Origin of the sequence: Methyloversatilis universalis FAM5, assembly GCF_000214035.2 — a bacterium.
Lineage (GTDB): Bacteria > Pseudomonadota > Gammaproteobacteria > Burkholderiales > Rhodocyclaceae > Methyloversatilis > Methyloversatilis universalis.
Genome location: NZ_AFHG01000030.1, coordinates 226,487 through 281,347 on the forward strand (window position 1 = coordinate 226,487; position 54,861 = coordinate 281,347).

A 54,861-nucleotide genomic window follows, 5' to 3' on the forward strand; every position below is an offset into this window, starting at 1 on the left:
GAATTCGATTTCCGCCATGTCACGGCCGGCGGTGAAGGTCCAGGCGTTGCGCAGCAGGTGTTCGAGCAGTACGCGCGCCAGCATCGGGTCCACCCGCGCCATCAGGTGGGTGCCGATGGCCAGCCGGCCGTTGCGCTCAGGCGATTCCGCCTGCAGTTCGCGCATGATGGCGCGCGCCATCGCCGACAGATCGACCTCGGCGCGGCTGATCGGCGCCCGGGTGAGCCGGCCCAGTTCCAGCAGGTCGTCGATCAGCGTCGACAGCTTCTGCGAAGCGGCGCGGATGCGGCCCAGATGGCTGTGGGCGGTGGCGTCCAGCCGGTCGCCGTAGTCTTCCATGATGATCTGCGAGAAGCCGTCGATCGCGCGCAGCGGGTTGCGCAGGTCGTGTGACACCGAGTACGAGAAGGCTTCCAGCTCGCGGTTGGACGCCTCCAGCTCGGCGGTGCGCCGCTTCACCCGGCGTTCGAGTTCGGCGTTCATGTCGTAAAGCGTGGCTTCCGCCTGCTTGCGCGCGGTGATGTCCTCGATGCTGCCGGACAGGCTTTCCAGCCGGCCCTGTGCGTCGAAGCGGGCGCCGATCGCGATTTCCAGCCAGCGGGCGGACGCGCTGCCGGTGCCGGTGCGCACCTCGATCTGCATCGCGCTGCGCCGGCCGTCCAGCATCGGTTCCATCCGCGCGAGCAGGTAGCGCGCCTCGTCCTTGCTCAGCCAGCGCAGCACCCGCTGGCCGATGGCCTGATTCACCGGCTGTCCGGTCAGCGTTTCCCAGGCGCGGTTCAGATACGTGATGCGGCCGTGCGCGTCGATGCGGAAGATGACTTCGCGCAGGTGATTCACCATTTCGCGATGCCGGGTTTCCAGTTCGCGCAGCGCCCGGGTGGACTGCACGAAGGCGGTTTCGTCACGACCGGTGCCGCGGTAGCCGGCAAAACGGCCGCCAGCGGGGCGTATCGGCCGGCCCAGCAGTTCGATGTGGCGGGAGGTGCCGTCCGGTCGCTGCAGCACCAGATGCAGCTGCAGCGACTGCCCGCTCTGGAACTGGCGGTGAGCCTCTTCCCAGTCGCCGTGCGCTGGCGCCAGGCCTTCGATTTCCCACAGCCGGCGGCCCTGGACCGCGCGCTGGCTCAGGGCGGTGGCCAGATGCCCTTCGGCGCGCGAGTAGTGAAGTTTCAGCGCGGCATCGGTTTCCCAGTGCCAGTCGGTGACCAGATCGGTGTAGTCGCGCAGGCGTTCGGCGTCGAGATGATATTGCGCGGCTTCGCGCGCGAGCCGGTTCTGCTCGCGCAGCGCCAGCGCACCGATGCCGAGCCCGGCCGCCAGCACCGCCAGCCCGACCGGCAGCGATTCGGTGGCGGCCAGCGCGCCGGCCAGCGCGGCGAGCGGCAGCGCCCGCCACAGGAAGAAAGTCCGGGCACCCTGAGAAAGTGCCGTGAGATCCGGAGTGCGGAACATTGTTGTCCTTGGTATGCCGCGGATCATAATGCGCCCCGACTTCACGGAAACCCGAATAAGGGGTGGCAGATGGCATCTCATCCTCATTTTTCGATGCAGGACCCGTCGGACTGGGTGGTGCGCTTCGGCGCGTCGCTGCCGGCCGGAGCAACGGTGCTCGATCTGGCCTGCGGCGGCGGGCGGCACGCCCGCTGGCTGGCCGGCCGCGGGCTGGACGTGCTCGCGGCGGACCGCGACGCGACGGCGCTGGCGGAACTGGCTGCGGTGCCGGGCGTGCGCACGCTGTGCGCCGATCTGGAGGCGGGCGACTGGCCCTGGGGCGAGGCGCAGTTCGACGCGGTGGTGGTGACCCGCTATCTGTTCCGTCCGCGGCTGGACCGGTTGGCGGCGCTGCTGCGCCAGGGCGGCGTGCTGATCTACGAAACCTTCATGCTGGGCAATGAGCGCTTCGGCAAGCCTTCGAACCCGGATTTCCTGCTGCGTCCGCACGAACTGCTGGACTGGGCGCGCGGCTGGGGCAGCGTACTGGCGTTCGAACAGGGCGAGATCGCACGCCCGGCGCCGGCCATGATCCAGCGCATCTGTGCGCTGCGCGGCGACACGCTGCCGGTCCTGCCCTGACCGGGTTCGCGGCCGGCTGACGCGTTCAGGTGGTGCGTTCGAGCGCGGCGATGCGCTGCGCCAGCCGCGCGATGCCGGCGTCGTCCAGCGTGTCGGCCGTCACCGTCGGCGCATCCCGGTGGCCCTGGTAGTTGCCGTTCTGCGAACGGCGGTACAGTGGATCGTAATGCTGTGCCAGCAGTGCGCTCACCAGGGCCGGCCACCGGCCTTCACGGGCGAGCGCGCACCAGGCGCCCACCGTTTCGCGGCCGCGCAGTTCGATCAGCCGTTCCAGCCGCTCGATCAGTCCGTCGGCGTCGCGCGTCATGTAGTCGTAGTCGCGCAGCAGGAATTCGGTGCGCGCCTCCGGCGAGGCGTCTATGCGGATGCAGGCGGCGGCGCGCAGTCGTTCGATCAGCGGTTCGGGCACGGTGATCAGGCCGATGCGCCGGCTTTCCGCCTCGGCGTAGACCGGCCGCTGCGGGTCCAGCCGCTCCAGCGCATGCAGCAGCCGCGACTCGAACAGCTTCTGCGGCGGCTGTTCCAAGCCAGGCTGGCGGCCCAGCACCGAGCCCTTGTGGGCGGCCAGCGCCTCCAGATCCAGCACCTGTTCGCCGCTCGCGGCGAGCGCCTCCAGCACCCGGCTCTTGGCGCTGCCGGTCGGGCCGCTGAGCACGCGGAAGTCTAAGCGGGCGGGCAGGGTGGCCAGCCGGGCCAGCGCCTCGCGCCGGTAGGCCTTATAGCCACCTTCGAGCTGGTGCGCGTCCCAGCCGATCTGGCGGAACACGGTGACGAAGGCGCCGCTGCGCTTGCCGCCGCGCCAGCAGTAGATCAGCGGGCGCCAGTCCGGCCCCTTGTCCTGGAAGCGCTCCAGCAGGTGACGGCCGATGTTGATGGCCACCAGCGCCGCACCGCGGCGCCGGGCGACGAAGGGCGACACCTGCTTGTACAGGGTGCCGATCTCGGCCCGCTGCGCATCGTCCAGCGCCGGGCAGTTGATGGCGCCGGGCACGTGGTCGAGCGCGAATTCGGCCGGCGAACGGGTGTCGATGATGTCGTCGAAGTCGTACAGGTGTTCGACGCTGGCGAGGCCGGCCGGCTTGCGGTGGCCGGAAGGAGCATTCATGGGCGGCAGGGTCCTGTGGCGTGGGCCGGCGCGTCAGCGCCGGGCGAGCGGCTTGCCCAGCAGTGGGCGCAGCACGGCCCATATATTGTCCACGATGCGCGGCTGGGCCGCAGCCACCGGATGGATCCCGTCGGCCTGGAAGCTTTTCGGGTCGGTGGCGAAGCCGTCGAGCAGGAAGGGCAGCAGTGCCGATCCGGTCGATTTAGACACATCGTTGAAGGTGGCGGCGAACTTTTGCGTGTAGTCCGGGCCGTAGTTCGGCGGCAGCTGCATGCCGGCGATCAGCACCCGGGCGCCGGCCGCCTGCGATTTGCGGACCATCGCGTTCAGGTTGTCGCGCAGCGTGTTCACCGACAGGCCGCGTAGGCCGTCGTTGGCGCCCAGCGCAAGGATGACCACCGCCGGCCTGTTTGCCGCGAGCGCGGCGTCTATGCGCGACAATCCGTTGGCGGTGGTGTCGCCGCTGGTGCTGGCATTGACGACGACATGGCTGTAACCGGACTGTTTCAGCCTTTCGCCCAGCAGTACAGGCCACGCCTCCTGCTGACGCAGGCCGTAGCCGGCAGACAGGCTGTCGCCGATCACCAGCACGGTCTGCGCCTGCGCAGGCAGTACCGCGAACATCACCATACAGAGCGAGAACAGCAGCTTCTTCATGCCTACAGACACTCCGGACAATCGCCCGCTGCTCGAGGTCGAGCAGCTGGGCAAGCAGGTCAGCAGCGGCAATGCGCCGCTCACCATCCTTCAGGATATCGCCTTCACGGTCGCCGCCGGCGAGGCGCTGGCCATCGTCGGTGCCAGCGGTTCGGGCAAATCGACGCTGCTCGGCCTTCTAGCCGGTCTTGACCTGCCGAGCAGCGGATCGGTTCGCATCGACGGCCAGGACATCTTCGCGCTGGACGAGGACGAAAGAGCCCAGCTGCGCGGTGACAAGGTGGGGTTCGTGTTCCAGTCCTTCCAGCTGCTGCCGGCGCTGACCGCGCTTGAAAACGTGATGCTGCCGCTGGAACTGGCCGAATCGAGCGGCGTGCGCGAACGGTCTGTGGCGCTGCTCGAGCGGGTGGGGCTGGGCAGCCGGCTCACCCACTACCCGCGCCAGCTGTCAGGCGGCGAACAGCAGCGGGTCGCGCTGGCACGCGCCTTCGCGCCGCAGCCCCGGCTGCTGCTGGCCGATGAGCCGACCGGCAATCTGGACGCGGCGACCGGTGCGTCCATCATCGATCTGATGTTCGAAATGAACGCCGAACAGGGCACTACCCTGGTACTGGTCACTCACGACGAGGCGCTGGCGGCGCGCTGCGGCCGGCGCATCCGTCTCGCGGCCGGGCGGCAGACCGACTGAAGCGGGCCGGGCGATGCAGTATGCTTGCCGCCGCCGGATCGTCACGGCAGGAGTCATACACAACACACGGAGGAATGCAGCCATGTTCAAGGCCATACTGCTGGAGCAGGGCGAGGGCGGCGCCACACTGGCGACGCTGAAGGACATCGATGAAGCGGCACTGCCCGAGGGCGAGGTGCAGGTGGCGGTGCGCTGGTCCAGCCTCAACTACAAGGACGCGCTGGCCATCACCGGCAAGAGCCCCATCGTGCGCAAGTGGCCGATGATTCCGGGCATCGACTTCGCCGGCACCGTGGAACAGAGCAGTGACCCGCGCTGGAAGGCCGGCGACGAGGTGGTGCTGACCGGTTTCGGCGTCGGCGAGGGCCACTGGGGCGGACTGGCGCAGAAGGCGCGGGTGAAGGGCGACTGGCTGGTCGGCCTGCCGGCCGGGCTGGACGCGAAGCGCGCGATGGCGGTCGGTACCGCCGGTTTTACCGCCATGCTGTGCGTGATGGCGCTGGAAAAGCACGGCCTGCAGCCGGGTGACGGCGAGGTGCTGGTAACCGGCGCCAGCGGCGGCGTAGGCTCGGTGGCGGTGGCCCTGCTGGCCAGGCTTGGCTACCGCGTGGTGGCCAGCACCGGCCGTCTGGAAGAAACGGATTACCTGAAGTCGCTGGGGGCCGAATCGGTGATCGACCGCGCCACGCTGTCGGCTCCCGGCCGGCCGCTGGCCAAGGAGCGCTGGGCAGGTGTGGTGGACAGCGTCGGCTCGCACACGCTGGTCAACGCCTGCGCCGCCACCCGCGAGAACGGCGCCGTGGCCGCCTGCGGTCTGGCCCAGGGCATGGATTTTCCGGCCACGGTCGCGCCCTTCATCCTGCGCGGTGTCACCCTCTACGGTGTGAACAGCGTGACCGTGGCGCGCGGCCCGCGCGAGGAAGCCTGGCGCCGGCTGGTGCAGGACATGCCGATGGCGCTGCTCGACGGCATGACCGAAGTGGTCGCGCTGAAGGACGTGATCGGCGTTGCGCCCCGCTTCCTCGAAGGACGGGTGCGTGGCCGTCTGGTGGTCGATACCGCGGCGGTCTGACGGCAGGGCGCCGCGACAAGCACTGTTGCGGCGCACTAATTTTGACGCTCATCAAGGACTTGGCTAAACTGCGCCGCGTTTTTGCATGAAATCACATCAACCCATAAGAAGAGAGACTCGATGAGCGCCAGGACCCTTCTTGCTGTCGCAGCCGTCTGCCTCAGCCCGCTCGCCTTTGCTGCCGACGGCAATGCCGACGCCGCCAAGGACAAGATTTCGATGTGCGTCGGCTGTCACGGCATTCCGGGCTACCAGACCGCGTTCCCGAAGACCTACAAGGTGCCCCGCATCGGCGGCCAGTACCCCGAGTACATCAAGGCTGCGCTGCAGGCCTACAAGAACGGTGATCGCAAGCATCCGACGATGACCGGCATCGCCGCCAGCCTGACCGAGCAGGACATGGCCGACCTCGCCGCCTACTACGGCGCTCAGAAATAAGGAACGCAGGGCATGATGAAGAAGATCGCTTTCGCCGCGCTCGCCGCTCTGGTGGGCATGTCCGCCGCCCACGCCGGCGATGCCGCCAAGGGCAAGGAAAAGTCGGCTGCCTGCGCCGCCTGTCACGGTGCGGATGGCAACAGCCCGGCGCCGTCCTTCCCGCGCATCGGTGGTCAGCACGAGGACTACCTGCTGCAGGCGCTGCACGCCTACAAGAAGGGCACCCGCAAGAACGCCATCATGGGTGCCCAGGTCGGCGCCCTGAGCGATCAGGACATGGCCGACCTGGCCGCCTACTTCGCGTCGCAGGCCGGTCCGCTGGTCACCCGTCGCTGAGCGTCCTGCACGTCTCATGAAAAAGCCGGCATTGCCGGCTTTTTTCTTTTCCGGAGCCGCGAAACCTTGCTGCCTCAGATGGTCAGCACGCCGCCCGGGCAGTAGCCGGCCTGTTCCAGCCGGCTCAGCGTCGGCAGCAGGTTCAGCGTAGTCTGGCTGCGCAGCTGCTGGGCGCGCGCCCGCAGCGTGCCCAGGTCGAGACGGGTGCCCAGTTCGGTGCCGGTGATGCAGATGGCGTTGCCCTCGTCCAGCGACGGCAGCACCAGCGCATGACCGTCGTGTGCCTCCAGGATGCGCTGGGCGCTGGCGCGGAAGCCCCGGCTGCGCCCGAACAGGTTCAGGCAGACCCGGCCCTCGAAGGCGAGCCGGGCGCGGCAGGCGCGGTGGAAGTCGGCGGTGTCGAGCGCATTGGCCCGGGCCCGGTGGTCATAGCCGTCAACCAGGATGAGATCCCATTTCCGGTCGCTTTCGGCCACGAACTGCGCGCCGTCGCCGATCACGATTTCAAGCCTTTCATCCTCGCGTGGCAGCCGGAAGTGCAGCGCTGCCATGGCCGGCATGCGCGGATCGATCTCCACCACGGTGATGCTGGACTGCGGGCAGTAGCGGTGCAGGAATTTCACCACCGAACCGGCGCCCAGGCCGATGGCCAGCACGCGCGGCGGCCAGCCCTCGTCCGGCGCCAGCAGCAGCGGCAGCATCATTTCGCGGGTGTATTCCAGTTCGAGCGCGAACGGGCGGGCGACCCGCATCGCGCCCTGCACCCATTCCGACCCGAAGTGCAGGTAGCGGACGCCGGCCGCTTCGGAAACGTCGATCGAGTTGCGCGGCGTCTTCACCCGGCCAGCGCCGAACAGCGCATCCAGTCCCACCGGCTGTCGCTCAGGGACGCTGCTCGGGCAGCACGATGTTCACTTCCAGCACCTCATAGTTGTCCTGCTTCTCGAGCTGGACCTTGATGTCTTCCGGGTTCACGCGCACGTACTTGGAAATGACCGCGACCAGTTCCTGCTGCAGCGCCGGCAGGAAGTCCGGCGCCGAGCTGGATCCGCGTTCGCGCGCGATGATGAGCTGAAGCCGTTCCTTCGCGATCGAGGCGGTCTTCTGCTTCTGGCCGAAGATCAGGGAAAGCAGCGACATGCTCACTTCCCTCCGAACAGGCGCTTCAGCAGGCCGGGCTTTTCGTAATCGACGAAGCGCAGCGGGCGCTCCTCGCCGAGGAAGCGTGCGACCACGTCCTCGTAGGCCTGGGCCACGTCGCTGCCTTCCATGTGGATGGCCGGCGTGCCCTGGTTCGAGGCCTGCAGCACGATTTCCGATTCCGGAATCACACCCAGCACCGGAATGCGCAGGATTTCCTGCACGTCGCCGTGGCTCAGCATTTCGCCTTCCGCCGCGCGCTTGGGCGAGTAGCGGGTGACCACCAGATGTTCCTTCACCGCCTCGCGACCTTCGCGGGCGCGGCGCGACTTCGACTGCAGGATGCCCAGGATGCGGTCGGAGTCGCGCACCGAACTGACTTCCGGGTTGGTCACGATGACCGCTTCGTCGGCGAAGGTGAGCGCCATCACCGCGCCGTGCTCGATGCCGGCCGGCGAGTCGCACACGATGTAGTCGAAGCCCATGTCGGCCATGTCCTTCAGCACCTTCTCGACGCCCTCTTCGGTCAGTGCGTCCTTGTCGCGGGTCTGCGAGGCCGGCAGCACGAACAGGTTGTCGCAGTGCTTGTCCTTGATCAGCGCCTGGGTCAGGTTGGCTTCGCCGTGGATGACGTTCACGAAGTCATACACCACGCGGCGTTCGCAGCCCATGATGAGGTCGAGATTGCGCAGGCCGACGTCGAAATCGATCACCGCGGTCTTCTTGCCGCGCAGTGCGAGGCCGGACGAAAACGCGGCGCTGGTCGTGGTCTTGCCCACGCCGCCCTTGCCGGATGTGACGACTACGATACGGGTCACTCTGTTCTCCCTCTTGTGTTTCAGGTGGTCGCCAGGGCGGCGACGGTCAGTACCTGTTTGTCCGCATGCTCTTCCAGGCGCACCTGCGCCGGGCGGCGCAGCAGTTCGCTGCTGGCCGAATGTTCGAAGGTCTTGTACACGCCGGCGATGGACACCAGTTCCGCCTCGAAGCAGGTGGTGAAGATGCGCGCTTCGGCGTCGCCGGTGGCGCCGGCCAGCGCGCGGCCGCGCAGCGGCGCGTAGATGTGGATGTGGCCGTCGGCGATCACTTCGGCGCCGGCGCTCACCATGGCCAGCACCACCAGGTCGCCGCGGGCATAGACACGCTGGCCGGAGCGCAGCGGCTTGTCGATGATTTCTGTGCGGCGGGCCGACGGCAGCGGGGGCGGGGCTGCTTCGCGCACCGGCTCGGGCGTCGGCGGCGGCGCGGCCGCGACCACCGGTTCCGGCTCGACGACCGGCGCCGGGGCCGGCTCCGCCGGCAGCGGACGCGGCGCCGGGCTGTCTGCGGCGAGTACCGCCAGGCCGAGCAGGCGGGCGTTGTCGGCGGTCGTTTCGTCGGCGGTCTGCACCGCGACCGCGGTCAGCGCGTGCCGGCCGAGCGCGTCACGCAACGCGGCTAGGTCGGGCGCGCTGCCGGCCGGCAGTTCGCCGCAGTCGATCACCACCGGTTCGCCGGAGAAGAAGCCGGGCATGCCGCCCAGGCGGGCGTCCAGCGCCGCGGTCAGTTCGGCAGTATCGGCGCTGCGCAGCAGCGCACGCATCGCTTCGAGCGTGGCGCTTTTGAGTTCTATGGCCGAGGTATCGGGCTTGCGCGCCATGGGAAGTCCGCAGGAAATGGCAAAAGTCTACTCAGTGCCCGGGCGTCGGGCAACACGAGGTGCTGCAAGGTCAGGTCGTTCAATGCACCGAGCCGGGCGGATCGCCGAACAGCCGGGCGATGTCTTCCGGACGGAAACGGTAGTCGTGATTGCACATGTCGTCGTGGATATGCAGCTCGCCCTTCTCGGCCAGGATGGATTCCACCTCGGCACGGCCGAGCGAAACGACCAGCCGGCGCACCTTGTCCTCGTCGCGCGGGCAGTGGTGGCGGGGCTCGACCGGATCGAACACGCGCACGCCGCCGGCCTGCATCTCTTCGTGGAACAGACGGGTAAGCAGGGTTTCGGTGTCCAGCCGCTTCAGTTCGTCCGGGGTCACCGTGCCGGCCAGCTGGCAGACACGGGCCCAGCCGTCGGCGTCGCGTGCATCGGCGCCCGGCAGCTTCTGCAGGAACAGGCCGCTGGCGGTGTCGCCGTCGGCGGCGAGCCACAGCGCGGTCGGCTGCTGTTCCGACTGTTCCAGGAAGTGCTCGAACACTTCGGCCACGGTGGCGCCTTCCAGCGGCACCACGCTCTGGTAGGGCGTGGCCGCGGTGTCCGGCAGCAGCGTGATCACCAGATGGCCGTCGCCGATCAGCTCGGGCAGCGGCGCTTCGGCCAGATCGGATGGAGCGGTGGCCATGCCGCGCAGCCGCAGCTGCTGGTCGCAATCGACCACCAGCAGGCTGAGCGCACCATTGCCGCGTACCTGGGCGGTGAGACGGCCCGGCTGCTTGAGCTGGCCGCCGACCATCAGCGTCACCACGGTGACTTCGCCCAGCAGGCGTGCCACCACCGGTCCGTAGCCGCGGCCGCGCAGCATCGACTGCCAGGCCCCGGTCAGCCGAACCCGTACGCCGCGGATGTCCAGACCTTCGAACAAGAAGCGCTGCATGCAGTCGTCGCTCATCGGGACACCTCGGGCCAGCGCACCCCGGACCAGCGTTGTTCGTCGAAACCGACCAGCAGCTCGCTGCCCAGATCGATCAGCGGGCGGCGGATGGCGGACGGATTCGCGGTCAGCAGGGCCAGCGCGCGCGCGTCGTCCAGATCGGCGGTCTGTTCGGGCGGCAGCTTGCGGAAGGTGGTGCCGCGGGTATTCACCAGCGCCTGCCAGCCGGCCCGGCGCATCCAGTCGGCCAGCCGGTCGGCCGGCACGCCGTCTTTCTTGTAGTCGTGCAGTTCGAAAGCGATCTGGTGGTCGGCCAGCCAAGCCTGTGCGCGCGCCATCGTGTCGCAGCGCTTGATGCCGTAGATGCGGAGCATGAAACCGGGAGGTCGAAAAGCGGAGAGCGCGCATTGTACGTCGCGCCGCAGCAGACCGTGTCGGGCGACGCCGGCCTTCCCGGGGCTGGCGTCATCGTGCTGCAATGGTTAAGATTTCAAAAATTCATCCGAAACAACAAACTGGCGCTGGATGTTGAACGGTTTTTCTGGATTCGGTCCAGCGCGCCAACAGTGGGAGAGACCTGCATGATGTTTCGACGCTGGGGCCTGTGCGCCCTGACGGTGGTATTCGGATTCTCGATGTTCCAGTCTGACGACGTGCTTGCGGTACGGACGGCGGCCAGTGGCAAACAGGTCAAGTCGGCGATCCGCCCGGCGACCAAGATCGCTTCCAAGAAACGCATTGCGCCGAGCGCACAGCTTGCGGCAGCGGCTACGCCGCTGGCGGTCGCGGTGCCCGCTTTCCGTCCGCCCAAGCCGCCGGCGCAGCGTCATTACGCGGTGGATGGTTCGACTTTCTACGCCGACGGCGTGCGTGTGCGCGCAGCCGGCCTCGAAGCGCTCGACGTGCCCGGTGCGTCCGGCATGGCGAAGCAGCGTCTGCAGCAGTTGCTGGATTCCGGCCGCGTCAGCATTGAGCCGCTCGGCAATGACGGCGGTGACGTGACGCTTGCCCGCGTGCGTGTGGATGGGCGCGATCTGAGCGAGCTGATCAGCACCCGCTGAAATGAGTCTGTCGCGGCGGCGCGCCGCCCGGCAACAGAAAGGCCCGGTTTCCCGGGCCTTTTCGTTTCAGCTCTGTGGTACGGAAGCGCCTGACGCCTAGCCGGCGGTCAGCGCCGGATTCCGTCCATCATGTGCGCTGCCATGGGTTTCCTTCGGCGGCGTGTCGTCGGCCGCGGTGTCGTGTTCGGCGGCGCTCGGGCCTTTCACTTTCCGGGTCGTGGCCGCAGGCGGGGGCACGGTGGGCAGCACCACCTCTATCTTGTTCTGCGTCATGTAGTCGTTCATCTCGCGCCAGCCGGCGAAGATGGCGGCTTTCGACGCCTTCGGATTCAGGTTGTAGCAGTCCTCGAGCGCGCGGCCGGCGTGGCGGCAGGCGCCGCCGATCGCTTTCGCGTCGAGTTCCTTCTGCGCGGCCGCCTTGTTCGGGTCGGGAATGGGCAGCCGGTCGCAGGCTGCGAGCGTCAGCGCGCAGGCCATCAGCAGCAGGGGGCGGAGCGTTTTCACCTTGCGGGCACTTCCGGAAACGGAGATCTGTTCCGGTTTACGGCAGCCCCGGCCGTCGCTTGAGACGAAGGCGGCTGCCGTGCCCCGGTCCGGTTGCTACAGGCCGTTACGCGAGTATTCCGCCAGCAGCGTGTCCTGCGCGCAGTGGCGCGCCGCACGCGACACGCGACGGCGGTAACGGCCGTCCGGTTCCATTTCCCAGGACTGGCTGTTGTCCAGCAGATAGGGACGCAGCCCTTCCTTCATCACCCGCCGCTTCAGCTTGGGATCCAGCACCGGGAACGCCACCTCGATGCGTCGGAAGAAGTTGCGTTCCATCCAGTCCGCACTGGCGAGATAGAGCTTTTCTTCGCCGTCGGCGTGGAAGTGGTAGATGCGCGAATGTTCCAGGAAGCGGCCGACCACAGAACGCACCGTGATGTTCTCCGATAGGCCGGGCACGCCCGGGCGCAGCGCGCACACGCCGCGCACGATCAGATCGATGTCCACGCCGGCCTGGCTGGCGGCGTACAGAGCCTCGATCGTTTCGTCCTCGACCAGCGAATTCATCTTGGCGATGATGCGACCCTTGCGGCCGGCCCGCGCATTCTCGGCTTCCTGGCCGATGGCGGCGATGACGCTGCTGTGCAGCGTGAAGGGTGCCTGCCACAGATGGGTGAGGGTGCCGGCGTGACCGAGGCCGGTCAGCTGCTTGAATACCTCGTTCACGTCCTCGCCGATCTGCTCGTTGGCGGTCATGAGGCCGAAGTCGGTGTAGAAGCGCGCGGTACGCGGGTGATAGTTGCCGGTGCCCAGGTGCACGAAGCGGCGGAAGCGCTGCACGCCGTCCACCTGTTCGCGGCGCACCACCATCAGCAGCTTGGCGTGCGTCTTGTAGCCGAACACGCCATACACGACATGTGCACCGGCATCTTCCAGCCGGGACGCCCAGTTGATGTTCGCTTCCTCGTCGAAGCGGGCCATCAGCTCCACCACCACGGTCACTTCCTTGCCCTTCTGCGCGGCGCGCACCAGGGCCTCCATCAGCACCGAGTCGGTACCGGTGCGGTAGACCGTCATCTTGATCGCCACCACATCCGGATCGTCCACGGCCTGCTGCACCAGGTCGATCACCGGCTTGAAGGACTGGAAGGGATGGTGCAGCAGCTGATCCTGCTTGCGGATCATCGCGAAGATGTCATAGCGCTTTTCCATCGTGCGCGGCACCTGCGGCACGAAGGGCGGGTATTTCAGATCCGGACGTTCCACCCAGTCCGGCACCTGCATCAGTCGCACCAGGTTCACGATGCCTGGCGCCCGGTAAAGGTCGTCGCGGGTCAGGCTGAACTGCTGCAGCAGGAAGTCGGCCATCTGTTCCGAGCAGTTGTCGGCGACTTCAAGCCGCACCGCGTCGCCGTAGTGGCGCTGCGGCAGTTCGCCCTGCAGCGCCTGGCGCAGGTTCTTCACCTCTTCCTCGTCGAGGAAGAGGTCGGAGTTGCGGGTGACCCGGAACTGGTAGCAGCCGAGCACGTTCATGCCTTCGAACAGGTCGCCGACATTCTGGTGCATGGCCGAGGACAGGAAGATGAAGCCGTGGTCGACCCCGGTCAGTTCCTTCGGCAGCTTGATCACGCGCGGCAGCGCGCGCGGCGCCTGCACGATGGCGAAACGCGAACTGCGGCCGAAGGCGTCGCGGCCTTCCAGTTCGACCGCGAAGTTCAGGCTCTTGTTGAGCACGCGCGGGAAGGGGTGGGACGGGTCCAGACCGATAGGCGTGAGCACCGGCATCAGCTCGCGCGTGAAATAGTCGCGCACCCATTCGTGCTGCGCCTCGGTCCAGTTGCCGCGACGCAGGAACACGATGCCTTCCTTCTCCAGCAGCGGCAGGATGACGTCGTTCAGCAGCGAGTACTGTTCGGCGATCAGCTGGTGCGCCTCGGCGGCGATCAGGCGCAGCGCTTCCTGCGCGGAACGCCCGTCGGAGGTGACGCCGCGCGCGCCCAGGCGGATGTGCTCGCGCAGGCCACCGATGCGCACCTCGAAAAACTCATCCAGATTGCTCGACACGATGCACAGGAACTTCAGCCGCTCCAGCAGCGGCACGCGCTCGTCCGCGGCCTGTGCGAGCACGCGGCGGTTGAAGGCGATCAGCGACAGTTCGCGGTTGATGAAGTGGTCGGGTGCGTAGCGCGGAACCGGCAGGATGGCGGGCATGGTGGAGGGCTGTCTCGGCTGTTGTTATCTGGATCAGGATTTTGTGACACGAATGCATCGGAATTATTACAGCGTCCGATGAGAAGCGGCTTGACGGTGCGCAGGCCGCGCGCTGATAAACTCGCGACTGACCTCTTTTTTTGCATCGCCGCATGAGCTACGAACTTCTCGCCGCCGTCGACCTCGGCTCCAACAGCTTCCGGTTGCAGGTGGCGCGGGTGGTCGATGACCAGATCTACCCGCTCGACGGGGTGAAGGAAACCGTGCGGCTGGCGGCCGGGCTGGGCCACGGCAAGCTGCTCGACGGCGCCTCCCAGCTGCGCGCCATCGAGGCGCTGTCACGCTTCAACGAGCGGCTGCGCGGTTTCGCGCCGGATCAGGTGCGGGCGGTGGCGACCAACACGTTGCGGGTGGCCAAGAACGCGCCGCAGTTCCTGCCCCAGGCCGAGGCGGCGCTGGGCTTTCCGATCGAAGTGATCGCTGGACGCGAAGAAGCGCGGCTGATCTACGTCGGTGTCGCCCACACGCTGCCCAATCCGTCGAACCAGCAGCTGGTGGTGGACATCGGCGGTGGCTCGACCGAGTTCATCATCGGCCGCAGTTTCGAACCGCAGGCGCTTGAATCGCTCTACATGGGCTGCGTGGCGTTCAGCCTGCGCTACTTTCCCGAAGGCCGCATGGACAAGAAGTCGCTGCGCGAGGCCGAACTGGCCGCGCGGCGCGAACTCGAGGCGATCGAGCACGATTACCGCGCGCTCGGCTGGGATGAAGCGGTGGGGTCGAGCGGCACCGCGCGTGCGCTGCTCGACATCATGGAACTGAATGGCTGGGCGCAGGGCGCGCTCACCCGCGACGGCATGGACAGGCTGCGCGCGCTGCTGCTGCGCGTGGGCGACGTGAACCGCCTTGGCGTGGCCGGCCTGAAGCCGGACCGGCTGCCGGTGCTGGCCGGCGGCTTCGCCATCATGTCGGCCATCTTCGACGCCTTCCGGCTCGAGCGCATGAGCTTTTCCGAAGGTGCGCTGCGGCTGGGCGTGCTGTACGACCTGCATGGCCGTTACCACCACAAGGACCTGCGTGACGCCACCGTGCTGCAGTTCGTGCGGCGCTATCAGGTGGATCAGCGCCAGGCGGAGCGGGTGCATGCCGCTGCGCTGCAGCTCTATCGCCAGCTCGAACCGCATGCCGCCGACGACCACCCGGACCTGCATCTGCTGAGCTGGGCGGCGCGGCTGCACGAACTGGGCATTTCGGTGGCGCACGCCGGCTATCACAAGCACAGCGCCTACATCCTCGGCAATGCCGACATGCCCGGTTTCTCGCGTATGGATCAGGCGCGCCTCGCGCGGGTGGTGCTTGCCCACCGAGGCAAGCTCGAGAAGGTGAATTCCAGCGTGGTCGACCGCCGCGACTGGACACTCATCCTCTGCCTGCGGCTGGCGGTGCTGCTGCATCGCAGCCGCGACGACTATGCAGAACTGCCGGTGCGGATCGAGCGCAGCGCTCAGGGGTTCGTCGTGTCCGCCAGCAACGACTGGCTGTCTTCCTCGCCGCTGACCGCAGCCAGCCTGCAGGACGAACAGCGCCTGTGGGGTGCCATCGGCATCGAGGTCAAGGTGCGCGCCCAGCGCGCCAAGAGCGCAGCCGCACTCTGACCGGCGACATGGGTGTCCCGACCGTTTCGTTCGAAATGACCGGGGCCCAGCCGGTGGCGGTGCTCTCCGGCGAATGGACGCTGACCGGCCTGCGCGGCCGGCTCGATACGCTCAGGCGCCAGCTCGCATCCGCCGATGCGGCGCGCGCCGGGCACTGGGATCTGCGCGAGGTCACCCGGCTCGATTCGCTCGGCGCCACCACGCTGTGGCGCGCCTGGGGTGACCGCCTGCCGGAGCGGCTGGAGGCGGATCCGCATACGCTGGACATGCTGCGGGTGGCAGCGGTGCTGGGGCCGTGCCGGCCGGCGCCGCGGATGCGTCCGCGCCGGGGCGATGCGCTGGTGGCGCTCGGCCGTCTGGGTGGCGCGCTGGTGGCCCAGCTGCTGGGCATGATCGCGCTCAGCGGGCAGATCCTGTTCGACGCGGTGCGCATGCTGCGCTTCCCGCAGGACGCGCCGCTGCGCGAACTGTCGGCCAATCTGTACAAGACCGGCGTCACCGCGCTGCCGATCACCGCGCTGGTCGGCTTCCTGATCGGCGTCGTGCTGTCCTACCTGTCTGCGCTGCAGCTGAAGACCTTCGGCGCCGACGTGTTCATCATCAACATTCTGGGCATCGGCATCATCCGCGAACTGGGGCCGGTGCTGGTGGCGGTGCTGGTGGCCGGCCGCTCCGGCTCGGCCATGACCGCCCAGCTGGGCGTGATGCGGGTGACCGAGGAAATCGACGCGCTGGTCACCATGGGCGTGCCGGCCACGCTGCGACTGGTGTTGCCCAAGGTGGCGGCACTGGTGGCGGCGATGCCGCTGCTGGTGCTGTGGACCTCGGCGTCGGCGCTGTTCGGCGGCATGGTGGCCGCAGCGGTGCAGCTGGACATCGGCTTCGGCTTCTTCCTCGACACGCTGCCGCGGGTGGTGCCGATCGCCAACCTCTACATCGGCTTCGGCAAGGGACTGGCCTTCGGTCTGGTGATCGCGCTGGTGGCCTGCCATTTCGGGCTCACGGTGCGGCCCAATACCGAAAGCCTGTCGTCCAACACCACCCGCTCGGTGGTGAGCGCCATCACCTGCGTCATCCTGGTCGACGCGGTGTTCGCCATCGCCACCCGTCACATCGGCATGCCGACATGAGCGCGCCGGTGATCGACATCCGCGGTCTGGTCACCCGCTTCGGCAGCCATCTGGTGCACGACGGACTGGATCTGTCGATTCCGGCCGGCGAGGTGATGGCCCTGGTCGGCGGTTCCGGCAGCGGCAAGACCACGCTGCTGCGTCAGGTGATCGGCCTGATGCGGCCGCAGCGCGGCGACATCCGGGTGCTGGGACAGCCGCTGTTTTCCGGCGACCTGCAGGCCGACCGGGTGCTGCGCCAGCGCTTCGGCATGCTGTTCCAGCAGGGCGCGCTGTTTTCCGCGCTCAACGTGCTCGAGAACATCGCCTTTCCGCTGCGCGAACTGCGCTGGCTGGACCGCGAAACCATCCACGATCTGGTCATGATCAAGCTGGCCATGGTCGAGCTGGAGCCGCGCCATGCCTGGCTGATGCCGGCCGAACTGTCCGGCGGCATGGTGAAGCGGGTGGCGCTGGCGCGCGCGCTGGCGCTGGAACCCGAATTGCTGCTGCTGGATGAGCCGACCGCCGGCCTGGATCCGGACCGCTCCGCCGCCTTTGTTTCGCTCATCCGCCGGCTGCGCGATCAGCTGGGGCTGTCGGTCGTGCTGGTGACGCACGACATCGATACGCTGTCGGCATTGGCGACCCGGGTCGCCGTACTGGGCGACCGACGTATACTGGCCGAAGGCACACTCGACCATGTCATGAAACAGGATCATCCCTTCATCCGCAGTTTCTTCGGCGCCGCCCGGCATGCAGGGAGCGCGTACTGACCATGGAAAGCCGCGCCCACGCACTGGCCGCCGGTCTGTTTCTGATGCTGCTTGGTGTCGGCATCGGCCTGTCGATCTGGTATCTGTCCAGCGGCGATGATCTGGATGCCGAATACCTGCTGGCGACCACCGCAGATGTCGGCGGCCTGAACCCGCAGGCCCAGGTCCGCTACCGCGGCATGCGGGTGGGCAAGGTGAGGGAAATCTCGATCAATCCGGACAACCCGCGAGAAATCCTGGTGCGCATCGCGATACCGCCGCGCTATCCGGTCACCGCGGCCACCCGTGCCGAACTGGGCTATCTGGGCGTGACCGGGCTGGCGCTGGTCGAACTGACCGACGACGGTTCCGACCCGACACCGCTGCCGGCCGGCGGCGCGGGGCGCATTCCGCTGCGCGGCTCGCAGTTCGGTTCGCTCAGCGGCAAGGCCAGCGAAACGATGGATGTCGCCCGTGAGCTCATGCTGCGGATGCAGGCGGTGCTGGACCAGGGCAATCTGGACCGCATCGCCGGCACGCTGGCCAGCCTGCAGTCGGCCACCGCCCGTCTGGACACCACGCTGGCGCAGATGCCGGCGGTGACCGGCGAACTGCGTGAAACGCTGCGCCGCACCCAGGCGCTGCTGTCGCCGGACAATACCGCGCGCATCGGCCGGATACTGACCCAGATCGAGGCCACTGCCGGCGAGGGCGCGCCGTTGGCGAAGGAACTGCGCGAACTGCTGGCGTCGATGCGCCAGCTGTCCGGCCGGCTGGATGCGCTGGCCGAACAGTCGGGCGACCGGCTGCACGCCGACACGCTGCCCCGCCTGCACGCGCTGATCGAAGAGGCGGCGCGCGACTCGCGTCAGCTGCGTCGCGTGCTGGGCGAACTGGAATCTTCGCCGCAGATGCTGCTGCTCGGGCGCGAGCGGCCGGTGCCTGGCCCCGGTGAAGCGGGCTTCAGCGCAGGAGGAGGGAAATGATGAGCGCCGCGAGATCGTGGCTTTTACTGCTGATCGCCGTGTTCGCGCTGGGCGGCTGCGGCGGCATGCTGCAGAAGGGCACCCGTCCGGCGCAGCACGATCTGGGCGGTCCGCGTACGGCGCGCCCGGTCGGCGTGCCGCTGGAATCGATCGAAGCCCATGCCGCAACCTGGCTGGACGGCACCGGCATCCAGTACCGGCTGGCCTATCGCAGCGCGACCGAGCGCCTGAGCTATGCGGAAAGCCGCTGGGCCTCGTCGCCGGCCGACATGCTGGCGGTGGCGCTGCGTGGCGCGCTCGATACACCGCCCAGTCCGCGCGGCTGCCGTCTGGTGATCGATGTGGACGAATTCATCCAGGTCTTTTCCTCGCCGTCGCAGGCCGACGTGCTGCTGGCCGGCCGCGCCACGCTGATCGATGCGCGCGGCCGTCACCTGATAGACCGCATGCGCTTTTCACTGACCGAAAGCGCCGGACCTGACGCGGCAGGCGGCGTTGCCGCCTTCTCGCGTGCCACCGATGCACTGGCCGGACGGCTGGCCGACTGGCTGGACAGAACCGCAGCACGAAGCAAGGAGTGCGAACAATGACGAACGAAGCCAAGGCTGCACCGGCTAATGATCGCGGCCTGCTGCAGCAGGCGCTGGACGCCGCCGCCGAGGCGTGCTGGGCGCGCCTGCCCTGTGAGCGGGTGACCATCATGCTGGCCGACGGCGAGGGCGAGCAGGCGGTGCTGGCGGTGGCCGCCTGGCGCGGCGAGCTGCACGAGGAGGCTCTGAACGCGCGGGTACGCAGCGGGGGCTCGATCGCTGGCCGGGTGTTCGCCACCGGCGAACCGCACCGGGTCGACGATGCCGATGCGGCCCATCATGCGAGCAGCGCGCGCGGCGAGGGCGGCAGCTTCATCTGCATGCCGCTGCCGCTGGATGGCCGTGTGCTGGGCGTGATCAATGTACGGCGCGCGCGTGGCGCGCAGGCGTTCAGCGAAATCGAACAGCAGATGCTGGAATGCCTCGCGCTGTTCGCTGGCAAGTCGTTGCAGAGCGCCGAACTGGGCTTCCTGCTCAAGTCGGAATTCGCCCAGCGGGCGCTGGCCGGAGAGGGGCGTTCCGCCTCGTCGGACGCATTTGCCCAGGGCATGGCGCAGCCAGCGCAGGTGGCGCGCATGCTGGCCAAGTCCTTCTACCGGGAAATGCGGGCAGCCGGTTTTGGCAATGACCAGATCGTCGGCGCGGCGGGGGAAATCATCGATCAGCTGTCTTCCAGCCTGCGCAAGCATGGAAAGCGCATGGAGCGGGGCCGCTCATGACGCTGTCCGCGCGTTAGACTGGGTCTTCAGTTTCGATGAAGGTCCCCCCCATGCGCGCACTGCTGTTTCTGCTGCTTGCCTTCAACCTGTGGCCGGCTTCCGCCGCGCAGTCCTGCGACGAAAGCCATGTCGCCTGCGCGCGTACCTGCCCAAGGAACAGTCCGCAGTTCGCGCCGTGCATGAGCGACTGTGGCCGGCAGCAGCTGGAGTGCGCGGCCTTGCCTCCGTCGAGTTCGGTTGACCCGGCGCCAGCGACGTCCGCCCACCGCGGCCCGAAGGCGGATTCCGCCAGGGTCAGCGAGATGATGTACAGCGGTGCCTGCAAGGCGCAGTCCGAAAACTGCCTTGCGGCCTGCAGGATGGCGGAGACCCGGCCGGACAGCAGGGAAGGCTATTCCGCGCTGGGCTGTGCCAAGCGGTGCAAGATCGAACAGACGAAGTGCGGCATCGATGCCGCCAATTCAGCCCCGTGACGGGGCAGGGCCGCCTGCATGGTCCGGGCGGCGGCCCGGTGTCAGGCTCCGTCAACGACGGGCCGGACGATCACCCCAGCGTTGCGCTGTAGGCGTCGGCGCTCAGCAGGGCATCGAGTTCTGATGCGCTGTCGGGCTTGATGACGAACATCCAGGCCGCGTAGGGATCCTGATTCACCTGTTCCGGTGCGTCGGCCACGGCCTGGTTCACCGCGGTCACGGTACCTGCCACCGGCGCATGGATGTCGGACGCGGACTTGACCGACTCGATCACCGCCATCGCCTCGGTACGGGCGACAGTGCGGCCGACATCGGGCAGCTGCAGAAAGACCACATCTCCGAGGGCATCCTGCGCGTGGTCGGTGATGCCGACCGTCACGGTGCCATCCTGTTCGACCCTGACCCATTCGTGTGTGTCGGTGTAGCGAAGATTGTCTGGATGATTCATTGCTGTTCCTGGTTGGTTGGACCGGGCGGGATTGTAGCCGCCGCAGGCCCGCCGCGAGCGCCTGTTAGAATTCCAAAGTTATGAATGCCGATCTTCACTGCCACTCCAGCCACTCCGACGGCGTGCTCGCGCCGGCGGCGCTCGCTGCGCGTGCCGCCGCCAACGGGGTCGAACTGTGGGCGCTGACCGACCACGACAACCTGTGCGGGCTGGCGGAAGCGCGCGCCCACGCGGACGCGCTGGGTCTGCCCTTTCTCGATGGCGTCGAGATTTCCGTCACCTGGGAAGGCACGACCGTGCACATCGTGGGCCTGGGCATCGATCCGGCCCATGCCCCGCTGGAACGCGGACTGAGCGCGGTGCGCGGCGGGCGTGACGCGCGTGCGCTGCGCATGGCCGAGGCGCTGGAGGCGCTGGGCGTGCGCGAAGCCTACGCGAGCGCGATGCGCCACGCCGGCAACCCGTCGCTGGTCGGTCGTTCCCACTTTGCCCGGGTGCTGGTGGAGCAGGGCTATGCGCCGGACGTGTCGGCGGTGTTCCGCGACTATCTGGTGCGCGGCCGGCCGGGCTATATCGAGCACGAATGGACTGCGCTGGAGCGCGCGGTCGACTGGATACGTGGCGCCGGTGGCGTGGCGGTGGTGGCGCATCCCGGCCGCTACCGCATGTCAGGAGATCAGATGGAGCGGCTGTTCGAGCAGTTCAGGGCGGCGGGCGGTGAGGCGATCGAGGTCGTGTCCGGCTCGCATGGCGAGGTCGCGGTGCGCACCTTTGCCCGGCTGGCGCGGCAGTTCGGTTTCCATGCCTCGCGTGCGTCCGACTTCCACGCGCCGGGCGAAAGTCCGGTCGATCTGGGCGCGGGCGAGCTTTTGCCCGAGGGCGTGCAGCCGGTCTGGCTCATGCCGCGACTGCAGCACCGGCTGCGACAGCCCGCCTGAAGGCTTTGTGCGACCGTCCGGATCGAATCCCGTCCGAAGCGACGCTGTTCCCCTCTGATCTCACCCCGGCCGGTCGTCCTTCCCATTTCAATTTCCGCAAGCGAATCCCGTGGCCCAGCTTTTTTCCGTTCATCCCGACAATCCGCAACCCCGCCTGATACGCCAGGCTGCCGACATCCTGCGCAGCGGCGGGCTGGCGGCAATCCCCACCGACTGCGCCTGGTCGCTGGTCGGCCACATGGGCGACGCCAAGGTGCTGGACCGCATCCGTCGCATCCGTGACGTAGATGTGCATCACCATTTCACGCTGATGTGCCGCGACCTGTCGGAAATCGCCAATTTCGCTCGGGTGGACAACGCCCAGTTCCGGCTGCTGAAGAGCGTCACGCCCGGCCCCTACACCTTCATCCTCGAAGCCACGCGCGAACTGCCGCGCCGCATCCTGCACCCCAAGCGCAAGACGCTGGGTCTGCGGGTACCGGACCATCCGGTGGTGTCGGCGCTGATCGAGGCGCTGGGAGAACCGCTGCTCGGATCCACCTTGCTGCTGCCAGGTGAGGAACTGCCGCTGACCGATCCGGAAGACATCCGCGAGCGTCTGCAGCACGACCTGGATCTGGTGATCGACGGCGGCCACTGCGGCACCCAGCCGACCACGGTGATCGACCTTTCGTCGGGTTCACCGGAACTGGTGCGCGCCGGGGCGGGCGATCTGGCCCGCTTCGGGCTGGAGTGAGCGTGGCCGCGCTCCCGCCTGACGTGCCGGCCGTGTTCTGCTAGCATCCGGGCGCTCATGGACGAAAGCATCGCTCGACTGGCGGTCATCGTGCTGCCCGTCGTGCTGGCGATCACGCTGCACGAGGCGGCCCACGGCTACGCCGCACTGCTGAAGGGAGACCCGACCGCGCATCTGGCCGGACGGATCACCGCCAACCCGTTGCGCCACATCGACCCGCTGGGTACGGTGATCGTGCCGCTGCTGATGTATTTCGTCAGTTCGATGGCGGGCCACGACGGGCTGCTGTTCGGCTGGGCCAAGCCGGTTCCGGTCAATTTCGGACGGCTGCGCCGGCCCAAGCAGGATCTGTTCTGGGTGGCGGCCGCCGGGCCGGCGGCGAATCTCGTGATGGCGGTGGGCTGGGGGCTGGCGATGAAGCTGGCGCTGTCCATGCCCGGCCACATGTTCGCCGAGCCGCTGATGCTGATGGCGAAAGCCGGCATAACGATCAATCTGGTGCTGATGGTGCTGAACCTTCTGCCCATTCCGCCGCTGGATGGCGGCCGCATCATGGTGAGCCTGCTGCCGCGCCGGGCGTCGATGGCGTTCGCGCGGATCGAGCCCTACGGCATGTTCATCCTGATCGGACTGCTGGTGACGCATGTGCTGGACGAGCTGCTGACGCCGCTGCTCGTGCTGGCCCATGCGCTGCTGATGACTGTGCTTTTCTGAACCGGACGACCCCACACATGTACGCAGAACGCGTTCTTTCCGGCATGCGCCCCACCGGTCGCCTGCACCTTGGCCACTACCATGGCGTGCTGAAGAACTGGGTGAAGCTGCAGCACGAATACCCCTGTCTGTTCTTCGTCGCCGACTGGCATGCGCTGACCACCAGCTACGAGGACACCCAGGTGATCGAGCGCAGCGTGTGGGACATGCTGATCGACTGGCTGGCGGCGGGCGTCGACCCGAGCCAGGCCACGCTGTTCATCCAGTCGCGGGTGCCGGAGCACGCCGAACTGCATCTGCTGCTGTCCATGATGTGCCCGCTGGGCTGGCTGGAGCGCGTACCCACCTACAAGGACCAGCAGGAAAAGCTCGCTGACCGCGATCTGGCCACCTACGGTTTCCTCGGCTACCCGCTGCTGCAGTCCGCCGACATCCTGATCTACCGCGCCAATCTGGTGCCGGTGGGTGAGGATCAGGTGCCGCACGTCGAACTGACCCGCGAAGTGGCGCGCCGCTTCAACCACCTGTACGGCCGTGAGCCAGGTTTCGAGGACAAGGCGCGCGAGGCGGTGAAGAAGCTGGGCGGCAAGCGCGGCAAGCTGTACGAGGAACTGCGCACGCTGTATCAGCAGGAAGGCAAGGACGAGGCCCTGGCCCAGGGCAAGGCGCTGCTGGAAGAGGCCCAGAGCCTCAGCATGGGTGATCGCGAACGCCTGTACGGCTACCTCGAAGGCAGCGGCAAGATGATTCTGGCCGAGCCGGGCGCGCTGCTGACCGAGGCGGCCCGCATGCCGGGTCTGGACGGACAGAAAATGTCCAAGTCCTATAACAACACGCTCATGCTGCGCGAGGAGCCGGAGGTCGTCACCAAGAAGATCCGCGGCATGAAGACCGACACCCAGCGCGTGCGTCGTACCGACCCGGGCGATCCGGATCGCTGCCCGGTGTGGCAGTTCCATGTCATCTACTCGGACGACTCGGTCAAGCAGTGGGTGCAGGAAGGCTGTCGCTCGGCCGGCATCGGCTGTCTGGAATGCAAGCAGCCGGTGATCGATGCAGTGCTGAAGGAACAGGCGCCGATCCACGAACGCGCCCGCCAGTACGAGGAAGATCCGATGTTGCTTCGCAACATCGTCGCTGATGGCTGCGAGCGTGCGCGCAAGCTGGCGTCGGAAACGATGCGCGACGTGCGCGAGGCCATGGGGCTGAACTACGCCTGATGGCGGGCGACGCCTCCACCCTGGCGCCGGTGGCGGACCTCGCGTCGCCGCCGCCGGCACGTCTGTACGGCGAGGCGCTGGAAAAACTTCCGCTCGACCTGTACATTCCGCCCGATGCGCTCGAAGTGTTCCTGGATGCGTTCCAGGGACCGCTTGACCTGCTGCTCTACCTGATACGCAAGGCCAACGTCGATATTCTCGACATTCCGATGGCGCCGCTGACCGCGCAATACCTCGTCTACGTCGAGGCGATGCGCTCGCAGCGCCTGGAGCTGGCGGCGGAATACCTGTTGATGGCGGCCATGCTGCTCGAGATCAAGTCGCGCATGCTGCTGCCGCGGCCGCCCAAGGAAACCGGCGACGAGGGCGAGGATCCGCGGGCCGAGTTGGTGCGCCGGCTGATCGAGTACGAACAGATGAAAGCGGCCGCACTGGCACTGGATGCGATTCCCCGCATACAGCGTGAGCACGAGTGGGTGGGCGTGCAGGTGGCGGAGCGGCTGGTCGAGATCCAGCCCAACGTCAGCGCGACCGACCTGCAGCTGGCCTGGCTGTCGCTGATGCGCCGCGCGGACATGACGCGCCACCACAAGGTGACGCGTGAGGCGCTGTCGGTGCGTGAATTCATGTCGAACATCCTGCGCCGGCTGCATGAAGAGGGCGATCTGCGCTTCGAACAGCTGTTCGAGCGCGAGCCGACCGCAGCGCACATGGTGGTGAATTTTCTCGCGGTGCTGGAGCTGGCCCGCGAAAGCCTGATTGAACTGCTTCAGATCGAAGCCTTTGCGACCATCTATGTCCGAACTGCCCGAACAGACGCAGTCGCCGAGCCCGGCTGAGGTCAAGCGCGTTCTCGAAGCGGCGCTGCTGGCCTCGCAGGATGCGATGAGCACCGGAGAGCTGAAAAAGCTGTTCGAGCAGGAACTCGACCATGTGCTGATCCGCCGTCTGCTCGACGAACTGCGCGAGGACTGGGCCGGGCGGGGCGTGGAACTGGTGCAGGTGTCCTCGGGCTGGCGCTTCCGCACGACGGCGGACGTGCAGCCTTACCTGGACAGGCTGAAGAACGAAAAGCCCGCGAAGTATTCGCGGGCGGTGCTGGAAACGCTGGCGATCATCGCGTACCGCCAGCCGGTGACCCGGGGCGACATCGAGGACATCCGCGGTGTCGCGGTGTCGCCGGGCATCATCAAGGCGCTCGAAGGGCGCGGCTGGATAGACAGCGTGGGTTACCGCGAAGTCCCGGGCCGCCCGGCGCTGTATGCGACGACACGACGTTTTCTCGACGATCTGGGCCTGCGCACGCTCTCCGAGCTGCCGCCGCTGGCCGAACTACAGAAGGTGATGGAATTCAATGATGCAAGGTAGACGCAGACCCGGCGGGGACGTGAACGGCAATGTGGCCAACTACCGTTCGCAGGACAGCAAGCCCAGGCGTCGCGGTCCGGTGGTGTTCAGCGAGCCGCAGAAGCTGCACAAGATGCTGGCCGACATGGGTCTCGGTTCGCGCCGCGAGCTGGAAGAGTGGATCGTCGCTGGCCGCATCAGCGTCAATTCGCTGCCGGCGCACGTCGGTCAGCGGGTTGGCCCGGAAGACAAGGTGCGGGTGAATGGCAAGCTCATCCACATCCACTTCGCTCAGCGCGCGCCGCGGGTGCTCATCTATCACAAGCCCGAAGGCGAAATCGTGTCGCGCGACGATCCGGATGGCCGGCCATCGGTGTTCGACAAGCTGCCCAAGGTGAGCGGCGGTCGCTGGATCGCGGTCGGCCGGCTGGATTTCAACACCACCGGCCTGCTGGTGTTCACCACCAGCGGCGAACTGGCCAACAAGCTGATGCACCCCAGCTACGAGCTGGAGCGCGAATACGCGGTGCGCCTGCTGGGCGAACTGACGCCGGAACAGGCGAAGCAGCTGGTCGATGGCATCGAGCTGGAAGACGGCCTGGCCAAGTTCAACTCGCTGACCGACGGCGGCGGCGAAGGCGCCAACCACTGGTATCACGTGACGCTGTCGGAAGGCCGCAACCGAGAGGTGCGGCGCATGTTCGAGACGATCGGCCTGACCGTGAGCCGGCTGACCCGGGTGCGCTACGGCCCCTTTGATCTGCCGAAGAACCTGCCGCGCGGCAAGGTGCAGGAGCTGAAGACCGAAGAGGTGACCCGGCTGATGTCCCTGATGTCGGGCAAGGACAAGCAGCCGCGCAAGGCCGAACCGGGGCAGGGCGGCAAGCCGAAAGGTGGTCGCCCGCAGGCTGCGGACGGCGAAGCGCCGGCCGCGCCGAAACGCAGCCGCCGCCGGGGTCCGCGCAAGCCGGCGGGCGAGAACGGCAACGTGCAGGCCGCGCCGCGGCCGCAGGCGGCCGACGGCGAGGCGCCGGCGCGCAAGCGGGCGCCGCGCCGGCGTCGTCGTCCTGGCGGGGCCAAGCCGGCCGCAGGCGGCGGAGAGGTCTGACGCCATACCATTGTTGAACGGGGGACGTCCATCCTTTCAGCTTGAAGAGGATGGGCGGGCTCTGTTACACTCGTCGGCTTGTTGCACTGGCGAAGCCGGTGTCTTTCGATGGGCGGTCAGCCCATTTTTTATTTGTACATCCGGAAGTGTGTTGCTGGGATGAGTGTTGCGGAACTGATCGAGCAGGCTGTCAGCGGGCTCGGCTATGAATTCGTCGATCTGGAAACGTCGCCGCGGGGTCGCCTGCTGCGGGTTTTCATCGATACGGACAAGGGCATCACGGTCGATGACTGCGTGACGGTGAGCAATCACCTGACCCGTCTGTTCATGGTCGAGAACGTCGATTACGACCGCCTTGAGGTGTCGTCGCCCGGCCTGGACCGGCCGCTGCGCAAGACCGCGGACTTCATCCGTTTCACCGGCCAGGAGGCGCAGCTGCGCCTGCGCGTGCCGGTGGGCAACCAGCGCAACTTCACCGGCCGTCTGGCTGGCGTCGCGGACGACCGGCTCACGCTGGAGGTCAAGGGCGAGAGCTACGAATTCGAGCTTTCGCAGATCGAACGCGCCCGCCTGGTGCCGGACTTTGAACGCAAGCAGGAGTTGAAACGATGAGTCGCGAGATTCTGTTGCTGGTCGATGCACTGGCACGCGAGAAGAACGTATCCCGCGAAGTGGTGTTCGGCGCGCTCGAAACCGCGCTGGCCTCGGCCACCAAGAAGCGCACCCACGATGACGCCGATGTGCGCGTTTCGATCAATCGCGAAACCGGCGAATACGAAGCCTTCCGCCGCTGGCACGTGCTGCCGGATGAACAGGTCGAGAACGATGAGGCCGAAATCGGCATCATCGACGCGCGTGAGCAGATCCCGGATATTCAGGTCGACGACTACATCGAAGAGGCGCTGGAGCCGGTCGACTTCGGCCGTATCGGCGCACAGGCCGCCAAGCAGGTCATCCTGCAGCGCATTCGCGACGCCGAGCGCGAACAGATCCTGAACGACTTCCTCGAACGCAAGGACCATCTGGTCACCGGCACCATCAAGCGCATCGAGCGCGGCAATGCCATCGTCGAGGTGGGTCGCCTGGAAGCGCTGCTGCCGCGCGAGCACATCATTGCCCGCGAAAACCTGCGTGTCGGCGATCGCGTCAAGGCAGTGCTGCTGCGTGTGGATCGTCAGGCGCGCGGCCCGCAGATCATCCTGTCGCGCACTGCACCCGAATTCATCATCAAGCTGTTCGAGCTCGAAGTGCCCGAGATCGAGGACGGCCTGATCGAGATCAAGGGCGCTGCGCGCGATCCGGGCATCCGCGCGAAGATCGCGGTCAAGTCCAACGACGCCCGCGTCGATCCGCAGGGCACCTGCATCGGCATGCGCGGTTCGCGCGTGCAGGCGGTGACCAACGAACTGGGCGGCGAGCGCGTCGACATCATCCTGTGGTCGCCGGACCCGGCGCAGTTCGTGATCGGCGCGCTGGCGCCGGCCGAGGTCGCGTCCATCGTGGTGGACGAGGACGCCCACAGCATGGACGTCGTGGTCAATGAGGACAACCTCGCGATCGCCATCGGTCGCAGCGGCCAGAACGTGCGCCTGGCGTCCGAACTGACCGGCTGGAAGATCAACCTGATGACGGTCGAGCAGTCGGCTGCCAAGTCCGATGCCGAGAACGCAGCGATCCGCCTGCTGTTCATGGCCAAGCTGGACGTCGATGAGGAAGTGGCCGACATCCTGATCGAAGAAGGTTTCTCGACGCTGGAAGAAGTGGCTTATGTGCCGCTGGCGGAAATGCTCGAGATCGAGGCGTTCGACGAGGACACGGTGAACGAGCTGCGCACCCGAGCCCGCAACGTGCTGCTGACCGAAGCCATCGTGGACGAGGAACAGCTCGAGCAGGTCGATGACGCGCTGCTGGCGCTGGAAGGCATGGACAAGCAGCTGGCAGCCCAGCTGGCGCGCGCGAACGTGCGCACCCGCGATGATCTGGCCGATCTGGCCGTCGATGAACTGGTCGAGATTGCCGGCATCGATGCCGCGCGCGCGACATCGCTGATTACCACTGCGCGCGCGCACTGGTTTGAATAATTGAGGACGGTATGGCGTTGATGAGTGTTTCCCAGTTTGCAACCGAGCTGAAGATTTCGGCGTCGGCCCTGCTCGACCAGTTGCGGCAGGCCGGCGTGGACAAGAAGAGCGAAGGTGATTCGCTGACCGAGCAGGACAAGACCCGTCTGCTCGACTACTTGCGTCGTCAGCACGGTGACACGGCGGGAAAGACCAAGATCACGCTGACCCGTCGTCAGACCACCGAGATCAAGGCGACCACGCCGTCCGGCCAGGCCCGCACGGTGCAGGTCGAGGTGCGCAAGAAGCGCGTGCTGGTCAAGCGCGATCCGGCTGAACTGCTGGCCGAAGAGGCCGCCCAGGCCGCCGCCGAGGACGCCGAGCCGCAGGCCATCCTGCAGGTCGAGCCCGCGGTCGAGATCCAGCCGCCGCCGGCGCCCGAACCCGAACCGGTGGTTGAGCCGGAACCGGTGGTCGAAGTCGCTCCGGAACCGGAACCCGAGCCTGAACCCGAACCGGTGGTCGAAGCAGCCGCACCGGAACCGGAAGTGGTGGCCGAACCGGCCGCGCCGGCCGAGCCTGCACCGGCGCCGGTCGAGCGCCCGATGACCGCGCGCGAACGCGAAGCCAAGCGCCATCAGGAGCTGCTGGCCATCCAGGCGCGTGAGCTGAAGGAAAAGCAGGAACGCGAAGTCCGCATGCGTCAGGAGATGGAAGCCCGTCTCGTGCGCGCCCAGGCGGAAGCCGAAGCGAAGGCCAAGGCTGAGGAAGACGCCAAGGCGGCGGCCGCGAAGGCGCCCGCGGGCACTTTGCACAAGCCGGCCAAGGCCGACGACAAGGCGGTCAAGGCCAAGCCGGGCGCTGCACCCGCGGCGGCGCCGGGCAAGGGTAAACCGGGTACGTCGACCTGGAAGGACGATGCGGCCAAGCGTCGCCAGATCAAGACCCGTGGCGACTCCGGTACCGGAGGCTGGCGTGGCGGTCCGAAGGGGCGTCATCACCGCGACCACGACCAGAACGCACCGGCTGCGCCGGTCGAGGCAGTGGTGCGCGAGGTGCTGGTGCCGGAAACGATTTCGGTCGCCGATCTCGCCCACAAGATGGCGATCAAGGCCACCGAACTGATCAAGGCACTGATGAAGCTGGGCCAGATGGTCACCATCAACCAGGTGCTGGATCAGGAAACCGCGATGATCCTGGTCGAGGAAATGGGCCATACCGCCAAACCGGCCAAGCTGGACGACCCGGAAGCCTTCCTCGGCGAAGCCGACGACGCGCACAAGGACGTCGAAGTGCTGCCGCGCGCGCCGGTGGTCACCGTCATGGGTCACGTCGATCACGGCAAGACCTCGCTGCTCGACTACATCCGCCGTGCCCGCGTGGCGGCCGGTGAAGCGGGTGGCATCACGCAGCACATCGGCGCCTATCACGTCGATACGCCGCGCGGCATGATCACTTTCCTCGATACCCCGGGTCACGAGGCCTTTACGGCCATGCGAGCCCGCGGTGCTAAGGCGACTGACCTGGTCATCCTGGTGGTGGCGGCTGATGACGGCGTGATGCCGCAGACCCGTGAAGCCATCCACCACGCGAAGGCGGCGGGTGTGCCCATGGTTGTGGCGATCAACAAGATCGACAAGCCGGAAGCCAACCCGGACCGCGTGAAGCAGGAACTGGTGGCCGAGGGTGTGGTGCCGGAAGAATACGGCGGCGATTCGCCTTTCATCCCGGTGTCGGCCAAGAAGGGTACCGGCATCGACGAACTGCTGGAAAACGTGCTGCTGCAGGCCGAGGTGCTGGAACTGAAGGCGCCGAAGGATGCCCCGGCGCGCGGTCTGGTGATCGAAGCCCGTCTCGACAAGGGCAAGGGTCCGGTCGCGTCCGTGCTGGTGCAGTCGGGCACGCTGAAGCGTGGCGACATCCTGCTGTGCGGTCAGGTGTTCGGCCGTGTGCGTGCCATGCTGGACGAATCCGGCAAGGCGGTGACCGAAGCCGGTCCTTCCATTCCGGTCGAGATCCAGGGTCTGTCGGATGTGCCGGCGGCGGGTGACGAGGCCATGGTGCTGGCCGATGAACGCAAGGCGCGTGAAATCGCGCTGTTCCGTCAGGGCAAGTTCCGTGACGTGAAGCTGGCCAAGCAGCAGGCTGCCAAGCTGGAATCGATGTTCGAGCAGATGGGCGAGGGCGAAGTCCGCGTGCTGCCGCTCATCATCAAGGCCGACGTGCAGGGTTCGCAGGAAGCGCTGGTGCAGTCGCTGCAGAAGCTGTCCACTGACGAGGTGCGGGTGCAGGTGATCCACGCCGCGGTGGGCGCGATTTCCGAAACCGACGTAAACCTGGCGCAGGCCTCGAAGGCGGTGGTGGTCGGCTTCAACGTGCGGGCCGATGTCGGCGCACGCAAGCTGGCCGAGAACTACGGCGTCGATCTGCGCTACTACACCATCATCTATGAAGCGGTGGACGAGGTGAAGGCCGCGCTGTCCGGCATGCTGGCACCGGAAAAGCGGGAGCTGGTGCTGGGTACCGTGGAGATCCGTCAGGTGTTCCGCGGCACGAAGATCGGCACCATCGCCGGTTGCATGGTCACCTCGGGCCTGGTCAAGCGGGGCGCCAGTGCCCGTCTGCTGCGCAACAACGTGGTGGTGTGGACCGGCGAGCTGGAGTCGCTCAAGCGCTTCAAGGACGACGTCAAGGAAGTCAAGGAAAACTACGAGTGCGGTATCCAGCTGCGCGGCTATAACGAGATCGAAGAGGGCGACCAGCTCGAGATCTTCGAAATCCAGGAAGTGGCCCGCAAGCTGGCGTAAGCCGGCTGCGCTGATCCGATGGCTGAACGTTATTCACGCAGCGACCGTGTTTCGGAGGCGATCCGCCGCGAACTTGCGCAGCTGATCGCCACTGAGCTGAAGGACCCGCGGGTCGGCATGATTTCGCTGACTGCGGTCGAGCTGACGCCGGACTATGCCCACGCCAAGGTGTTCTACAGCACCCTGGCCGAAGGCGATGCACAGAAGCAGATCCACGAGGGGCTGACCCGCGCCGCAGGTTTCCTGCGTCGCGAGATCGGCCGCCGTGTGCGCATCCACACCACCCCGCAGCTTCATTTCGTGCACGACCAGACGATGGAACGTGCCGATCATCTTTCGCGCCTGATCGACAAGGCGCTCCATTCCGATCCCGGCACCGGCGAGGACTGAGTTGCAGCCCCGTTCCCGCTGGAAAGCGGTCCACGGCGTGCTGCTGCTCGACAAGCCGCTCGGCCTCAGTTCAAACGACGCACTGCAGAAGGCGCGGCGCCTGTTCCAGGCAGCGAAAGCTGGCCATACCGGCACGCTCGATCCGCTTGCGACCGGTCTGCTGCCGGTCTGTTTCGGCGAAGCCACGCGCTTTGCCGGCCTGATGCTGGACGCCGACAAGGAATACATCGCCGAAGTCCGTCTCGGCATCCGCACCGCTACCGGCGACGCCGAAGGCGAGGTGCTGCAGACGCGTGAGGTGACCATAAGTGAGGCGGCGCTGCGTCAGGCGCTCGTTGCGCATACCGGCGACATCGATCAAGTGCCGCCGATGCATTCCGCGCTCAAGAAGGACGGCAAGCCGCTGTATGAATATGCGCGGGCCGGCGAGACGGTTGAGCGCGCCGTGCGTCACGTGCGCATCCATGAAATCGAGCTGCAGCAGGTCGCGCTGCCGGTGTTCACGATGCGGGTGCTGTGCAGCAAGGGCACTTACATCCGCACCCTGGCCGAGGACATCGGTGAAATGCTGGGCTGCGGCGCACACCTGACCGGACTGCGACGTACCCGCACCGGGCCGCTCGATCTGGGCCGTGCCTTCACGCTGGAACAGATCGCCGCGCTCGACGAAGCCGCGCGCGAGGCGCTGCTGCTGCAGGCTGACGTTTTGCTGCAGCAGATGCCGGGCTGTCGCCTGAGCGATGCCGAAGCCCAGCGGCTGATCAACGGGCAGCCGGTGTCGGTGCGGGATGCGGACACCGATCTGCCGCCGCTCGGCGGCCAGATTCTGCGTGCCTATGCCGGCCCGGTTTTTCTCGGTCTGGTCGAAGTGCAGGGCAGTCGTCTCCGCGTGAAACGGCTGATGCCGCAGGACAGCACACCGAAAGCGCAGAAAAACCCTGAAAGTGCTTGAGATTGCGCATCCTTGGCGTATAATTTTGGGTTTTCCAAACGAGAGAGTTCAGATCAATGGCTATCGTTACCGCCGATAAAGCCCGCATCGTGGCCGAATACCAGCGTGCGGCCGGCGACACCGGTTCGCCCGAAGTGCAGGTTGCCCTGCTGACCGCGCGCATCAACGACCTGACCGGTCACTTCAAAGAACACGTCAAAGACCACCACTCGCGTCGTGGTCTGCTGAAGATGGTCAGCCAGCGCCGCAAGCTGCTTGACTACCTGAAGCGCACCAATGCCGACAGCTATCGTTCGCTGATCGGTCGCCTCGGCCTCCGCAAGTAATTGCATCCGCAGGCAATGTCGAGGCCCGCAGTGGCTTGACATCACACACCGGCGTGAGTCCTCGCGACTCCGCCGGTTTGTTTTTTCTGGCGGGCGGACGATGCCCGTCCATCACAGAATCGAAAGGAATCGACTTGCTCAACGCTACCCGCAAGGAATTCATGTTCGGCGCCCAGAAAGTGGTGCTGGAAACCGGCGAGATCGCGCGTCAATCGAGCGGCGCCGTCATCGTAAACGTCGAAGAAACCGTCGTGCTGGCCACGGTGGTTGCTCAGAAGTCGGCCAAGGCTGGCCAGGATTTCTTCCCGCTCACCGTTGATTACGCAGAGAAGTTCTACGCAGCCGGCCGCATTCCGGGCGGTTTCTTCAAGCGCGAAGGCCGCCCGACCGAGAAGGAAACGCTGACCTCGCGCCTGATCGACCGTCCGATCCGCCCGCTCTTCCCGGAAGGCTTCTACAACGAAGTCCAGGTCATCGTGCAGGTGCTGTCGCTGAACCCGGAAGTCGATGCAGACATTCCGGCCATGATCGGTGCGTCGGCTGCACTGGCGATTTCCGGCATTCCGTTCAGCGGCCCGATCGGCGCGGCCCGCGTGGGCTACATCGACGGCCAGTACGTCATCAACCCGACCGCCTCGCAGCTGAAGGACAGCAAGCTGAATCTGGTCGTCGCCGGCACTGAAGCCGCCGTGCTGATGGTCGAATCGGAAGCGATGGAACTGTCGGAAGAAGTGATGCTGGGCGCGGTGGTGTACGGTCACGAGCAGATGCAGGCCGCGATCAATGCCATCAATGAACTGGTTGAAGTCGCCGGCAAGCCGGAGTGGGACTGGCAGGCGCCGGCCCGCGACCAGGCGCTGTGGAGCCGCATTTCCGAACTGGCCGAGGCCAAGCTGCAGGACGCCTACCGCATCACGCAGAAGCAGGTCCGCAGCCAGAGCGTGAACGCGCTGCGCGACGAAGTGATCGCCGCGCTGACTGCCGACGCCGCTACGGCGCCGGACGTGAACACGATCAAGAACTACTTCTTCGATCTGGAAGCAGGCATCGTTCGTGGCCGCATCCTGAACGGCGAGCCGCGCATCGACGGCCGCGATACCCGTACCGTGCGTCCGATCGCCATCCGCAACAGCGTGATGCCGCGCACCCACGGTTCGGCGCTGTTCACCCGCGGCGAAACCCAGGCGCTGGTCATCGCCACGCTGGGCACTGGCCGCGATGAGCAGATCATCGACGCGCTGGGCGGCGAGTACCGCGACCGCTTCATGCTTCACTACAATATGCCGCCGTTCGCCACTGGTGAAACCGGCCGTTTCGGCGCACCGAAGCGCCGCGAGATCGGCCACGGCCGTCTGGCCAAGCGCGCGCTGCTCGCCGTGCTGCCGTCGCCGGAGGAGTTCAGCTACTCGATGCGCGTGGTGTCGGAAATCACCGAATCGAACGGTTCGTCGTCGATGGCTTCGGTGTGCGGCGGTTCGCTCGCACTGATGGACGCCGGCGTGCCGCTGAAGGCGCACGTGGCCGGTATCGCGATGGGCCTGATCAAGGACGGCAACCGCTTCGCGGTGCTGACAGACATCCTCGGAGATGAAGATCACCTCGGCGACATGGACTTCAAGGTGGCCGGTACCGACAGCGGCATCACTGCGCTGCAGATGGACATCAAGATCCAGGGCATCACCAAGGAAATCATGCAGGTCGCGCTGGCCCAGGCTCATGAAGCGCGCAAGCACATTCTCGGCATCATGCAGCAGTCGATGTCGGGCGCACGCGAAGGCGTGTCGAACTACGCGCCGCGACTGCTGACCATGAAGATCAATCCGGAAAAGATCCGTGACGTGATCGGCAAGGGTGGTGCGGTGATCCGCGCGCTGACCGAAGAGACCGGCGCCACGATCGACATCGGCGATGACGGCACCATCACCATCGCATCGGTGAATTCGGAAGCCGCCGAGAATGCCAAGCGCCGCATCGAGGCGATCACCGCCGAAGTCGAAGTGGGCAAGGTGTACGAAGGCACGGTGCTGCGCCTGCTGGATTTCGGTGCCATCGTCAGCGTGCTGCCGGGCAAGGATGGTCTGCTGCACATTTCGCAGATCGCCAACGAGCGCATCGCCAACGTCGCCGATCACCTGAAGGAAGGTCAGCAGGTGAAGGTGAAGGTGCTGGAAACCGATGAGAAGGGCCGCATCCGTCTGTCGATGAAGGCGCTGCTGGCTGCGCCGGACTCTAACGGCGAACAGCAGGGCTGATGACCTGCGGGGCGTTCCGGGAAAAATCTTTAGGGATTTTTTGCCGGAAACGCCCCGCAGCCATTGACCTGAAGCCAAGGCCAAAGTAATATCTATGGCTCTCGGGGTGTAGCGCAGCCCGGTAGCGCGCTTGCTTTGGGAGCAAGATGTCGGGGGTTCGAATCCCTCCACCCCGACCAGTAATCGGTTCGCAACGCCGTACTTAGTACCTGCCCGTAGCTCAACTGGATAGAGCAACGGCCTTCTAAGCCGTAGGTTGCGGGTTCGATTCCTGCCGGGCAGGCCAAAAGCCTGAAAAAGTTTCAAAGCGGCTGTCATTCGACAGACGTCCCAGTGGTGGCTGTAGCTCAGTTGGTAGAGTCCTGGATTGTGATTCCAGTTGTCGTGGGTTCGAGTCCCATCAGCCACCCCATCAATTTCCCCTCGTTGTAAAAGATGTCCTCGGACTGAGCGCAGACGTCTGACGCGTTTTTCTGCGCGCTCCTGTCCGTCCTACGGTCATTCCCTGCGATATAGCCCTGTGCAGCTGAGGCCGGATCGGTCAACGTTCCGCGGCGGCGGCATGACGGCTGTCCGAGCGCGGTCCGGCGGCGCCTGCTGTCGGGGGATGCGTCGGGAAAACACCAAACCGGCAAGCGGCACAGGCCCCTGTGCCAGCGTCTAAGGGGGTGCTGCGCTCTGTTCCTGCGTACGGGTCTGCATCCGGAGACATCCCCATCCCGCGCCGCACGTTCCATAGCGCTTCTGTGGTACGCCAGGCCGTCGGTCAGTGTCCGCAGAAGGGAAAGATGCCGCGCGGGCCATGCGACATCGGGCATCGCCGCGAAGCCCGGCGTGCGCCGATCTGCATGCGCGTTGGCTGTCGCCTGTCCTCTCGCTCGGTGACGGCGGGGTGAGGACGTCGCTGCCGCGTCTGTACTGGCTGCGGCGCGCGGTGTCCGATACGGCAGGGGCGGCGACAGGCCGCCGCCCGCCGCAGAGGGCGACGGTGCGGTGGAAGCTGCGACGCTCTGCGCCGGCGCTGCCCACGGCCTGGGCGGCCGTGGCGGTGCTTACTGGGCGACGCCGCCCAGCGCCTCTTCGAGGTGATCGATGAGGCGGCTCAGTTCACCGGTCATCAGCGCGAAATCGGTATCGAAACGTTCCGCTTCGTCGCCGCTGCCGTCGTCGTTCTCGGTCAGCACGTCCAGCGGCGTCACCCGCTTGACCGCGAGGTTTTCGGTCAGCGTGATGGACACGCGCTCCATCCAGCTTAGCGCGAGCCGCGTGCACTGTTTGCCGGCTTCGATGTGCCGGCGAAGGTCTTCCGCTTCCAGCGCGTGCCGTACGTAGCGCACGGTGGCCTTGGACTGGGTGCTGGAGCGCAGTTCGGTGTCCTGATCGATGGTGAAGCCGGCGGGCGCTTCGTCCGCAGCCAGCCACGAGGTCATGGCGGACACGGGCGACAGCGCGGTCTGCAGCGGACGGGCACCGAGGTGCTCGACGCACTCGTTCAGCAGCTGCATCACCTCGTCACCCTTGGCGCTCGCCGCTGCATCGACCACGATGCGGTTCTTGACCGGATCGATCCATACCCGGGTATCGCGCCACACCGCGAAGGCGCGCGGCAGCAGTTCGTTGGTCACCGCGTCCTTCAGTTCGCGCATTTCGCGGCGGCCCGGCTTGTAGCCCTGGTTTTCCTCGATTTCCTGCGCGCGTGCCTTGGTGACCTGATTGACCACGGTCGCCGGCAACAGCTTCTTTTCGGTGCGCAGCGTGATCAGCATCTGGCCGCCGACCGCGTGGACCAGCTTGCCGTCGTCGCGCGGCGACATCCAGCCCATGCGCTGCATCTCGATGCTGCTGCCCGGCTGGAAGGCCTTGGCGGCCAGCTTTTCGTCCAGCTGTTCAGGGGCAAGCGCGAACGGTGCGGCGAGGCGGTAGATCTGCAGATTCTTGAACCACATGATGTCGGTGCCGGAAAAAAGGCCCGGAGTGTACACGAGCGCCGCGGTGCTGCCGCGGCTGCCGTGGACCCGTCTCGCTGTCAATCTCGACGGCCGCCCCGGTCTGCGGGCACACTTATGGCCGTCCGCGCGGCGCCGCCGCGTTCCGCACTTCCATCCCTGTCATCCAGATGGCCACTCCCAGCAGCTACAACGCCTCAGAAATCCAGGTGCTCGAGGGCATTGCGCCCATACAGAAGCGGCCGGACATGTACACCCGGACCGACAGTCCGAACCACATCATCCAGGAAATGATCGACAACGCCTGCGACGAGGCCCAGGGCGGCTTCGCCAACGGCATCCGGGTGGTGATGCACCGCGACGGCTCGGTGTCGGTCGAGGACAACGGTCGCGGCATTCCGGTCGATATCCATCCGACCAAGAAAGTGCCGGCGATCGAAGTCATCTTCACCATCCCGCACTCGGGCGGCAAGTTCGAAGGCAAGGCCTACAAGATCGCCGGCGGTCTGCACGGCGTCGGCGTCACCGTTACCAACGCGCTGTCCACCCGGCTGGAAGCAACGGTGAAGCGCGGTGGCCGCGAACATTCGATCACTTTCGACCACGGCATTTCGCAGGGGCTGACCGAGGTCGGCAGCTGCCCGAAGTCGCACACCGGTACCCGTGTGCGTGCCTGGCCGGATCCGAAGTATTTCGCCAGCAACCGCGTGCGCAAGGCCGACATCGAACACCTGCTGCGCGCCCGCAGCGCCATGCTGCCCGGCGTGCGCATCCGCTTCGAGGACGAAGAGAGCGGGGCGGTGCAGGAGTGGCAGTACGCCAACGGCCTGGGCGACTACCTGCGCGAACAGCTGGGCGATCTGCCGGTGCCGCTGTTCTGCGGTGCGCGTACCGCGATCGCCGGCTATGACGAAGGCGAGGGCGCGGAGTGGGCGATCGCCTTTCCGGAAGGCGGGGCGGTGCGCGAATCCTTCGTGAACCTGATCCCGACGCCGGGTGGTGGCATGCACGAGTCGGGCATGCGGCAGGCGCTGTTCGAGTCGGTCAAGGATTACGCCACCCACCACGGCCTGATGCCGGCCAAGCTCGCGCTGCAGTCGGAGGACGTGTCGCAGCATGCGAGCTATGTGCTCAGCGCCAAGGTGCTGGAGCCGCGCTTCCAGGGCCAGACCAAGGACAAGCTGAACAACCGCGAGGCGGTGAAGCTGGTCTACGAGTGCATCAAGGACACGCTCGACCGCTGGCTCAACGACAACGCGGCGGAGGCGCAGCGCATCTGCGGCCTGGCAATCAAGAGCGCGCAGACCCGTGCGCGCGCCGGCAAGGTGGTCGAGAAGCGCGCCGGCTCCGGCGTCACGCTGCTGCCGGGCAAGCTCACCGACGCCACCGGCACCTCGCCGGAGCAGAACGAAATCTTCCTGGTCGAGGGCGATTCGGCCGGCGGCAGCGCCAAGCAGGCGCGCGACCGCCAGTTCCAGGCGGTGCTGCCGCTGCGCGGCAAAGTGCTGAACACTTTCGAGATCGACTCGTCGGAAATTTTCGCCAACAACGAGGTGCATGACATCGCGGTGGCGCTGGGCATCGATCCGCACAAGCCGGACGCGCCGGCTGCGGTACTCGACGGCCTGCGTTACCACAAGATCATCATCCTGTCGGACGCCGACGTGGATGGCGCCCACATCCAGACGCTGCAGCTCACGCTCTTCCTGCGTCATTTCCCCAAGCTGATCGAGCGCGGCCACGTGTTCATCGGGCAGCCGCCGCTGTACTGCGTGAAGATCGCGCCGACCAAGACGCGGCCGGCGCGCCGCCTCTACGCGCTGGACGAAGCCGAGCGCGACAGCATCCTCGCCAACCTGATCGCCGACGGCATCAGTGAGAGCGCGCTGACGGTGAGCCGCTTCAAGGGTCTGGGCGAAATGAATCCGGACGAGCTGAAGGAAACCGCGATGAACCCGGAAACCCGCCGGCTCATCCGCATCACCGCCGGTGCCGACCCGGAACGGGTGCTGAACACCTTCACCATGCTGATGGGCAAGAAGGAAGCCGAACGCCGTCGCCGCTGGATGGAACTGGAAGGCGACAAGGTGGTGCCGGATGCTTGACGGCAGGGACTAGGGACTGGGGCTAGGGACTAGGGGCTAGGGGAGTGCCGCGCGGTGGTACATCCAACTCGTGTGGCGAAGCCACACCTCCTCCCTAGTCCCTAGCCCCTCATCCCTAGCCTCTGGTCCCTGACCCCTAGCCCCTCCGCACCACCACAAACAACGAAACACCCGGAGCACTCCGTTGACTGACAACCTGTTCGAACCCGACATCGCTGACATCCCGGTCGATGCGCATGCGGCGCAGGCCTATCTGACCTATGCGATGTCGGTGGTCACCTCGCGCGCGCTGCCGGGGCTGGAAGACGGCATGAAGCCGGTGCAGCGCCGCATCCTGTTCGCGATGGACGGTTTTGCCCGTCCGGACGCCGCGCACAAGAAATCCGCCCGCGTGGTCGGCGACGTGATCGGCAAGTACCACCCGCACGGCGATTCGTCGGTCTACGAGGCCATGGTGCGTCTGGCCCAGCCTTTCACGCTGCGCTATCCGCTGATCGACGGCCAGGGCAATTTCGGTTCGATGGACGGCGACAACGCCGCCGCCATGCGGTACACCGAATGCCGGCTGACGCCGTTCGCGCGCCATGTGTTGCTGTCCGAGCTGAACGCCGGCGTGGTCGAGTTCCAGCCCAACTACGACGGTACGCAGCAGGAGCCGTCGCTGCTGCCGGCGCGACTGCCGGTGGTGCTGGCCAATGGCGCGTCCGGCATCGCGGTCGGCATGGCCTGCGAAATCCCGCCGCACAACCTGCGCGAACTGGGCGAGGCCACCTGCCGGCTGCTGGTCGATCCGCGCATGCCGGACGACGACATCATCGACTGCATCCAGGGGCCGGATTTCCCGAATGGCGCGACCCTCATTTCGTCGCGCGAATCGATCGTCGCCGCCTACAAGGAAGGGCGTGGCTCCTTCCGCATGCGGGCCAACTACGAGGTCGAGGGGCTGGCGCGAGGCCAGTGGCAGATCGTGGTCAGCGCACTGCCACCGGGCGTGAGCACCGGCGCGGTGATGAGCCGCATCGACGACCTCGCGAACCCCAAACCCAAGGGCGACAAGAAGAAAATCAGCGACGACCAGGCGCGCACCAAGACGCTGGCCACCTCGCTGATCGATTCGGTGCGCGACGAATCGGACGCGCGTCACCCGGTGCGCCTGGTGATCGAGCCGAAGTCGCGCGCGGTGAGCCAGGAAGACCTGCTGGCTTTCCTGTTCGCGTACACCGACCTCGAATGCAACGCCAGCCTGAACCTGACGCTGCTGGACACCCACCGTCGTCCGGGCCAGATCGGCCTGCCGGCGGTGCTGCGCCAGTGGTGCGACTACCGGCTGGGTGCGGTGACCCGACGGCTCACCCAGCGCATCGCCGACATCGACGACCGCATGCACATCCTGGATGGCCGACTGGCCATCCTGCTCGACATCGACCGCGCGATCGCCATCATCCGCGCCGCCGACGATCCGAAGGCCGACCTGATGGCCGGTTTCGGCATCACCGAGCGCCAGGCCGAGGACGTGCTGGAAATCCGGCTGCGTCAGCTGGCCAGGCTGGAGGCCATCAAGCTGCAGGGCGAGCGGGATGCGCTTCATGCCGAACGTACCGGCCTGCTCAAGCTGCTGGGCAGCGACAGCGCGCTGCGCACCTTCGTGCGCGACGAGGTTCGGGCCGACGTCGAACGCTTCGGCGACGAACGCCGCACGCTCATCAATGCCGACGTGCAGGCCACGCGCACCCGCGAGGTGCCGCAGATCGACGAAGCGGTCACCGTCATCGTGTCGCGTGGCGGCTTTGGCCGGCTGCGTTCCGGCCACGACGTGGACGAGGCTGCGCTGACCTGGAAGGCGGACGACGGTCCGCTGGCGGTGCTGAAGTGCCGCACCGTGTGGCCGGTGGTGCTGATGGACGGCGACGGCCGCACCTACACCATCAAGCCGACCGATCTGCCCAGCGGCAAGGGTGACGGCGTGCCGGTGTCCTCGCTGGCCGATCTGGCCGGCAAGAAGCTGGTGGCGGTGCTCACCGGCGAGCCGGGCAGCCGCTTCCTGGTGGCGTCCGACAGTGGCTACGGCTTCGTGTGCGCGATCGAGGACATGGTGAGCCGCCAGCGCGCCGGCAAGGCCTTCCTGAACACCGACGGCGGTACGGCGCTGGCGCCGGTCAAGCTGCTGCCTGCGGACAGGTGGGTGGTGGCCCAGGGCGGCGACCGCCTGCTCGCCTTCCCGCTGGAGGAGATGAAAACGCTGTCCGGCGGCAAGGGCGTGAAGATCATGACGCTGCCGGAGGGCGAATCGCTGGCACTGCTCACGCTGTTCCGCGAAAAGCTCGCGCTGCCGGTGGCCGGTTCGCGCGGCCGGGCGAAGACGCTGAACATCGACGAGAACGCGCTGATGGCCTGGCGCGGCGTGCGGGCGACCAAGGGACGCAAGCTGGATGGCTAGTGCCGGGTGCGTCGGCATTTCTTACACCCGTGCGGGTCTGTGTGCCTGCGTTGTGCGCCAACTGATTGTTCCGGCTGGAATAAGCGGTCAGGGTGATCGGTGGCGCACGGTTTGCTTCCCAGCGTGAAGGGTCTTCAATCCGGAGAAATGTCGTGAAACGCATGGGTACAGGAGTGCGCACCGCGCTGACGGCGGTGCTGGCGGGAACGTCGATGCTGGCGCAGGCGGCCAGCCTGTCCGGCAGCTTTACCGCCGACGATTACGCGACGGTCTATCTGTCGACCGATCTGGTGGCGGATGCCAGCGAAATCATCAGCGACAAGCAGACCACCTGGGGCGGTACGCAGACTTTTTCGGGCGTCGCCCTCACGCCGGGACAGAACTACTACCTGCTGGTGCTGGCGCGTAACGTGTTCAGCGGTCCGGCCATGTTCGTCGGCGATTTCGCCCTCACCGGAGACGGCTTCAGGTTCTCGAACGGTGGTCAGGCCCTGCTTACCAACACGACCAACTGGACGGTGAACGAAAGCGGCTTCGGCGCGGCGGGACAAACGCCGGTCAGCCTCGGCACCAACGCATCGCTGCAGATCTGGGGTGCGCGTCCGGCTATTTCGGGTGATGCCGAAGCGGTGTGGGCCTATTACGCCGACTGGGCGAACGGCTATAACGGCCCGGCCTATTTCGTCACCCAGATCACGGCCGTGCCTGAACCCGCTGCGTTCGCGATGTTCGCTGCCGGACTGGGCGTACTGGGAACGATCGCCCGCCGCCGTCGCGTCTGAGCGGACCGTTGTTCGCCCGAAAGGCTCGCCGCATGGCGGGCCTTTTTCGTTCACGACTCGTTCAGCGATGCAGGGTGCGCTCGCTGCGCCGGGCGAAATAGAACCACTCGTTGCCCGGCGTGGCCGACGGATTCGGGAACACGATGAAGCCGTCGCGCGGTGCGCGCACTTCGCTGCCGTCCTCGCGCGTGCCGATGAGGTCGCCCGCCGCGACCGGATCGAAACTGGCCCAGGGGCGCGCGAAGGTATCGCCGGCGTGCAGGCGGTCGATCACTTCGGTCAGCTTGAGCAGTTCCACATCCGGGCGCGCGGGCGGCGCCGGCTCGTCGGTCAGACCGAGGTGGGCCAGCGTGTTGCGGATGGCCCGCCACGCGAAGTCCGGTGCGATCGGGTCTTCGTGCTGGCCGCATTCCAGCGTGATCGCATAGCCACCCATGCGGCGCATGTATTCGGTGGTGCCGACACCGTAATCCGGGTCGGTGCTGAGCAGGTGCGCCCGTTCCGACGGCGCGGTGCGCGCCAGACGCGTGCGTACGCCTGCCGCATAGGTGTCCAGCCAGCCTTCGACCAGCCGGCGCGCCCCCAGTCGCAGCGCCATCGCCTCTTCTGCTGCCGCTTGGGCGAAGGGTTCCAGCGCGCCGCCGTTGTTCTCCGGGCCCAGCATCGCGAACGGCTCGCCGCCGGTGTGGAAGGAGTGCAGGTCGAGCAGCACCTCGTGCGCTGCCAGCAGCGGGCACAGCGCGTTGGCGATGCGGTCCTCGTAATCCTGCGGATCGCTCTTCGGCCCGAGATTGCGGTTCAGGTTGCGGTCACCGGCCCGCTGCCCGCGCAGATAGGCGAGCGGATTGGTGACCGGCACGAAGGTGACACTGCCGCGCAGGATGCGCAGTTCGCCGCGGTCGAGTTCGCCGAGGATGCGGGCGATGCCCTGGGTGCCGCAGGTTTCGTTGCCGTGGACTGCGCCCAGCACCAGCAGGCGCGGGCCGGTGTCGAGGCCGTGGTAGGCGTGGGTGCGGAGGCTGGTCAGGTTCATGAGCTGCACGAGAGGGCTGAACAGCCGGGCTTGTGTCGCGCCCACTCCGGGCGGCGCCCGGCGAGATCGTCGAATTCCGGCTGTTCGTCGTAGGGGCGCCGCATCATCTTCAGCAGGCGCTCGATCATGCCGGTGTCACCGGCGGTGGCATCGTCGATCGCGCGCTGGGCCAGCCAGTTGCGGACGACGTATTTCGGATTGGTCGCGTTCATGCGCGCGATGCGCGCAGCGTCCGGTTCGCCGCCGGCCGAGATGCGGGCTGCCCACTGCTGCAGCCAGCCGAGCAGGGCACGGCCGTGGTCGGCGGACGGACCGTCGCCGCTGTAGAAAGCGGCGTGCAGCGGGGCCAGTGCGGCGGCGTCTCCCGCCGCCGCGGCCGCGAGCGGCACGCCGGCCAGCTGGCGGAAGAAGATCGTGAAATCGCATTCCTCTTCCTGCAGCAGCAGGAAGAGCCGGCTGCGCATGTCGGCATCGGCGTCGTCGCCGGCCGCCGGCATCGGCAGGCCCAGCTTGTTGGCCAGCATGGCGGTCCAGCCGTCGGAAAAGGTCTGTTCGTAGCCTTCGAGCGCGGCATCGATCGCGTCGCGGTCGTCGATCAGCGGCGCGAGCGCGGCGGCGAGTCGGGTAAGGTTCCAGTAGCCGATCTGCGGCTGGCGGCCGTAGCAGTAGCGGCGGCCCTGGGCGTCGGTGGTGTTCGGCGTCCACATCATGTCCACGCCCTCCAGCCAGCCGTAGGGACCGTAGTCGATGGTGAGGCCGAGGATGGACATGTTGTCGGTGTTCATCACGCCATGCACGAAGCCGACCCGCATCCACTCGACCATCAGCGTCGCGGTGCGCCGGCAGATTTCGGCGAACCAGTCGGCGTAAGAGCCGATGCCCGGGTAGTGGTGGGTCATCACCCAGTCGGCCAGCTGGCCCAGCAGCGCGGTTTCGTCGTGCGAGGTCAGGATTTCGAAGTGACCGAAGCGCACGAAGCTGGGCGCGACCCGGCACACGATGGCGCCCGGTTCGTTCTCCGGCCGGCCGTCATAGAACATGTCACGCACCACGGTGTCGCCGGTGGCGACCAGGCTGAGCGCGCGGGTGGTCGGAATGCCGAGGTGGAACATCGCCTCGCTGCACAGGAATTCGCGCACCGACGAACGCAGCACCGCCCGGCCGTCGGCCCGGCGGGAGTAGGGCGTGGGGCCGGCGCCTTTCAGCTGCAGTTCCTGCCGCTGACCGTGCGTGTCGAACATTTCGCCCAGCGTGATCGCGCGGCCATCGCCGAGCTGGCCGGCCCAGTTGCCGAACTGATGGCCGCCATAGCGCGCGGCATAGGGCTGCATGCCGGGCAGGATGCGGTTGCCGGCCAGCGCCTCGACCGCGGCGTCGCGTCGCGCCGGGCGCGCGAGACCGAGCTGCGCGCCCAGATCGTCGGACCAGCCCAGCAGCTGCGGGTCGGCCACCGGCGTCGGCGGCGTGAAGCTGTAGGCGGCGCCCGGCACCTGACGCGAGCGGATTTCGGTCGACGGATCGGCCGGCAGGCTGCGCACGAACAGGTTGTCGAACTCGATTTCGTCGAGGCGTCTGGAAGCTGCGGACATCGGCTGCGGTATGTGTTCAGGAGACGGCATTGTGAGCGAAGCGGCGGGTCAGGGGTTCATTGCGTGTGCAGGATGCCCAGCCACTGTGTCAGCCGTGTCGCATCGATGCCCCGGGTGATGCACACCACGGTCGATCCGTTCGCCGGCGCGTCCAGGCTGTCCGGCGGATACAGCGTGTGCTGCACGCCATGCACGACCTGGGCACGGTGTTCGCCAGCGATGTCGAGCACCGCCTTCATGCGCAGCAGCGCCGGGCCGGCCACGGTCGGCCAGGCGTCCAGCCAGGCCTGCACCCGCTCGGGCGCGAGCGGTGTGTCCACGGTGAAACTGTCGCTGCGCACCGCATGCACCTGCTCCGCAGTGGGCGGTGGCAGGCTGCGCAGTCTGAGCGTGCCCGGGGGCGTCAGCAGCGCCGGGGTGAGTGCCTCGGCCTGCAGATCGGTCTGCTGCGCGAACGGATTCAGGCGGCCAAGCAGCGCCTGCAGCGCGGCCACCTGCGCCGGGGCCGCCTGATCGGTCTTGGCGATCAGCAGCCGGTCGGCGGCGGCGATCTGCAGCAGGGCTTCGGGCTGCGCCGCGAGCGTGGCTTCGCCCTGGAAGGCGTCGACCACGGTGAGCGTGCAGGCGAGGCGGTAGCGTTCGGCAATGCGCGGGTCGGTGGCCAGCGTGCGCAGCACCGGTGCCGGATCGGCCAGGCCGGTGGTTTCGATCACCACCCGCTCGAACTGCCGGCGGCCGCCGCGGGCGAAGCGCCAGTGCGCTTCGCGCAAGGTCTGCGCGAGGTCGCCGCGCAGCGCGCAGCACACGCAGCCGCCCGCCAGTTCGGTCACCACCTGTTCCGGCGCGTGGGTGACCAGCCTGTGGTCCAGCGCCGCGTCGCCGTACTCGTTGATGATGACCAAGGTATCGGCCATTACCGGCCGGGTCAGCAGCCGGTTCAGCAGCGTGGTCTTGCCGGCGCCGAGAAAGCCGGTGAGCAGCACCACCGGAATGCGTGGCGCGCTCATGGCGCCGCACCTTCGAGCAGCGCGGCCCGGGTGCGCGGGCTGTCCAGCTGCTGCAGCCACCAGTCAAGCGCCCGCCCGCGCTGCGCACCGCTGCGCCACGCGATGGCGAACTGCGCCACCTTGTCTTCGGCGGTGCGCTTCACCACCAGTTCGCCGCGTTCGACATGCGGGCGCACCCGCGCCTCCGGCAGGAAGCCACAGCCCAGACCGCGCAGTTGGGCGGCGATCTTCATGTCCAGCGTGGGCACGGTGAGCACGTCCTGACCGGGCAGCAGATTGCGGGTGGTCGGCGACAGGCGGAGCGCGCTGTCGGCGATCGCGACCGCGCGGTGCATGCGGATCATGGCCGGGTCCAGCGGCTCGGGCAGCCGCGCCAGCGGATGGTGCGGAGCGACCGCGAACACGAAGCGGATGTCGCCCAGCGGCATCACCTGCAGGCCGGTGTTGCGGGTGTCGTCGGCGTCCACGCCGATCGCCAGATCGGCTGCACCGGACAGCAGCGCCTCCCAGGTGCCGGACAGCACCTCCTGTCGCAGCCGGATGCGGGTGGGCGGCGGCAGGCGGGCGGTGTCACGCTGGGCGTAGAAGGCGTCGACCAGGTCGAGCAGGGTATGCGGGCACATGAGCGCGTTGGCGGCGATCGCGAGCTGGCCTTCCCAGCCGCTGGCGACCCGCTTCACACGGCTGGCCACCGCGTCGATCTCCAGCAGCAGGCGGCTGCCTTCGTTCAGCAGTTCGCGTCCGGCCGGCGTGAGTACCGCGCTGCGGCTGGCGCGATCGAACAGCAGCACGTCGAGCGCGTCCTCTAGCTGGCGCACGCTGTAGCTGAGCGCCGACGGCACCTTGCCGAGCGCGCGGGCGGCACCGGCGAAGCTGCCGGCTTCGGCGATGGTGGCGATCAGCCGGATGGCGTCCGGTGTCAGCGGGTGTTCGCGTTCGGTCATGGCGCGAGTATTCAAAAAATTTGAATGATGATATCAGCCCGCCGCGCCCATGGTGGCCGGGGCGCTGCGCAGAATGCAGTCATTGCCTGACAACACAGAGGAGATGGCCATGATCACCCTGCGCAAATCTTCAGAACGCGGCTTCGACGACCACGGCTGGGGTCAGTCACACTTCAGTTTCTCGTTCGCCGATTACTACGACCCGGCGCACATGGGCGTCGGCACGCTGCGCGCGCTGATGGAAGACACGATAGAGCCGGCCGGCGGTTTCGGCACCCACCCGCACCGCGACATGGAAATCGTCACCGTGGTGCTGGCCGGCGAACTGACCCACCGCGATTCGATGGGCAATACCGGCGTACTGCGCGCCGGCGACGTGCAGCGCATGAGCGCCGGCACCGGCGTGCTGCACAGCGAATACAACCACGCCGCCAGCACGCCGGTGCGCATGCTGCAGATCTGGCTGCTGCCGCGTTCGCGCGGCATCGCGCCGGGCTACGCGCAGAAGCATTTCGCCGACGCGGACCGCCGGGGTCGCCTGCTGCCGCTGGTGGGCGAGGCCGACGGTGCGCTGTCCATCCATTCCGACGTGACGCTGTATGCCACCCGGCTGGAGGAGGGCGATGCGCCGCTGGCGCACCGGATCGCCACCGGCCGTCGCGTCTATCTGCACCTGATCGAAGGCGAACTCGAGGTCAATGGCGTGCGGCTGCAGGGCGGCGACGCGCTCACCATCGAATCGGAAGATGAAGTCGTGCTGGAAGGCGGCCGCGCCGCCCATGCGCTGCTGTTCGACCTGGGCGCGCATCCGTAGCGCACCCGCGGTTTTCGTTGCTGTCTGCCCCGATCGTGTCATGGTCTGCGCGCGATGGGCTCGTCACTCGTAGCAGACCACCCTTTGAGGAGAACACCATGACCCAAGTTGCCATCGTCTATCACAGCGGCTACGGCCACACCCGTCGCATGGCGCAATCGGTCGCCGAAGGCGCCGCGAAGCACGCACAGGTTCACAGCATCGAGATCGACGCCGAAGGCAATGTGCCGGAGGCTGCATGGCAGACGCTGCTGGACAGCGATGCCATCGTGTTCGGCAGCCCGACCTATATGGGCAGCGTGTCCTGGCAGTTCAAGAAATTCGCGGATGCGACGTCCAAGCCGTGGTTCACCCAGCAGTGGAAGGACAAGCTGGCCGCTGGCTTCACCAATTCGGCTTCGATGAACGGCGACAAGCACTCGACGCTGCACTACCTCATGACGCTGGCGATGCAGCACAGCATGCTGTGGACGGGTACCGGCCTGATGCCGAGTAACAGCAAGGCCGCGACGCGCCAGGACGTGAACTACGTGGCGTCCTTCGCCGGCGCGATGGCCTCGACGCCGTCCGACGCGTCGGTGGAAGAAATGGTCCACGGCGATCTGAAGACCGCGGCGCTGTTCGGCGAGCGCGTCGCTCAGCAGGCCGCACGCGTGGCCGCGCGCTGATCGAGGAAGCGGGACGCTTCTCCGGGCGTCAGTACAGTTCGGGGAAGCGTTCCAGCCAGGTCCAGGCGATCGCCAGAACCACCACCACCAGACCGGTCCAGGTGCCGGTGACGAAGCAGCAGGCCGCCGGAATGACCAGACCGGCCACTTCGTCGAACAGCGTACCGAAGGTGAACCAGAGCGCGGTCAGCGCCAGCCACTTCAAGATGAAGCCCGGCAGATGACGCCGCATGGAGCGGTTGTGCCGGTAGCTCTGCGCACGCTCCATCCAGGAGCCACGGGTGCAGTTGCGGAAATAGAGGAAGGGCCAGATGTAGCGCCACCACAGGCGCAGCATGGACTCGGGCCGGACGCCCGGACCGCCGCCATTTCCTTCGTCAAGGCCGGTGGCGTGCCGGCCATCCCGATCGAAGCTCTGCATGTCCATGACGCATCCTCCCCGACACGATCCGTCCGGCTGTGGCGCCGGGACGTCCGGCCCGCAGGTTGCGGGCCAAGACCGTCATGGCCTGATTACGGCCGGACGGAATTCCGGGTTGAGGCGACGCGCCGGACAGGTCCGACCGCGCCGCTGATTACTTGATCGAAGCCTTCTGGCGCAGATCGTTCACGTGGTTCGCGATGGTCTGCTGTTCCAGACGCTGGGCGATCTGCGGCTTTGCTTCCTCGTACGACGGCAGCTTCAGGTCACGCACGTCTTCCAGCTTGATTACGTGGTAGCCGAAATCGCTGCGGATCGGCTGCGGCGTGAACTTGCCTTTTTCCAGCTTGACCAGCGCGTCGGAGAACGGCTTCACGTACTGCGCCGGCGCGCTCCAGCCGAGATCGCCGCCACGGTCCTTGGAGCCCGGATCTTCCGAATCCTTCGCCAGGTCCTCGAACTTCTCGCCGGCCTGCAGCTTGCCGATGATTTCCTTCGCCTTCTCCTCGGTCTTCACCAGGATGTGGCGGGCCTTGTATTCCTTGTTGCCCAGGCCGACCTTGATCTTCTCGTACTCGGCCTTGATGGTGTCCTCGCTCACCGGATGGGTGCGCATGTAATCCTGCAGATAGGCCTGGATCAGCACCGCCTGCTTGGCCAGTTCGGCCTGGTTCATCAGCGAGGCGTTCTTGTCCAGACCCTTGGCGGTTGCGGCCTGGGTCAGCACTTCGCGGCGGATCAGTTCCTCGCGGACCGCGGTGCGCAGCTGTTCGCCGTCCTGCTGGCCCTGGGCCAGCTGGTTCTTGATCATGACGTCGGCGCGGCCCTGCGGAATGCCCTTGCCGTTGACCGTCACCAGCACCCCGCCTTCGGCCGGGGCGGCGGCCGGCGCGGCCGGCTTGTCCTTGGCCTTCTGCTGCGCCATCGCCGGTGCGGCAAAGGCGGTGAGGGTGGCGAGGGTCAGGGCGGAAAGCATGTGTTTCATCGATTTACCTTTCGGGTGAAGTCCAGTCTTGCTGCTGCAGTATGCCCGTCCGTTCAGGCGGCAGGCGCGTCGTCCGGCGCGCGTGCGACGATGGACAGGGCGTGGATGTCTCGCTGCATCAGGTCGCCCAGTGCAGCATAGATGATGCGGTGGCGTTCCATCGTCCTTCGCCCCGAGAACTGCTCGGACACGATGGTGAGCCGATAGTGCCGTCCGCCCGAGCGCGCACCGGCATGACCTGCATGCAGGTGCGAGTCGTCGATCAGGTCGACCGCGGTGGGCGACAGCGCCGCGAGGCGCTCGCGTATCGCGGCTTCGATCCGGGCGGCGTCGCTCACGCGGGGAATACCTTGCGGAAGGGCTTGACCGTCATGCGGGCGAACACGCCTTCGGTCGTGTACGGATCTTCGTCCGCCCATTTCCGGGCGGCTTCCAGCGATTCGAATTCGGCCACGATGAGGCTGCCGGTGAAACCGGCCGCGCCCGGATCGCTGGCGTCCACCGCGGGCAGCGGACCTGCGATCAGCAGACGGCCTTCGTCCTGCAGCGCCTGCAGACGTGCAAGGTGGCCCGGGCGAGCCGCCATCCGCTTCTCAAGACTGTTCGGAATGTCTTCGCCCATCAATACGTAATACATGCAAACCTCGATTGGATCAGGAGTTCTTTTCTTCGATGTGACGGGACAGCATCAGGCCCTGGCCAAGCACGAACAGGAACATCAGGCCCATGCCGCCATAGAGCTTGAAGCTCACCCAGGTGTCTTCGCTGTAACTGTAGGCCACGTAGAGGTTCAGGATGCCCATGACCGCGAAGAAGGCAATCCATGAAAGATTGAGACGCGCCCAGACCGGCTCAGGCAGTTGCACCTGATCCTTCATCAGTGCGCGGATCAGGTTGCGCTTCATGAATAGCGCCGAGCCGGCCAGTGTCAGCGCGAACAGCCAGTACAGCACGGTGGGTTTCCACTTGATGAAGGTGGCGTCGTGGAAGAACAGCGTGGCACCGCCGAACACCACGATGATGGCCAGACTGATCCACAGCATGGTGTCCACCTTGCGCCCGCGGGCGATCAGCCAGAACACCTGGCCCAGGGTGGCAACGATGGCGACTGCGGTGGCGATCAGTATCGGTGCCTGACTGACGGCGATGCCGTCGCCGAGCAGCCGGGTGGCCAGTGCGTGGGATGCATCCGGCGATCCGCCGGCGAACTTGTAGGCTGCGAAAAAAAGCAGGACCGGCAGCAGGTCGAACAGGAATTTCATGGTGGCCGATTATGCCCGCTCATCCGCAAAGTTGTGCGTTCGGGGTCCGCTGCGCTGCAGCGAAATCGGGCATGGAACTGGCTAGGCGCGGAAAATATGTCCGGAGAGCGCGAGAATTCATGAAGAAAGTCCGCAGACCCGCTTGTGAAGCGCACGCGGCCTCACTATTATCCGCTCAGGTTTTCCCGCGCGCCCTTGCGTACAACCCAGTCAGTAGGAGACGTACATGAACAAAGCAGAACTGATCGAAGCCCTCGCCAAGAAAGCTGATGTTTCCAAGGCCGCCGCTGGCCGACTGCTCGACGGCTTCCTGGAATCCGTCACCACCGAACTGAAAAAGGGCGGCAAGGTCACTCTCGTGGGCTTCGGCACTTTCGCCACTGGCAAGCGCGCTGCCCGTACCGGCCGCAACCCGCGCACCGGCGCCACCATCAAGATCCCGGCAGCCAAGACTGCCAAGTTCACCGCAGGCGCTGCGCTGAAGAAGGCGATCAACAAGAAGTAATTCAGGATTCATGTCGCCGGCCGCCCGTGAGCAGGTGGCCGACGACAGGGCGCGATGCCCGGAAAGCTCCATGCATCGCAGCTCAGCCAGAAGGGCGTGCCGGATTCCGGTGCGCCCTTCTGTTTTTCCGCGCCGGCCCTGCGCCGCGAGCAGCGCGGGGTCAGGGCGGGCCGTCATCGGGCCGGTCGGCATCCAGACTGAGTGCAGCCGAATTGATGCAGTAGCGCTTGCCGCCCGGCTGCGGACCATCGCTGAATACGTGACCGAGATGCGCGGCGCAGTGCAGGCAATGCACCTCGGTGCGCCGGCCCAGCAGGCGTCTTTCCTCGCGCGTGCCGAGCGGCGCATCCGGCAGCGGCGCGCGGAAGCTCGGCCAGCCGGTGCCCGAATCGAACTTGCTTTCCGAACGGAACAGCGGCGCCCCGCAGCACACGCAGCAATAGGTGCCCGGTGTGCTGCAGTTCAGATAGCCGCCGCTGTAAGGGCGTTCGGTGCCCTGGCGGCGGGTGATGCGGTACTGCTCAACGGTCAGTCGGGCGCGCCACTCCGCCTGGCTGCGCAGTGCGGCATGCGCCTCGACCCGATCCCTGTCGTCTCTGTCCGGACGGTCCATCGAACGGCTCCTCCTGCCGGCGGTTCCGGCGGAGGCGGATGATACGCGCGACGGCGCTGCACGGTGAGCCGTGCTCCGTTACCATCAGCATCCTGTGTCTGACTGCTCCACCGTCCATGATCATCGTTCTGTCTCCGGCCAAGTCGCTGGATTACGAATCCCCGCTGCCCACCGAACGCGCCACCCGCCCCGATTTCCTGCAGCACTCTGCCGAACTGATCGAAGTCCTCCGGGCGAAAAGCCCCGCGGACATCGCGACCCTGATGTCGATTTCCGATCCGCTGGCCGCGCTCAACGTCGCACGCTATGCCGAATGGACGCCCGATTACGACGCCCCGCGCGGCCGGCAGGCGGTGTTCGCATTCAATGGCGACGTGTACGAGGGGCTGGACGCCGCCACGCTCGACCCTGACGCGCTCGACTGGCTGCAGGCGCACGTGCGCATCCTGTCCGGCCTGTACGGCGTGCTGCGCCCGCTCGATCTCATGCTGCCCTACCGGCTGGAAATGGGCACCCGGCTTGCCAATCCGCGCGGCAAGGACCTGTACGCCTTCTGGGGCGATCAGCCGGCACAGACGCTGAACGCGCTGTTCGAGAACGAAGCGCGGCCGGTGCTGGTCAACCTCGCCAGCGACGAGTACTTCAAGTCGGTGCGCCGCAAGGTGCTCAGGGCCGAGGTGATACAGCCGGTTTTCCAGGACTGGAAGGGCGGCGGCTACAAGGTGATCAGCTTCTTCGCCAAGCGTGCGCGCGGCCTGATGGCGCGCTACGCGGCCGAACACCGTATCGATCGACCCGAGGCGCTGCGCGACTTCGCGGTCGATGGCTATGCACTGGCTCCGGAAGTGTCGACCGCGACCGAATGGATATTCAGAAGACGTCTCGACTGAGACCGATAACGACACCACCGAGGAGAACCACCGATGAAGCCCTTCCGCCTGTCCCGTGCGCTGCCCGTGCTGTTCGCGACGCTGGCCGCCTGTGCCCCCGCGCTTGCGCAGGACAATCAGTCCGACAAGCTCTTTCACGACTGCCGGGCCGCCTGGGCGGACAACAACATCGGGGCGGCCGACGAGCTCTGCTACAAGTCGCTGACCGCGCCTGACTTCAAGGACGTGCCTGCCGAGGCGCGTTCGCTGCGCATCTACAACTACGCGCAGCTCAAGCGCATGATCGGCAACTGGGAAGCGGCGGAAGAACTGCTGCTGGAGACGCTGGCGCTGGAAGAGGCGCGGGCGGGTGCCAAGCCGGATCTGCCGCTGGCACGCCGGCTGGCCGAGCTGTCGATCGCCTACGCGGCGCAGGGCAAGTGGCCGGAGGGCATCGATGTCGTCCAGCGCATGATGCCTGTGGCCGATCAGTTCAAGGGTGGCGAGCGCGCCGCGGTCGCCGAAATCTTCCGCAACTACGTGCCGCAGGTCGCGGCCGCCGGCCGCACTGAGCTGGCGCGTCAGCTCAACGATTTTTCGGAGAGCGCCCCGGCACCGGAACCGGCCTTCATCCAGCGCTGACAGGGCGGACGGGCCTCTCCCGGCCGAGTCGCGGTAAAGTAGCGCCGCCTTCATTCGCGCTTGCCGCCTGCCAGAGGAGATGCCCGTGACCGATCCCGACAATCCGCTGCGACGTGATTTCCTGCGCGGCGCCGGCGCCGCCGGCTTTGCGCTGGCGGTGCAGCCGGTACTCGCCCAGCAGGTGATCAGCACTCCGGATGCCGGACTGCGTACCGGGGTATCTACGGTTGCAGCGATGGACGGACAGACGCTGCCGCTGTTCTACGCGCGGCCGGATCGCAGCGGGCAACCGCCGGTCGTGCTGGTGGTGTCGGAAATATTCGGCGTGCACGAACACGTGCGCGACATCTGCCGCCGCTTCGCGCACGCCGGCTATCTGGCCGTGGCGCCCGAGCTTTTCTTCCGCCAGGGCGATCCGTCGGCGATGGATAACGTGCAGCAGATACTTGAACGGGTGATCGCCCGGGTACCGGACGCGCAGGTGATGGCCGACCTCGACCGCTGCGTGGACTGGGCGCAGGGCGAGGGTGGCGATGTCGCCCGGCTGCACGTCACCGGCTATTGCTGGGGCGGCCGCATCACCTGGCTGTACGCCGCGCACCGGCCGTCGCTGCGTTCGGGCGTGGCCTGGTACGGGCGGCTGCGCGGCAACGCGAGTACGCTGACGCCCACGCATCCGATGAATCTGACCGAACAGCTGCAGGCGCCGGTGCTGGGCCTGTACGGCGGTCAGGACGCGGGCATACCGAACGCCGATGTCGAGGCGATGAACGCTGCGCTGGCGGCGTCCGCTTCGCCGGCCGCGCGCGCGTCT

At 66.8% G+C, this 54,861-nt stretch carries 59 protein-coding genes and 3 tRNA genes (2 of these 62 only partly in view); 39 read left to right on the forward strand and 23 right to left on the reverse strand.

Annotated elements, in window-relative coordinates; translation table 11 throughout:
- Positions 1–1,455, reverse strand: the 5' portion of a protein-coding gene (locus METUNV1_RS03925; protein ID WP_008059049.1) for a sensor histidine kinase. Its footprint begins 252 nt before the window's first position; only the first 1,455 of its 1,707 coding nucleotides appear in the window; its start codon is at positions 1,453–1,455; the stop codon falls past the left edge of the window.
- 69 nt (positions 1,456–1,524) lie between these two features.
- On the opposite strand from METUNV1_RS03925, the gene METUNV1_RS03930 reads away from it, so the two are divergent.
- Positions 1,525–2,076 carry a class I SAM-dependent methyltransferase gene (locus METUNV1_RS03930; RefSeq protein WP_408630410.1) on the forward strand — a complete coding sequence of 184 codons (552 nt, stop codon included), beginning with the start codon at positions 1,525–1,527 and terminating at the stop codon, positions 2,074–2,076.
- Between the two features lie 25 nt (positions 2,077–2,101).
- Here the strand turns inward: METUNV1_RS03930 and mnmH are convergent, their stop codons facing one another.
- Together mnmH and METUNV1_RS03940 are read right to left on the reverse strand one after the other, a co-directional pair.
- On the reverse strand, positions 2,102–3,181 hold the full coding sequence (mnmH, locus tag METUNV1_RS03935; protein ID WP_008059050.1) for a tRNA 2-selenouridine(34) synthase MnmH: 1,080 nt from the start codon (positions 3,179–3,181) through the stop codon (positions 2,102–2,104).
- A 33-nt stretch (positions 3,182–3,214) separates the two neighbouring features.
- Complete coding sequence (locus tag METUNV1_RS03940; RefSeq protein WP_043358973.1) at positions 3,215–3,838, reverse strand: arylesterase; 624 nt, start codon at positions 3,836–3,838, stop codon at positions 3,215–3,217.
- On the opposite strand from METUNV1_RS03940, the gene METUNV1_RS03945 reads away from it, so the two are divergent.
- The 4 genes from METUNV1_RS03945 (at position 3,837) to METUNV1_RS03960 (ending at position 6,372) form a co-directional block, all read left to right on the forward strand.
- Complete coding sequence (locus METUNV1_RS03945) at positions 3,837–4,526, forward strand: ABC transporter ATP-binding protein (RefSeq protein WP_008059060.1); 690 nt, start codon at positions 3,837–3,839, stop codon at positions 4,524–4,526. The genes METUNV1_RS03940 and METUNV1_RS03945 overlap by 2 nt on opposite strands.
- An 82-nt stretch (positions 4,527–4,608) precedes the next feature.
- Positions 4,609–5,598: an acrylyl-CoA reductase (NADPH) gene (gene acuI / locus METUNV1_RS03950; protein ID WP_008059062.1), complete on the forward strand. Its 990-nt coding sequence runs from the start codon at positions 4,609–4,611 to the stop codon at positions 5,596–5,598.
- Positions 5,599–5,718: 120 nt separating this feature from the next.
- Entirely contained in the window at positions 5,719–6,036 is a 318-nt protein-coding gene (locus tag METUNV1_RS03955) for a c-type cytochrome (protein ID WP_008059064.1), read from the forward strand.
- A gap of 12 nt (positions 6,037–6,048) precedes the next feature.
- Entirely contained in the window at positions 6,049–6,372 is a 324-nt protein-coding gene (locus tag METUNV1_RS03960; RefSeq protein ID WP_008059066.1) for a c-type cytochrome, read from the forward strand.
- A gap of 74 nt (positions 6,373–6,446) precedes the next feature.
- Here METUNV1_RS03960 and METUNV1_RS03965 read toward each other — a convergent pair whose 3' ends face one another.
- The 6 genes from METUNV1_RS03965 to METUNV1_RS03990 all read right to left on the reverse strand — a co-directional run bounded on the left by METUNV1_RS03965 (position 6,447) and on the right by METUNV1_RS03990 (position 10,456).
- Entirely contained in the window at positions 6,447–7,244 is a 798-nt protein-coding gene (locus METUNV1_RS03965) for a fused MFS/spermidine synthase (RefSeq protein WP_008059075.1), read from the reverse strand.
- Between the two features lie 10 nt (positions 7,245–7,254).
- Positions 7,255–7,512 carry a cell division topological specificity factor MinE gene (gene minE, locus METUNV1_RS03970; RefSeq protein WP_008059077.1) on the reverse strand — a complete coding sequence of 86 codons (258 nt, stop codon included), beginning with the start codon at positions 7,510–7,512 and terminating at the stop codon, positions 7,255–7,257.
- Between the two features lie 2 nt (positions 7,513–7,514).
- The gene (gene minD, locus METUNV1_RS03975; RefSeq protein ID WP_008059079.1) at positions 7,515–8,330 is read right to left on the reverse strand and encodes a septum site-determining protein MinD; all 816 of its coding nucleotides are present in this window, start codon (positions 8,328–8,330) and stop codon (positions 7,515–7,517) included.
- Positions 8,331–8,350: 20 nt separating this feature from the next.
- Entirely contained in the window at positions 8,351–9,151 is an 801-nt protein-coding gene (minC, locus tag METUNV1_RS03980; RefSeq protein WP_008059080.1) for a septum site-determining protein MinC, read from the reverse strand.
- Between the two features lie 79 nt (positions 9,152–9,230).
- Complete coding sequence (hslO, locus tag METUNV1_RS03985) at positions 9,231–10,100, reverse strand: Hsp33 family molecular chaperone HslO (RefSeq protein WP_008059085.1); 870 nt, start codon at positions 10,098–10,100, stop codon at positions 9,231–9,233.
- Positions 10,097–10,456 (reverse strand): arsenate reductase, encoded by a 360-nt coding sequence (locus tag METUNV1_RS03990; RefSeq protein ID WP_008059087.1) that lies wholly within the window; start codon positions 10,454–10,456, stop codon positions 10,097–10,099. Before METUNV1_RS03990 ends, hslO begins: the two co-directional genes overlap by 4 nt.
- Positions 10,457–10,489: 33 nt before the next feature.
- Between METUNV1_RS03990 and METUNV1_RS03995 the strand changes: the two genes are divergently transcribed.
- Positions 10,490–11,143, forward strand: coding sequence for a hypothetical protein (locus tag METUNV1_RS03995; protein WP_232416267.1), 654 nt, complete (start codon positions 10,490–10,492; stop codon positions 11,141–11,143).
- Between the two features lie 96 nt (positions 11,144–11,239).
- Here the strand turns inward: METUNV1_RS03995 and METUNV1_RS04000 are convergent, their stop codons facing one another.
- The gene (locus METUNV1_RS04000; protein ID WP_232416266.1) at positions 11,240–11,647 is read right to left on the reverse strand and encodes a hypothetical protein; all 408 of its coding nucleotides are present in this window, start codon (positions 11,645–11,647) and stop codon (positions 11,240–11,242) included.
- Between the two features lie 96 nt (positions 11,648–11,743).
- A complete protein-coding gene (gene ppk1, locus METUNV1_RS04005; protein WP_008059093.1) occupies positions 11,744–13,840 on the reverse strand; it encodes a polyphosphate kinase 1 in 2,097 nt (698 codons plus the stop codon).
- 152 nt (positions 13,841–13,992) lie between these two features.
- Between ppk1 and ppx the strand changes: the two genes are divergently transcribed.
- From ppx to METUNV1_RS04040, 7 genes are read left to right on the forward strand one after another with little or no spacing between them, the layout of a single operon-like run.
- Positions 13,993–15,495, forward strand: coding sequence for an exopolyphosphatase (gene ppx, locus METUNV1_RS04010; protein ID WP_008059095.1), 1,503 nt, complete (start codon positions 13,993–13,995; stop codon positions 15,493–15,495).
- Between the two features lie 8 nt (positions 15,496–15,503).
- Positions 15,504–16,625, forward strand: a complete 1,122-nt coding sequence (locus METUNV1_RS04015; RefSeq protein WP_232416265.1) for an MlaE family ABC transporter permease — start codon at positions 15,504–15,506, stop codon at positions 16,623–16,625.
- A complete protein-coding gene (locus METUNV1_RS04020) occupies positions 16,622–17,380 on the forward strand; it encodes an ABC transporter ATP-binding protein (protein WP_008059097.1) in 759 nt (252 codons plus the stop codon). Before METUNV1_RS04015 ends, METUNV1_RS04020 begins: the two co-directional genes overlap by 4 nt.
- A gap of 2 nt (positions 17,381–17,382) precedes the next feature.
- Entirely contained in the window at positions 17,383–18,345 is a 963-nt protein-coding gene (locus tag METUNV1_RS04025; protein WP_008059098.1) for an MlaD family protein, read from the forward strand.
- Positions 18,345–18,935, forward strand: coding sequence for an ABC-type transport auxiliary lipoprotein family protein (locus tag METUNV1_RS04030; RefSeq protein WP_043359055.1), 591 nt, complete (start codon positions 18,345–18,347; stop codon positions 18,933–18,935). Before METUNV1_RS04025 ends, METUNV1_RS04030 begins: the two co-directional genes overlap by 1 nt.
- The gene (locus tag METUNV1_RS04035; RefSeq protein ID WP_008059100.1) at positions 18,932–19,654 is read left to right on the forward strand and encodes a GAF domain-containing protein; all 723 of its coding nucleotides are present in this window, start codon (positions 18,932–18,934) and stop codon (positions 19,652–19,654) included. Before METUNV1_RS04030 ends, METUNV1_RS04035 begins: the two co-directional genes overlap by 4 nt.
- Positions 19,655–19,704: 50 nt before the next feature.
- Complete coding sequence (locus METUNV1_RS04040) at positions 19,705–20,127, forward strand: hypothetical protein (protein ID WP_043358976.1); 423 nt, start codon at positions 19,705–19,707, stop codon at positions 20,125–20,127.
- Between the two features lie 70 nt (positions 20,128–20,197).
- Here METUNV1_RS04040 and gcvH read toward each other — a convergent pair whose 3' ends face one another.
- On the reverse strand, positions 20,198–20,575 hold the full coding sequence (gcvH, locus tag METUNV1_RS04045) for a glycine cleavage system protein GcvH (protein ID WP_008059101.1): 378 nt from the start codon (positions 20,573–20,575) through the stop codon (positions 20,198–20,200).
- Positions 20,576–20,655: 80 nt separating this feature from the next.
- On the opposite strand from gcvH, the gene METUNV1_RS04050 reads away from it, so the two are divergent.
- The 17 genes from METUNV1_RS04050 to METUNV1_RS04130 all read left to right on the forward strand — a co-directional run bounded on the left by METUNV1_RS04050 (position 20,656) and on the right by METUNV1_RS04130 (position 35,837).
- Positions 20,656–21,513 carry a 3',5'-nucleoside bisphosphate phosphatase gene (locus METUNV1_RS04050; RefSeq protein ID WP_008059102.1) on the forward strand — a complete coding sequence of 286 codons (858 nt, stop codon included), beginning with the start codon at positions 20,656–20,658 and terminating at the stop codon, positions 21,511–21,513.
- Between the two features lie 109 nt (positions 21,514–21,622).
- Positions 21,623–22,249: an L-threonylcarbamoyladenylate synthase gene (locus METUNV1_RS04055; protein WP_008059104.1), complete on the forward strand. Its 627-nt coding sequence runs from the start codon at positions 21,623–21,625 to the stop codon at positions 22,247–22,249.
- A 57-nt stretch (positions 22,250–22,306) separates the two neighbouring features.
- Positions 22,307–22,963, forward strand: coding sequence for a site-2 protease family protein (locus METUNV1_RS04060; protein WP_008059106.1), 657 nt, complete (start codon positions 22,307–22,309; stop codon positions 22,961–22,963).
- A 17-nt stretch (positions 22,964–22,980) separates the two neighbouring features.
- Complete coding sequence (locus tag METUNV1_RS04065; protein ID WP_043358978.1) at positions 22,981–24,183, forward strand: tryptophan--tRNA ligase; 1,203 nt, start codon at positions 22,981–22,983, stop codon at positions 24,181–24,183.
- The gene (locus METUNV1_RS04070; RefSeq protein ID WP_008059110.1) at positions 24,183–25,022 is read left to right on the forward strand and encodes a segregation and condensation protein A; all 840 of its coding nucleotides are present in this window, start codon (positions 24,183–24,185) and stop codon (positions 25,020–25,022) included. Before METUNV1_RS04065 ends, METUNV1_RS04070 begins: the two co-directional genes overlap by 1 nt.
- Complete coding sequence (gene scpB, locus METUNV1_RS04075) at positions 24,979–25,551, forward strand: SMC-Scp complex subunit ScpB (protein ID WP_008059114.1); 573 nt, start codon at positions 24,979–24,981, stop codon at positions 25,549–25,551. The genes METUNV1_RS04070 and scpB overlap by 44 nt, the downstream gene beginning before the upstream one ends.
- Complete coding sequence (rluB, locus tag METUNV1_RS04080) at positions 25,541–26,638, forward strand: 23S rRNA pseudouridine(2605) synthase RluB (protein ID WP_008059116.1); 1,098 nt, start codon at positions 25,541–25,543, stop codon at positions 26,636–26,638. The genes scpB and rluB overlap by 11 nt, the downstream gene beginning before the upstream one ends.
- Before the next feature lie 159 nt (positions 26,639–26,797).
- The gene (gene rimP, locus METUNV1_RS04085) at positions 26,798–27,250 is read left to right on the forward strand and encodes a ribosome maturation factor RimP (RefSeq protein ID WP_008059118.1); all 453 of its coding nucleotides are present in this window, start codon (positions 26,798–26,800) and stop codon (positions 27,248–27,250) included.
- Positions 27,247–28,719: a transcription termination factor NusA gene (nusA, locus tag METUNV1_RS04090; RefSeq protein WP_008059120.1), complete on the forward strand. Its 1,473-nt coding sequence runs from the start codon at positions 27,247–27,249 to the stop codon at positions 28,717–28,719. The genes rimP and nusA overlap by 4 nt, the downstream gene beginning before the upstream one ends.
- A gap of 20 nt (positions 28,720–28,739) precedes the next feature.
- Positions 28,740–31,505, forward strand: a complete 2,766-nt coding sequence (gene infB, locus METUNV1_RS04095; protein WP_008059123.1) for a translation initiation factor IF-2 — start codon at positions 28,740–28,742, stop codon at positions 31,503–31,505.
- An 18-nt stretch (positions 31,506–31,523) separates the two neighbouring features.
- A complete protein-coding gene (gene rbfA / locus METUNV1_RS04100) occupies positions 31,524–31,895 on the forward strand; it encodes a 30S ribosome-binding factor RbfA (RefSeq protein WP_008059125.1) in 372 nt (123 codons plus the stop codon).
- Position 31,896: 1 nt separating this feature from the next.
- Positions 31,897–32,847, forward strand: coding sequence for a tRNA pseudouridine(55) synthase TruB (truB, locus tag METUNV1_RS04105; protein ID WP_008059127.1), 951 nt, complete (start codon positions 31,897–31,899; stop codon positions 32,845–32,847).
- A gap of 56 nt (positions 32,848–32,903) precedes the next feature.
- The gene (gene rpsO / locus METUNV1_RS04110) at positions 32,904–33,173 is read left to right on the forward strand and encodes a 30S ribosomal protein S15 (RefSeq protein WP_008059129.1); all 270 of its coding nucleotides are present in this window, start codon (positions 32,904–32,906) and stop codon (positions 33,171–33,173) included.
- Positions 33,174–33,334: 161 nt separating this feature from the next.
- Positions 33,335–35,425 (forward strand): polyribonucleotide nucleotidyltransferase, encoded by a 2,091-nt coding sequence (gene pnp / locus METUNV1_RS04115; RefSeq protein WP_043359059.1) that lies wholly within the window; start codon positions 33,335–33,337, stop codon positions 35,423–35,425.
- Positions 35,426–35,527: 102 nt separating this feature from the next.
- Positions 35,528–35,604: transfer RNA gene (locus tag METUNV1_RS04120), tRNA-Pro, on the forward strand.
- Positions 35,605–35,634: 30 nt separating this feature from the next.
- Positions 35,635–35,711 (forward strand) — tRNA-Arg (locus tag METUNV1_RS04125).
- A gap of 50 nt (positions 35,712–35,761) precedes the next feature.
- Positions 35,762–35,837 (forward strand) — tRNA-His (locus METUNV1_RS04130).
- Positions 35,838–36,477: 640 nt separating this feature from the next.
- Here METUNV1_RS04130 and METUNV1_RS04135 read toward each other — a convergent pair.
- Positions 36,478–37,371, reverse strand: coding sequence for a recombination-associated protein RdgC (locus METUNV1_RS04135; RefSeq protein ID WP_008059133.1), 894 nt, complete (start codon positions 37,369–37,371; stop codon positions 36,478–36,480).
- 170 nt (positions 37,372–37,541) lie between these two features.
- On the opposite strand from METUNV1_RS04135, the gene METUNV1_RS04140 reads away from it, so the two are divergent.
- The 3 genes from METUNV1_RS04140 (at position 37,542) to METUNV1_RS04150 (ending at position 42,695) form a co-directional block, all read left to right on the forward strand.
- On the forward strand, positions 37,542–39,476 hold the full coding sequence (locus METUNV1_RS04140) for a DNA topoisomerase IV subunit B (RefSeq protein ID WP_008059136.1): 1,935 nt from the start codon (positions 37,542–37,544) through the stop codon (positions 39,474–39,476).
- A 184-nt stretch (positions 39,477–39,660) separates the two neighbouring features.
- Positions 39,661–41,913: a DNA topoisomerase IV subunit A gene (gene parC, locus METUNV1_RS04145; protein ID WP_008059151.1), complete on the forward strand. Its 2,253-nt coding sequence runs from the start codon at positions 39,661–39,663 to the stop codon at positions 41,911–41,913.
- A gap of 161 nt (positions 41,914–42,074) precedes the next feature.
- On the forward strand, positions 42,075–42,695 hold the full coding sequence (locus METUNV1_RS04150; protein ID WP_232416344.1) for a PEP-CTERM sorting domain-containing protein: 621 nt from the start codon (positions 42,075–42,077) through the stop codon (positions 42,693–42,695).
- Positions 42,696–42,756: 61 nt separating this feature from the next.
- Here the strand turns inward: METUNV1_RS04150 and METUNV1_RS04155 are convergent, their stop codons facing one another.
- From METUNV1_RS04155 to METUNV1_RS04170, 4 genes are read right to left on the reverse strand one after another with little or no spacing between them, the layout of a single operon-like run.
- Positions 42,757–43,728 carry a M14 family metallopeptidase gene (locus METUNV1_RS04155; protein ID WP_008059155.1) on the reverse strand — a complete coding sequence of 324 codons (972 nt, stop codon included), beginning with the start codon at positions 43,726–43,728 and terminating at the stop codon, positions 42,757–42,759.
- Positions 43,725–45,317, reverse strand: a complete 1,593-nt coding sequence (locus METUNV1_RS04160; protein WP_008059156.1) for a protein adenylyltransferase SelO — start codon at positions 45,315–45,317, stop codon at positions 43,725–43,727. The genes METUNV1_RS04155 and METUNV1_RS04160 overlap by 4 nt, the downstream gene beginning before the upstream one ends.
- A gap of 56 nt (positions 45,318–45,373) precedes the next feature.
- Positions 45,374–46,324, reverse strand: a complete 951-nt coding sequence (locus METUNV1_RS04165) for a CobW family GTP-binding protein (RefSeq protein WP_008059157.1) — start codon at positions 46,322–46,324, stop codon at positions 45,374–45,376.
- A complete protein-coding gene (locus METUNV1_RS04170) occupies positions 46,321–47,268 on the reverse strand; it encodes a LysR family transcriptional regulator (protein WP_008059158.1) in 948 nt (315 codons plus the stop codon). The genes METUNV1_RS04165 and METUNV1_RS04170 overlap by 4 nt, the downstream gene beginning before the upstream one ends.
- 109 nt (positions 47,269–47,377) lie before the next feature.
- On the opposite strand from METUNV1_RS04170, the gene METUNV1_RS04175 reads away from it, so the two are divergent.
- Both METUNV1_RS04175 and METUNV1_RS04180 read left to right on the forward strand, forming a co-directional pair.
- Complete coding sequence (locus tag METUNV1_RS04175; RefSeq protein ID WP_008059159.1) at positions 47,378–48,082, forward strand: pirin family protein; 705 nt, start codon at positions 47,378–47,380, stop codon at positions 48,080–48,082.
- Positions 48,083–48,180: 98 nt separating this feature from the next.
- Positions 48,181–48,750: a flavodoxin family protein gene (locus METUNV1_RS04180; protein ID WP_008059160.1), complete on the forward strand. Its 570-nt coding sequence runs from the start codon at positions 48,181–48,183 to the stop codon at positions 48,748–48,750.
- Positions 48,751–48,778: 28 nt separating this feature from the next.
- Here the strand turns inward: METUNV1_RS04180 and METUNV1_RS04185 are convergent, their stop codons facing one another.
- The 5 genes from METUNV1_RS04185 to METUNV1_RS04205 form a co-directional block, all read right to left on the reverse strand.
- Entirely contained in the window at positions 48,779–49,177 is a 399-nt protein-coding gene (locus tag METUNV1_RS04185; protein ID WP_008059162.1) for a hypothetical protein, read from the reverse strand.
- Positions 49,178–49,325: 148 nt separating this feature from the next.
- Positions 49,326–50,156, reverse strand: coding sequence for a peptidylprolyl isomerase (locus METUNV1_RS04190; RefSeq protein ID WP_043358982.1), 831 nt, complete (start codon positions 50,154–50,156; stop codon positions 49,326–49,328).
- A gap of 53 nt (positions 50,157–50,209) precedes the next feature.
- On the reverse strand, positions 50,210–50,494 hold the full coding sequence (locus METUNV1_RS04195; RefSeq protein WP_008059164.1) for a BolA family protein: 285 nt from the start codon (positions 50,492–50,494) through the stop codon (positions 50,210–50,212).
- Positions 50,491–50,793, reverse strand: coding sequence for a YciI family protein (locus METUNV1_RS04200; RefSeq protein WP_008059169.1), 303 nt, complete (start codon positions 50,791–50,793; stop codon positions 50,491–50,493). The genes METUNV1_RS04195 and METUNV1_RS04200 overlap by 4 nt, the downstream gene beginning before the upstream one ends.
- 16 nt (positions 50,794–50,809) lie before the next feature.
- Positions 50,810–51,418: a septation protein A gene (locus tag METUNV1_RS04205; protein WP_008059171.1), complete on the reverse strand. Its 609-nt coding sequence runs from the start codon at positions 51,416–51,418 to the stop codon at positions 50,810–50,812.
- A gap of 226 nt (positions 51,419–51,644) precedes the next feature.
- Here METUNV1_RS04205 and METUNV1_RS04210 point away from each other — a divergent pair, with 226 nt between their 5' ends.
- Complete coding sequence (locus tag METUNV1_RS04210; RefSeq protein WP_008059173.1) at positions 51,645–51,923, forward strand: HU family DNA-binding protein; 279 nt, start codon at positions 51,645–51,647, stop codon at positions 51,921–51,923.
- Positions 51,924–52,083: 160 nt separating this feature from the next.
- On the opposite strand, the gene msrB is transcribed toward METUNV1_RS04210, so the two are convergent.
- Positions 52,084–52,536, reverse strand: coding sequence for a peptide-methionine (R)-S-oxide reductase MsrB (gene msrB, locus METUNV1_RS04215; RefSeq protein ID WP_008059175.1), 453 nt, complete (start codon positions 52,534–52,536; stop codon positions 52,084–52,086).
- Between the two features lie 116 nt (positions 52,537–52,652).
- Between msrB and yaaA the strand changes: the two genes are divergently transcribed.
- From yaaA to METUNV1_RS04230, 3 genes are all read left to right on the forward strand, one after another.
- Positions 52,653–53,426, forward strand: a complete 774-nt coding sequence (gene yaaA / locus METUNV1_RS04220; RefSeq protein WP_008059177.1) for a peroxide stress protein YaaA — start codon at positions 52,653–52,655, stop codon at positions 53,424–53,426.
- 33 nt (positions 53,427–53,459) lie between these two features.
- Positions 53,460–54,047, forward strand: a complete 588-nt coding sequence (locus METUNV1_RS04225; RefSeq protein WP_008059179.1) for a hypothetical protein — start codon at positions 53,460–53,462, stop codon at positions 54,045–54,047.
- 79 nt (positions 54,048–54,126) lie between these two features.
- A protein-coding gene (locus METUNV1_RS04230) for a dienelactone hydrolase family protein (RefSeq protein ID WP_242059650.1) crosses the window boundary here: on the forward strand, positions 54,127–54,861 show its 5' portion. It continues 129 nt past the right edge of the window; the window shows 735 of its 864 coding nt (coding positions 1–735); the start codon lies at positions 54,127–54,129; the stop codon falls past the right edge of the window.

Coding starts and splice junctions, on each gene's coding strand:
- METUNV1_RS04200 (WP_008059169.1), bottom strand. CDS start 50,793: ATGTATTACGTATTGATGGGCGAAGACATTCCGAACAGTCTTGAGAAG.
- METUNV1_RS04210 (WP_008059173.1), top strand. CDS start 51,645: ATGAACAAAGCAGAACTGATCGAAGCCCTCGCCAAGAAAGCTGATGTT.
- ppk1 (WP_008059093.1), bottom strand. CDS start 13,840: ATGCCCGCCATCCTGCCGGTTCCGCGCTACGCACCCGACCACTTCATC.
- METUNV1_RS04025 (WP_008059098.1), top strand. CDS start 17,383: ATGGAAAGCCGCGCCCACGCACTGGCCGCCGGTCTGTTTCTGATGCTG.
- METUNV1_RS04170 (WP_008059158.1), bottom strand. CDS start 47,268: ATGACCGAACGCGAACACCCGCTGACACCGGACGCCATCCGGCTGATC.
- scpB (WP_008059114.1), top strand. CDS start 24,979: ATGTCCGAACTGCCCGAACAGACGCAGTCGCCGAGCCCGGCTGAGGTC.
- hslO (WP_008059085.1), bottom strand. CDS start 10,100: ATGAGCGACGACTGCATGCAGCGCTTCTTGTTCGAAGGTCTGGACATC.
- rluB (WP_008059116.1), top strand. CDS start 25,541: ATGCAAGGTAGACGCAGACCCGGCGGGGACGTGAACGGCAATGTGGCC.
- METUNV1_RS04060 (WP_008059106.1), top strand. CDS start 22,307: ATGGACGAAAGCATCGCTCGACTGGCGGTCATCGTGCTGCCCGTCGTG.
- METUNV1_RS04165 (WP_008059157.1), bottom strand. CDS start 46,324: ATGAGCGCGCCACGCATTCCGGTGGTGCTGCTCACCGGCTTTCTCGGC.
- METUNV1_RS04185 (WP_008059162.1), bottom strand. CDS start 49,177: ATGGACATGCAGAGCTTCGATCGGGATGGCCGGCACGCCACCGGCCTT.
- METUNV1_RS04160 (WP_008059156.1), bottom strand. CDS start 45,317: ATGTCCGCAGCTTCCAGACGCCTCGACGAAATCGAGTTCGACAACCTG.
- nusA (WP_008059120.1), top strand. CDS start 27,247: ATGAGTCGCGAGATTCTGTTGCTGGTCGATGCACTGGCACGCGAGAAG.
- rbfA (WP_008059125.1), top strand. CDS start 31,524: ATGGCTGAACGTTATTCACGCAGCGACCGTGTTTCGGAGGCGATCCGC.
- rimP (WP_008059118.1), top strand. CDS start 26,798: ATGAGTGTTGCGGAACTGATCGAGCAGGCTGTCAGCGGGCTCGGCTAT.
- METUNV1_RS04140 (WP_008059136.1), top strand. CDS start 37,542: ATGGCCACTCCCAGCAGCTACAACGCCTCAGAAATCCAGGTGCTCGAG.
- METUNV1_RS04155 (WP_008059155.1), bottom strand. CDS start 43,728: ATGAACCTGACCAGCCTCCGCACCCACGCCTACCACGGCCTCGACACC.
- rpsO (WP_008059129.1), top strand. CDS start 32,904: ATGGCTATCGTTACCGCCGATAAAGCCCGCATCGTGGCCGAATACCAG.
- METUNV1_RS04050 (WP_008059102.1), top strand. CDS start 20,656: ATGAATGCCGATCTTCACTGCCACTCCAGCCACTCCGACGGCGTGCTC.
- METUNV1_RS04015 (WP_232416265.1), top strand. CDS start 15,504: ATGGGTGTCCCGACCGTTTCGTTCGAAATGACCGGGGCCCAGCCGGTG.
- minE (WP_008059077.1), bottom strand. CDS start 7,512: ATGTCGCTGCTTTCCCTGATCTTCGGCCAGAAGCAGAAGACCGCCTCG.
- METUNV1_RS03990 (WP_008059087.1), bottom strand. CDS start 10,456: ATGCTCCGCATCTACGGCATCAAGCGCTGCGACACGATGGCGCGCGCA.
- mnmH (WP_008059050.1), bottom strand. CDS start 3,181: ATGAATGCTCCTTCCGGCCACCGCAAGCCGGCCGGCCTCGCCAGCGTC.
- METUNV1_RS04205 (WP_008059171.1), bottom strand. CDS start 51,418: ATGAAATTCCTGTTCGACCTGCTGCCGGTCCTGCTTTTTTTCGCAGCC.
- pnp (WP_043359059.1), top strand. CDS start 33,335: ATGTTCGGCGCCCAGAAAGTGGTGCTGGAAACCGGCGAGATCGCGCGT.
- METUNV1_RS03960 (WP_008059066.1), top strand. CDS start 6,049: ATGATGAAGAAGATCGCTTTCGCCGCGCTCGCCGCTCTGGTGGGCATG.
- METUNV1_RS04190 (WP_043358982.1), bottom strand. CDS start 50,156: ATGAAACACATGCTTTCCGCCCTGACCCTCGCCACCCTCACCGCCTTT.
- METUNV1_RS03930 (WP_408630410.1), top strand. CDS start 1,525: ATGGCATCTCATCCTCATTTTTCGATGCAGGACCCGTCGGACTGGGTG.
- METUNV1_RS04065 (WP_043358978.1), top strand. CDS start 22,981: ATGTACGCAGAACGCGTTCTTTCCGGCATGCGCCCCACCGGTCGCCTG.
- METUNV1_RS03945 (WP_008059060.1), top strand. CDS start 3,837: ATGCCTACAGACACTCCGGACAATCGCCCGCTGCTCGAGGTCGAGCAG.
- METUNV1_RS04035 (WP_008059100.1), top strand. CDS start 18,932: ATGACGAACGAAGCCAAGGCTGCACCGGCTAATGATCGCGGCCTGCTG.
- METUNV1_RS03955 (WP_008059064.1), top strand. CDS start 5,719: ATGAGCGCCAGGACCCTTCTTGCTGTCGCAGCCGTCTGCCTCAGCCCG.
- minC (WP_008059080.1), bottom strand. CDS start 9,151: ATGGCGCGCAAGCCCGATACCTCGGCCATAGAACTCAAAAGCGCCACG.
- gcvH (WP_008059101.1), bottom strand. CDS start 20,575: ATGAATCATCCAGACAATCTTCGCTACACCGACACACACGAATGGGTC.
- acuI (WP_008059062.1), top strand. CDS start 4,609: ATGTTCAAGGCCATACTGCTGGAGCAGGGCGAGGGCGGCGCCACACTG.
- METUNV1_RS04030 (WP_043359055.1), top strand. CDS start 18,345: ATGAGCGCCGCGAGATCGTGGCTTTTACTGCTGATCGCCGTGTTCGCG.
- METUNV1_RS04070 (WP_008059110.1), top strand. CDS start 24,183: ATGGCGGGCGACGCCTCCACCCTGGCGCCGGTGGCGGACCTCGCGTCG.
- METUNV1_RS04150 (WP_232416344.1), top strand. CDS start 42,075: ATGGGTACAGGAGTGCGCACCGCGCTGACGGCGGTGCTGGCGGGAACG.
- METUNV1_RS04175 (WP_008059159.1), top strand. CDS start 47,378: ATGATCACCCTGCGCAAATCTTCAGAACGCGGCTTCGACGACCACGGC.
- ppx (WP_008059095.1), top strand. CDS start 13,993: ATGAGCTACGAACTTCTCGCCGCCGTCGACCTCGGCTCCAACAGCTTC.
- METUNV1_RS04040 (WP_043358976.1), top strand. CDS start 19,705: ATGCGCGCACTGCTGTTTCTGCTGCTTGCCTTCAACCTGTGGCCGGCT.
- METUNV1_RS04225 (WP_008059179.1), top strand. CDS start 53,460: ATGAAGCCCTTCCGCCTGTCCCGTGCGCTGCCCGTGCTGTTCGCGACG.
- msrB (WP_008059175.1), bottom strand. CDS start 52,536: ATGGACCGTCCGGACAGAGACGACAGGGATCGGGTCGAGGCGCATGCC.
- METUNV1_RS03940 (WP_043358973.1), bottom strand. CDS start 3,838: ATGAAGAAGCTGCTGTTCTCGCTCTGTATGGTGATGTTCGCGGTACTG.
- yaaA (WP_008059177.1), top strand. CDS start 52,653: ATGATCATCGTTCTGTCTCCGGCCAAGTCGCTGGATTACGAATCCCCG.
- METUNV1_RS04135 (WP_008059133.1), bottom strand. CDS start 37,371: ATGTGGTTCAAGAATCTGCAGATCTACCGCCTCGCCGCACCGTTCGCG.
- METUNV1_RS04020 (WP_008059097.1), top strand. CDS start 16,622: ATGAGCGCGCCGGTGATCGACATCCGCGGTCTGGTCACCCGCTTCGGC.
- infB (WP_008059123.1), top strand. CDS start 28,740: ATGAGTGTTTCCCAGTTTGCAACCGAGCTGAAGATTTCGGCGTCGGCC.
- METUNV1_RS04180 (WP_008059160.1), top strand. CDS start 48,181: ATGACCCAAGTTGCCATCGTCTATCACAGCGGCTACGGCCACACCCGT.